Origin of the sequence: Vreelandella stevensii S18214, from assembly GCF_000275725.1 — a bacterium.
GTDB classification, from domain to species: domain Bacteria; phylum Pseudomonadota; class Gammaproteobacteria; order Pseudomonadales; family Halomonadaceae; genus Vreelandella; species Vreelandella stevensii.
In genome coordinates this window covers 55,709-111,844 of record NZ_AJTS01000023.1, presented here as the reverse complement: position 1 = coordinate 111,844, position 56,136 = coordinate 55,709, and the positions used below count along the sequence as shown (strand labels likewise).

The 56,136-nt window shown below is 61.6% G+C and carries 50 protein-coding genes (2 of these 50 only partly in view); 31 read left to right on the top strand and 19 right to left on the bottom strand.

The genetic code is table 11. From position 1 onward, the window contains the following. Positions 1-813 carry the 3' portion of a methylated-DNA--[protein]-cysteine S-methyltransferase gene (locus HSS18214_RS0104655; protein ID WP_016914138.1) on the top strand. Its footprint begins 36 nt before the window's first position, so 813 of the gene's 849 nt are visible here — the last part of the coding sequence; its start codon lies beyond the left edge, outside the window; the stop codon is at positions 811-813. A gap of 24 nt (positions 814-837) precedes the next feature. Here HSS18214_RS0104655 and HSS18214_RS0104650 read toward each other — a convergent pair whose 3' ends face one another. Continuing rightward, on the bottom strand, positions 838-1,758 hold the full coding sequence (locus HSS18214_RS0104650) for a glutaminase (RefSeq protein WP_016914137.1): 921 nt from the start codon (positions 1,756-1,758) through the stop codon (positions 838-840). A gap of 203 nt (positions 1,759-1,961) precedes the next feature. Between HSS18214_RS0104650 and HSS18214_RS0104645 the strand changes: the two genes are divergently transcribed. Both HSS18214_RS0104645 and HSS18214_RS0104640 read left to right on the top strand, forming a co-directional pair. After that, complete coding sequence (locus tag HSS18214_RS0104645; RefSeq protein WP_016914136.1) at positions 1,962-3,302, top strand: cytochrome P450; 1,341 nt, start codon at positions 1,962-1,964, stop codon at positions 3,300-3,302. A gap of 86 nt (positions 3,303-3,388) precedes the next feature. Beyond that, on the top strand, positions 3,389-4,852 hold the full coding sequence (locus HSS18214_RS0104640) for a cobyric acid synthase (protein ID WP_016914135.1): 1,464 nt from the start codon (positions 3,389-3,391) through the stop codon (positions 4,850-4,852). Here the strand turns inward: HSS18214_RS0104640 and HSS18214_RS0104635 are convergent. Next, on the bottom strand, positions 4,845-5,750 hold the full coding sequence (locus HSS18214_RS0104635) for a LysR family transcriptional regulator (protein WP_026001725.1): 906 nt from the start codon (positions 5,748-5,750) through the stop codon (positions 4,845-4,847). The genes HSS18214_RS0104640 and HSS18214_RS0104635 overlap by 8 nt on opposite strands. Positions 5,751-5,921: 171 nt before the next feature. Here HSS18214_RS0104635 and HSS18214_RS0104630 point away from each other — a divergent pair, with 171 nt between their 5' ends. From HSS18214_RS0104630 to HSS18214_RS0104610, 5 genes are all read left to right on the top strand, one after another. Next, a complete protein-coding gene (locus HSS18214_RS0104630; protein ID WP_083844155.1) occupies positions 5,922-7,034 on the top strand; it encodes a 4-oxalomesaconate tautomerase in 1,113 nt (370 codons plus the stop codon). A gap of 52 nt (positions 7,035-7,086) precedes the next feature. Next, positions 7,087-8,217, top strand: coding sequence for a Bug family tripartite tricarboxylate transporter substrate binding protein (locus HSS18214_RS0104625; protein ID WP_016914132.1), 1,131 nt, complete (start codon positions 7,087-7,089; stop codon positions 8,215-8,217). Positions 8,218-8,300: 83 nt separating this feature from the next. After that, positions 8,301-10,241, top strand: coding sequence for a tripartite tricarboxylate transporter permease (locus tag HSS18214_RS0104620; protein WP_016914131.1), 1,941 nt, complete (start codon positions 8,301-8,303; stop codon positions 10,239-10,241). 148 nt (positions 10,242-10,389) lie between these two features. Then, positions 10,390-10,950 carry a hypothetical protein gene (locus tag HSS18214_RS0104615; protein WP_016914130.1) on the top strand — a complete coding sequence of 187 codons (561 nt, stop codon included), beginning with the start codon at positions 10,390-10,392 and terminating at the stop codon, positions 10,948-10,950. Positions 10,951-11,072: 122 nt separating this feature from the next. Continuing rightward, positions 11,073-11,600: a cytochrome b gene (locus HSS18214_RS0104610; protein ID WP_016914129.1), complete on the top strand. Its 528-nt coding sequence runs from the start codon at positions 11,073-11,075 to the stop codon at positions 11,598-11,600. A gap of 107 nt (positions 11,601-11,707) precedes the next feature. Here the strand turns inward: HSS18214_RS0104610 and HSS18214_RS0104605 are convergent, their stop codons facing one another. From HSS18214_RS0104605 to HSS18214_RS0104595, 3 genes are all read right to left on the bottom strand, one after another. After that, complete coding sequence (locus HSS18214_RS0104605) at positions 11,708-12,886, bottom strand: vWA domain-containing protein (RefSeq protein ID WP_016914128.1); 1,179 nt, start codon at positions 12,884-12,886, stop codon at positions 11,708-11,710. Positions 12,887-12,889: 3 nt separating this feature from the next. Next, the gene (locus HSS18214_RS0104600) at positions 12,890-13,744 is read right to left on the bottom strand and encodes an AAA family ATPase (protein WP_016914127.1); all 855 of its coding nucleotides are present in this window, start codon (positions 13,742-13,744) and stop codon (positions 12,890-12,892) included. Between the two features lie 82 nt (positions 13,745-13,826). After that, positions 13,827-15,800, bottom strand: a complete 1,974-nt coding sequence (locus HSS18214_RS0104595) for a sigma-54-dependent Fis family transcriptional regulator (protein WP_016914126.1) — start codon at positions 15,798-15,800, stop codon at positions 13,827-13,829. A 288-nt stretch (positions 15,801-16,088) separates the two neighbouring features. Between HSS18214_RS0104595 and HSS18214_RS0104590 the strand changes: the two genes are divergently transcribed. Both HSS18214_RS0104590 and HSS18214_RS0104585 read left to right on the top strand, forming a co-directional pair. Beyond that, positions 16,089-17,903 carry an NAD(P)/FAD-dependent oxidoreductase gene (locus HSS18214_RS0104590; protein WP_016914125.1) on the top strand — a complete coding sequence of 605 codons (1,815 nt, stop codon included), beginning with the start codon at positions 16,089-16,091 and terminating at the stop codon, positions 17,901-17,903. 15 nt (positions 17,904-17,918) lie between these two features. Then, positions 17,919-18,983, top strand: a complete 1,065-nt coding sequence (locus HSS18214_RS0104585; protein ID WP_016914124.1) for a 2,3-butanediol dehydrogenase — start codon at positions 17,919-17,921, stop codon at positions 18,981-18,983. A gap of 62 nt (positions 18,984-19,045) precedes the next feature. On the opposite strand, the gene HSS18214_RS0104580 is transcribed toward HSS18214_RS0104585, so the two are convergent. After that, positions 19,046-19,810, bottom strand: a complete 765-nt coding sequence (locus tag HSS18214_RS0104580; protein ID WP_016914123.1) for an SDR family oxidoreductase — start codon at positions 19,808-19,810, stop codon at positions 19,046-19,048. A 398-nt stretch (positions 19,811-20,208) separates the two neighbouring features. On the opposite strand from HSS18214_RS0104580, the gene HSS18214_RS0104575 reads away from it, so the two are divergent. Continuing rightward, positions 20,209-20,397 (top strand): diguanylate cyclase domain-containing protein, encoded by a 189-nt coding sequence (locus HSS18214_RS0104575; RefSeq protein ID WP_016914122.1) that lies wholly within the window; start codon positions 20,209-20,211, stop codon positions 20,395-20,397. 545 nt (positions 20,398-20,942) lie between these two features. Here HSS18214_RS0104575 and pepQ read toward each other — a convergent pair. The 7 genes from pepQ to HSS18214_RS0104535 form a co-directional block, all read right to left on the bottom strand. Next, the gene (gene pepQ / locus HSS18214_RS0104565; protein ID WP_016914120.1) at positions 20,943-22,247 is read right to left on the bottom strand and encodes a Xaa-Pro dipeptidase; all 1,305 of its coding nucleotides are present in this window, start codon (positions 22,245-22,247) and stop codon (positions 20,943-20,945) included. Positions 22,248-22,257: 10 nt separating this feature from the next. Next, positions 22,258-23,169: a LysR family transcriptional regulator gene (locus HSS18214_RS0104560; RefSeq protein WP_016914119.1), complete on the bottom strand. Its 912-nt coding sequence runs from the start codon at positions 23,167-23,169 to the stop codon at positions 22,258-22,260. 49 nt (positions 23,170-23,218) lie between these two features. Then, positions 23,219-24,274, bottom strand: coding sequence for an ABC transporter ATP-binding protein (locus HSS18214_RS0104555; RefSeq protein ID WP_016914118.1), 1,056 nt, complete (start codon positions 24,272-24,274; stop codon positions 23,219-23,221). Next, positions 24,271-25,287: an ABC transporter ATP-binding protein gene (locus HSS18214_RS0104550; protein WP_016914117.1), complete on the bottom strand. Its 1,017-nt coding sequence runs from the start codon at positions 25,285-25,287 to the stop codon at positions 24,271-24,273. The genes HSS18214_RS0104555 and HSS18214_RS0104550 overlap by 4 nt, the downstream gene beginning before the upstream one ends. A 7-nt stretch (positions 25,288-25,294) precedes the next feature. Continuing rightward, on the bottom strand, positions 25,295-26,239 hold the full coding sequence (locus HSS18214_RS0104545; protein ID WP_026001722.1) for an ABC transporter permease: 945 nt from the start codon (positions 26,237-26,239) through the stop codon (positions 25,295-25,297). Then, entirely contained in the window at positions 26,236-27,285 is a 1,050-nt protein-coding gene (locus HSS18214_RS0104540) for an ABC transporter permease (RefSeq protein WP_016914115.1), read from the bottom strand. The genes HSS18214_RS0104545 and HSS18214_RS0104540 overlap by 4 nt, the downstream gene beginning before the upstream one ends. A 146-nt stretch (positions 27,286-27,431) precedes the next feature. Then, positions 27,432-29,003, bottom strand: coding sequence for an ABC transporter substrate-binding protein (locus tag HSS18214_RS0104535; RefSeq protein WP_016914114.1), 1,572 nt, complete (start codon positions 29,001-29,003; stop codon positions 27,432-27,434). A 288-nt stretch (positions 29,004-29,291) separates the two neighbouring features. Between HSS18214_RS0104535 and HSS18214_RS0104530 the strand changes: the two genes are divergently transcribed. Continuing rightward, entirely contained in the window at positions 29,292-29,777 is a 486-nt protein-coding gene (locus HSS18214_RS0104530) for a hypothetical protein (RefSeq protein WP_016914113.1), read from the top strand. 36 nt (positions 29,778-29,813) lie between these two features. On the opposite strand, the gene HSS18214_RS0104525 is transcribed toward HSS18214_RS0104530, so the two are convergent. Continuing rightward, entirely contained in the window at positions 29,814-30,203 is a 390-nt protein-coding gene (locus HSS18214_RS0104525; protein ID WP_016914112.1) for a glutaredoxin family protein, read from the bottom strand. Between the two features lie 219 nt (positions 30,204-30,422). Between HSS18214_RS0104525 and mpl the strand changes: the two genes are divergently transcribed. The 3 genes from mpl (at position 30,423) to HSS18214_RS0104510 (ending at position 33,132) form a co-directional block, all read left to right on the top strand. Next, positions 30,423-31,823, top strand: coding sequence for a UDP-N-acetylmuramate:L-alanyl-gamma-D-glutamyl-meso-diaminopimelate ligase (gene mpl, locus HSS18214_RS0104520; RefSeq protein WP_016914111.1), 1,401 nt, complete (start codon positions 30,423-30,425; stop codon positions 31,821-31,823). Further along, positions 31,816-32,430 (top strand): flavin prenyltransferase UbiX, encoded by a 615-nt coding sequence (locus HSS18214_RS0104515; RefSeq protein ID WP_016914110.1) that lies wholly within the window; start codon positions 31,816-31,818, stop codon positions 32,428-32,430. The genes mpl and HSS18214_RS0104515 overlap by 8 nt, the downstream gene beginning before the upstream one ends. A gap of 81 nt (positions 32,431-32,511) precedes the next feature. Continuing rightward, positions 32,512-33,132, top strand: coding sequence for a LysE family translocator (locus tag HSS18214_RS0104510; protein WP_016914109.1), 621 nt, complete (start codon positions 32,512-32,514; stop codon positions 33,130-33,132). Positions 33,133-33,167: 35 nt separating this feature from the next. Here the strand turns inward: HSS18214_RS0104510 and HSS18214_RS0104505 are convergent, their stop codons facing one another. Genes HSS18214_RS0104505 through HSS18214_RS0104495 form a run of 3 tightly spaced genes read right to left on the bottom strand, consistent with a single transcriptional unit; the run spans position 33,168 to position 36,271 of the window. After that, a complete protein-coding gene (locus HSS18214_RS0104505) occupies positions 33,168-34,565 on the bottom strand; it encodes a bifunctional DedA family/phosphatase PAP2 family protein (RefSeq protein ID WP_016914108.1) in 1,398 nt (465 codons plus the stop codon). A gap of 18 nt (positions 34,566-34,583) precedes the next feature. Further along, on the bottom strand, positions 34,584-35,510 hold the full coding sequence (locus tag HSS18214_RS0104500) for a diguanylate cyclase domain-containing protein (RefSeq protein WP_016914107.1): 927 nt from the start codon (positions 35,508-35,510) through the stop codon (positions 34,584-34,586). After that, positions 35,507-36,271 (bottom strand): hypothetical protein, encoded by a 765-nt coding sequence (locus tag HSS18214_RS0104495; RefSeq protein WP_016914106.1) that lies wholly within the window; start codon positions 36,269-36,271, stop codon positions 35,507-35,509. The genes HSS18214_RS0104500 and HSS18214_RS0104495 overlap by 4 nt, the downstream gene beginning before the upstream one ends. 238 nt (positions 36,272-36,509) lie before the next feature. On the opposite strand from HSS18214_RS0104495, the gene HSS18214_RS0104490 reads away from it, so the two are divergent. The 11 genes from HSS18214_RS0104490 to lipB all read left to right on the top strand — a co-directional run bounded on the left by HSS18214_RS0104490 (position 36,510) and on the right by lipB (position 46,987). Further along, a complete protein-coding gene (locus HSS18214_RS0104490) occupies positions 36,510-37,817 on the top strand; it encodes a glutamate-5-semialdehyde dehydrogenase (protein ID WP_016914105.1) in 1,308 nt (435 codons plus the stop codon). Beyond that, positions 37,814-38,464, top strand: a complete 651-nt coding sequence (nadD, locus tag HSS18214_RS0104485; protein ID WP_016914104.1) for a nicotinate-nucleotide adenylyltransferase — start codon at positions 37,814-37,816, stop codon at positions 38,462-38,464. The genes HSS18214_RS0104490 and nadD overlap by 4 nt, the downstream gene beginning before the upstream one ends. Positions 38,465-38,571: 107 nt before the next feature. After that, positions 38,572-38,958: a ribosome silencing factor gene (gene rsfS / locus HSS18214_RS0104480; RefSeq protein ID WP_016914103.1), complete on the top strand. Its 387-nt coding sequence runs from the start codon at positions 38,572-38,574 to the stop codon at positions 38,956-38,958. Beyond that, positions 38,955-39,422, top strand: a complete 468-nt coding sequence (gene rlmH, locus HSS18214_RS0104475; RefSeq protein WP_016914102.1) for a 23S rRNA (pseudouridine(1915)-N(3))-methyltransferase RlmH — start codon at positions 38,955-38,957, stop codon at positions 39,420-39,422. The genes rsfS and rlmH overlap by 4 nt, the downstream gene beginning before the upstream one ends. A 65-nt stretch (positions 39,423-39,487) precedes the next feature. Further along, complete coding sequence (gene mrdA, locus HSS18214_RS0104470; protein WP_016914101.1) at positions 39,488-41,395, top strand: penicillin-binding protein 2; 1,908 nt, start codon at positions 39,488-39,490, stop codon at positions 41,393-41,395. Then, positions 41,395-42,558 (top strand): rod shape-determining protein RodA, encoded by a 1,164-nt coding sequence (gene rodA / locus HSS18214_RS0104465; protein WP_016914100.1) that lies wholly within the window; start codon positions 41,395-41,397, stop codon positions 42,556-42,558. Before mrdA ends, rodA begins: the two co-directional genes overlap by 1 nt. Before the next feature lie 93 nt (positions 42,559-42,651). Then, positions 42,652-43,629 carry a lytic murein transglycosylase B gene (gene mltB / locus HSS18214_RS0104460; protein WP_016914099.1) on the top strand — a complete coding sequence of 326 codons (978 nt, stop codon included), beginning with the start codon at positions 42,652-42,654 and terminating at the stop codon, positions 43,627-43,629. Then, on the top strand, positions 43,622-44,617 hold the full coding sequence (locus HSS18214_RS0104455; RefSeq protein WP_016914098.1) for a septal ring lytic transglycosylase RlpA family protein: 996 nt from the start codon (positions 43,622-43,624) through the stop codon (positions 44,615-44,617). The genes mltB and HSS18214_RS0104455 overlap by 8 nt, the downstream gene beginning before the upstream one ends. Positions 44,618-44,683: 66 nt before the next feature. Next, positions 44,684-45,889: a D-alanyl-D-alanine carboxypeptidase family protein gene (locus tag HSS18214_RS0104450; protein ID WP_016914097.1), complete on the top strand. Its 1,206-nt coding sequence runs from the start codon at positions 44,684-44,686 to the stop codon at positions 45,887-45,889. Between the two features lie 131 nt (positions 45,890-46,020). Next, positions 46,021-46,335, top strand: coding sequence for an HP0495 family protein (locus HSS18214_RS0104445; RefSeq protein WP_016914096.1), 315 nt, complete (start codon positions 46,021-46,023; stop codon positions 46,333-46,335). 1 nt (position 46,336) lies between these two features. Further along, positions 46,337-46,987: a lipoyl(octanoyl) transferase LipB gene (gene lipB, locus HSS18214_RS0104440; protein WP_016914095.1), complete on the top strand. Its 651-nt coding sequence runs from the start codon at positions 46,337-46,339 to the stop codon at positions 46,985-46,987. 72 nt (positions 46,988-47,059) lie between these two features. On the opposite strand, the gene lipA is transcribed toward lipB, so the two are convergent. Then, positions 47,060-48,112, bottom strand: a complete 1,053-nt coding sequence (lipA, locus tag HSS18214_RS0104435; RefSeq protein WP_016914094.1) for a lipoyl synthase — start codon at positions 48,110-48,112, stop codon at positions 47,060-47,062. 85 nt (positions 48,113-48,197) lie between these two features. After that, positions 48,198-49,196 carry a LysR family transcriptional regulator gene (locus HSS18214_RS0104430; protein WP_039179984.1) on the bottom strand — a complete coding sequence of 333 codons (999 nt, stop codon included), beginning with the start codon at positions 49,194-49,196 and terminating at the stop codon, positions 48,198-48,200. Between the two features lie 249 nt (positions 49,197-49,445). On the opposite strand from HSS18214_RS0104430, the gene HSS18214_RS17830 reads away from it, so the two are divergent. From HSS18214_RS17830 to HSS18214_RS0104405, 5 genes are all read left to right on the top strand, one after another. After that, positions 49,446-51,836 carry a DUF3141 domain-containing protein gene (locus tag HSS18214_RS17830; protein WP_016914092.1) on the top strand — a complete coding sequence of 797 codons (2,391 nt, stop codon included), beginning with the start codon at positions 49,446-49,448 and terminating at the stop codon, positions 51,834-51,836. Between the two features lie 324 nt (positions 51,837-52,160). Further along, positions 52,161-54,788 carry a type I DNA topoisomerase gene (gene topA / locus HSS18214_RS0104420; RefSeq protein ID WP_016914091.1) on the top strand — a complete coding sequence of 876 codons (2,628 nt, stop codon included), beginning with the start codon at positions 52,161-52,163 and terminating at the stop codon, positions 54,786-54,788. Then, positions 54,785-55,246 carry a DUF6586 family protein gene (locus tag HSS18214_RS0104415; protein WP_016914090.1) on the top strand — a complete coding sequence of 154 codons (462 nt, stop codon included), beginning with the start codon at positions 54,785-54,787 and terminating at the stop codon, positions 55,244-55,246. The genes topA and HSS18214_RS0104415 overlap by 4 nt, the downstream gene beginning before the upstream one ends. A 60-nt stretch (positions 55,247-55,306) precedes the next feature. Continuing rightward, the gene (locus HSS18214_RS0104410; protein WP_016914089.1) at positions 55,307-55,771 is read left to right on the top strand and encodes a hypothetical protein; all 465 of its coding nucleotides are present in this window, start codon (positions 55,307-55,309) and stop codon (positions 55,769-55,771) included. Positions 55,772-55,944: 173 nt separating this feature from the next. Further along, positions 55,945-56,136, top strand: the start of a protein-coding gene (locus tag HSS18214_RS0104405; protein ID WP_016914088.1) for a L,D-transpeptidase family protein. Its footprint extends 441 nt past the window's final position; only the first 192 of its 633 coding nucleotides appear in the window; the start codon lies at positions 55,945-55,947; its stop codon lies off the right edge, out of view.

Here is a 56,136-nt window from a genome sequence, read left to right as displayed (position 1 = left end):
TTCATGGTGGCCCACGCCGCCCAGCAGCCGAGCCTGGAGGCGGTGGCCGAGCAGGTACACTTGAGTGCGTTCCATTTTCAGCGGCTGTTCAGCCGCTATGTCGGGGTGAGTCCGAAGCGCTTTTTACAAGCGTTGACGCTGGCGCGGGGCAAGCAGTTGATTGCTTCTTCCCAGAGCCTTGCCGACACCGCCGAAGCGCTGGGGCTGAGCGGCGGCTCGCGGCTTTATGATCATTTCGTGACGCTGGAGGCGGTCACACCGGGGGAGTTCAAGCGCCAGGGGGAGGGCGTGGAGATTGCTTATGGGGTTCACCCCACGCCGTTTGGCCAGGTGCTGGTCGCCACCACCCCGAGAGGCATTTGCCGCATGGGCTTTTTGGCAGCGACACCCGAAGCGGAGATTCTGGCGCAGCTGGCCGCCGAGTGGCCGCGCTGTACCTTGCGCCACCAGCCGGACGCCACGCGTTACGCCGTCGAGGCGCTGTTCGAACCGCCGCGCCGCGCAGCGCCTGGGGCGCTTTCGCTGCATGTGCGGGGTACCAACTTTCAGCTCAACGTGTGGCGGGCGCTGCTGATGATCCCGGACGGGCAGCTTGCCAGCTACTCCCACATCGCCCAGTGGCTGGGGGCTCCGAAATCGTCTCGGGCGGTGGGTAACGCGGTGGGCGCCAACCCCGTGGCGCTATGGATTCCCTGCCACCGGGTGATTCAGCAAAGCGGCGCCCTGGGTGGCTACCGCTGGGGGCTGGAGGTGAAACGCCAGGTCCAGGCCTGGGAAGCGGCCCAGCATCTGGAATCCTCGGACAGCGCTTGAAGCGAGTGACCGGCTAGGGCCCATCTAATGTCCAAATATGGACCAGCCCGTGCGCTGCACGAACATCTCCAGGGCGCGCACCCCCAGAAGGCTGTTGCCGTAGCTATCCAGCCCCGGTGACCAGACGGCCAGCGAGCCGCGCCCCGGCGCAATGGCCAGAATGCCGCCGCCCACGCCGCTCTTGCCCGGCAAGCCCACACGGAACGCAAATTCCCCCGAGGCATCGTAGTGGCCACACATCATCATCAATGAGTTGATTCGGCGTGCCCGCTGGGGCGACACCACCCGCAGGTTGCTGGGGCGGTTGACGCCGTCGGAAGCCAGAAACAGCCCGGCGTGGGCCAGTTGCTCGCAGCTCATGGCGATGGCGCACTGGTGAAAGTAGGTGCCAAGCACTTTGTCCACGTCGTGGCGCAGCCGCCCAAAGGCTTTCATGAAGTGCGCCAGCGAGGCGTTGCGGTCCTTGTGCTGCATTTCCGAGGCGGCGACCTGATGGTCGAAGCAGATGCTGTTGTCGTCGGCGATATAGCGCACGAAGCTCAATATTTCGGCCAGGGTTTCCTTGGGGGCGTGGCCCATCATGATGGCGTCTACCACCGCAATGGCCCCGGCATTGATGAACGGGTTGCGCGGTTTACCGCTCTCGTGTTCCAGCTGCACGATGGAGTTGAAGGGGTCGCCGGAGGGTTCGCGGCCGACGTTGGACCACAGCGCATCGCCGAGCTTGCCCAGCGCAATGGTCAGGGTGAAGACCTTGGAAATACTCTGAATCGAGAACGGCGTGGTGGCGCAGCCCGCCGAGAAGCGCTCGCCCTCGACGGTGGCCAGGCTGATGGCAAACTGGTTGGGATCGACCTGGGCCAGTTGGGGAATGTAGTCGGCCACCTTGCCGCGCTCGGTGGCGTGGGATAGCTCGTCGGCAATCTCGTTCAGTAACGTTTGCATCTCGGGTCATCGCTCGCTTCAAGAGCCGCTACCCTAGCGGAAAAAAGCCCGGCTGTCTGCTGGCGGCAGCCCGCTGAGGCGCTGCGGAATAACCTTGATAAACCCTTGAGTTGATAAACATGCTGTTTGCCGTGGGAGCCCTTGCAGCGGGGCCGGTGGCATCTACACTGCAACCTGAACCCTGCCCGGTCAAAGGAGCTTTCATGGATAGGATATCCAACGCGGGGCCTCTGCCCACGGCGTCACTGCGCGATACGCTGGCCATTCTGTGCCAGGTACTGGCACCCAACATTGCCAAAGGGGTGATCATTCGTCGCCCCCATGTGGTCGGCGTTGCCGAGCGGTTGTCGCTGGACGCCCGTGCCGTACAGCGCATGCAGTCGCTGAGCGAGAAGTATGGCCGCGGGCCGCTGATGCTCAAGGTGCCGATGAAGTCCATGGCGGTGGTGCTGGACCCCGCCGATGCCAACGATGTGCTGGAGCATACGCCCAACCCCTTTTCACCCAATGAGCAGGCCAAGCACAGTGCCCTCAGCCACTTCGAGCCGGGGTTCTCGCTGATTTCCGAAGGAGAGGCCCGCGAGCAGCGCAGGGCGCTGAACGAGCGGGTTCTGCAAAGCGATTGCCCTCACCATGATGCTTCCGAGGCGTTCGTGCAGGTAGTGCAAGAAGAGGTCACGGCGCTGCTGGAGCGGGTCGCCACCCGCTATGACGAGCTGGATTGGCCGACCTTTCTGCTGACCTGGGACCGCATCGTTCGTCGCGTGGTGCTGGGCGACGCCGCCGCCGATGACCGCGTACTGACCGAGGAGCTGACTGCTCTGCGCAAAGCGGCCAACTGGGGCTTTTTGCGCCCCAAGCGCCAGCGCCTGCGCAAGCGCTTCGAGCAGCGCCTGGCGTATTACCTGCGTGAAGCGGCACCCGGCAGCCTGATGTCTGCGCTGGCTCAGCAGTGCCCTGGCCGGGAGCAGGCACCGTTGCAGCAGGTGCCCCAATGGCTGTTTGCCTTCGAGCCAGCGGGCATGGCGACCTTCCGCGCCCTGGCGCTGCTCAGCGCGCACTCGGATTTCGCGGCGCAGGCGCTGGCCAAAGCGCAACAGGGCCACCCGCTGGATGATTTCAAGGCCACCCTGTTGGAAGCGCTACGCCTGTGGCCCACCACGTCGCTGCTGCTGCGCCAGACCACCCAGCCAACCCAGTGGCAGGCGGGCACCATGCCCGCCAATACTTCGGTACTGATTCACGCACCCTACTTTCATCGCGACGAGCGCTACCTGCACGCCGCCCATCGCTTCACCCCCGAGCTCTGGCTGACGCCGGAAGGCCATAGCCACACCCAAACGCCCTGGCCGCTGGTGCCGTTCAGCGGTGGGCCGGGTATCTGCCCCGGCAGGCATGTGGTGCTGCTGGTCACCAGCCACTGCCTGGCTGCCCTGTTGGGGCAGGCCCGCATCGAGCTTCATCCTCCGGAAAAGCTCTCCGCAGAGGCCCCCATGCCGGGCCTGCTGAGCCCGTTCCATTTGCGTTTTCGGGTGCATCGCTAAGGCCCGTGGCGCGTCGGGATTCTTGCACGGGGTGGCAGGGCGCTATTTAATGCAAGCCGTCCTTTGGCCCACTGCAATGAGTTCCCATGACCACACTGATGATTCAAGGCACCACCTCGGATGCAGGCAAAAGTACCGTGGTGGCGGGGCTGTGCCGTGTTTTGCAGCGCCGGGGGTTCTCGGTGGCTCCGTTCAAGCCCCAGAACATGGCGCTCAACAGCGCCGTGACCATCGATGGCGGAGAGATTGGCCGCTCCACTGCGCTTCAGGCCCAGGCGGCGGGGGTGATGCCGCACAGCGACATGAACCCGGTACTGCTAAAGCCGGAAACCGACCGAGGTGCCCAGGTGATCCTGCGGGGCAAGGTACATGGCCATATGGATGCGCTGGATTATCACGCCTTCAAGCGTACCGCCCAGGAGAGCGTGATGGCCGCCTGGCAGGCGTTGTCCCAGCGCCATGAGGTGATCATTGCCGAAGGGGCGGGAAGCCCGGCAGAAATCAATCTGCGCAAGGGGGATATCGCCAACATGGGCTTTGCCGAAGCCGTGGATTGCCCGGTACTGCTGGTGGGCGATATCGACCGTGGTGGGGTGTTTGCCCAGCTGGTGGGCACCCTGGCGCTGCTGAGCGACAGCGAGCAGGCGCGGACCAGGGGGTTCATCATCAACCGTTTTCGGGGCGATATCGGGTTACTGGAGCCGGGGCTCGAGTGGCTGACGGCGCGCACTCGCAAACCGGTACTGGGTACATTGCCCTATCTGCCCGGACTGCTGTTGGATGCCGAAGACAGCATTGGCACGGTGCAGGCAGAAAAACAGCGCGACACCCTGAACGTCATCGTGCCTGCCTTGCCACGCATCAGTAATCACACCGACTTCGATGCCTTGCGCCTGCACCCGCAGGTGTCGTTGAGCTTTATCGGGCCGGACCAGCCGATACCGGCAGCCGACGTGATCATCCTGCCGGGTAGTAAAAGCACCGCCAGCGACCTGGCCTGGCTTAAGCGCCAAGGGTGGGAGCCTGCCATCGCCAGGCACTTGCGTTACGGGGGCAAGGTGCTGGGCATTTGCGGCGGTTTTCAGATGCTGGGGGAGTGGGTGGACGACCCCGAAGGGCTGGAGGGAGCCGCCGGACGGGTGGCGGGCCTGGGCTGGCTGGCGCTTTCGACGCGCATGGCCCCGGCCAAGCAGCTGCGCAACGTGCACGGAGTGCTGGCCGGTAGCCAGGTGCCGGTGAGCGGCTACGAAATCCATCACGGCGTGAGTGAGGGCAAGGCACTGGAGCGCCCGCTCTTCGACCTGGGCGGCCATTTTGATGGGGCCATCAGCGAAGATGGGCAAGTGTTGGGGACCTACCTGCATGGGTTGTTCGACCACCCCGATGCCTGTCAGGCCTTGCTGGAACGCTTGGGGCTGGCCAGCGCCAGTCGCATCGATTACACCGCCCACCGTGAACAGGCGCTGGACCGCCTGGCCGATACGCTGGAGGCGCACCTGGATATCGAAGCAATACTGGCCTTGCTGACGCCCGTAGGCGGCGCTAGGTAGAGCCGTTACCCCAGTGCTCCAGCAGCAGGTCGATGAACAGCTGCGCCGTGCTGGATAGGCTGTGGGAATTGCTGCGCACCAGGCCGATCGAGCGCTGAATGCGCGGCTCCGGTAGCGCCCGAGAGCAGAGCGTATCGTGGTCGGGGCCGGGCATGGTCATGCGCGGCAGGATGGCCACGCCGAGCCCCGATTCCACCAGCCCCAGCGAGGTGGAAAGGTGCTGCACTTCGTAGAAGCTGTTGAGGTGCACGCCTTCCGCCGACAGGGCATTGTCCAGCAGAGTGCGGTTGCCGCTGTCCCGGCTGACGGTGATCAGGCGGACATCTTCCAGGTCGCTCCACTCGATTTGCTGCTTGCTGGCCAGCGGGTGATCAGAGCGCAGCGCCAGCACGAAAGGGTCACGCAGCAGCGGGGTGAAGCGTACTTCCGAGCTTTGCGCGCTGATCATGTTGATCCCGAAGTCGGCCTCTCCATTGATGACCTTTTCCAGGCCTTCGTTGGCGCTGACGTCCAGAATGCGGATCCGAATGCCTGGCCAGGCCTCGCTGAACACGCGAATCACACTAGGCAAAAAGTAGAAGGCCGCCGTGGGCAGGCAGGCAATGGTCACCGTGCCTTTCTGGTGGGTCACCAGCTCGCGGATACCCAGAATCGACGACTCGTACTCTTCCAGCATGCGCCGTGCTCGGGGCAGGAAATCGGCCCCGATGGGGGTTAGTCGTGTACGCCGTGTGGTGCGTTCAAGTAGTTCAACTTCAAGGAGTTCTTCCAGTTTCTGGATGCGCCGAGTGAGGGCGGGCTGGGATAGGTGAAGACGCTGGGCAGCCTCATGAAACGTGCCTAGTTCCGCCACCAGAATGAACGCCTGAAGGTCGAGAAATTCGAGTCTATGGAGCATCGGATTGTTGCGCAAAAAAGCTGGTTTGATAAGCAAAACACATTAATGCAAAAAATGGATTTATAGCAATGGATATTTGCATTTGAGGCATTAAAAATTGCCTGACATTCTCCGCCTATCAGTCAACACGACCAGTCGACACGACGGGTCAAGATCATCACGGTGGAGCCCATGAACAGTATTCCATGTGTCGTTATGCGGGGAGGCACCTCACGAGGCCCTTTCCTGCGAATGAAGGATCTGCCCGCAGATCAAGGGCAGCAGGCCGACATTCTGCTGAGCTTGATGGGGTCTGGCCATGCGCTGCAAATCGATGGCATCGGTGGGGGAGACCCGCTGACCAGCAAGGTCGCCATCGTCGAACGCTCTTCCCACCCGGAAGCCGACGTCGATTACCTGTTCGCACAGGTGGACGTGCTCAACAAACGAGTCGACTTCAACCCCAACTGCGGCAACATGCTCTCGGCCGTTGGCCCCTACGCGCTGGAGACCGGCCTGGTAGAGCCGCAAGATGGCGTCACGGTCGTCAAGGTGTACAACCTGAACACGCGTCGGTTGATCGAATGCCATGTGCCTACCCCGGCCAGGCAGGTGCAGTACGAGGGCGATGTGTGTATCAGCGGAGTGCCCGGCAGTGCGGCGGGCATCCAGTTGAGCTTTCTGGATATCATGGGCAGCAAGACGGGCCAGCTCCTGCCCACTGGCCACGCCAGCGAGATGATCGAGGGCGTCGAGGTGAGCTGCATCGACGCGGCGACGCCGATCATGCTGCTGCGCGCGGAGTCGCTGGGCGTGACGGGTCATGAAGCGCCCGCCGAGCTGGATGCCAATCAACCCCTGCTTGACCGTCTGGAAGCGCTGCGCCGTGAAGCAGGCAAGCGCATGGGGCTGGGGGACGTGCGTGAAAGCGTGCTGCCCAAGGTGGTGCTGGTGTCGGCGCCAGCGGCGGGGGCAAGCACCTTGAATGTGCGTTATTTTGTGCCCCATCGCTGCCATAAGGCCATTGCCGTGACCGGGGCGATGGCCGTGGTGGCCGCCATCAACGTGCCCGGCTCGGTGGCCAACCTGCTGGCCCGCGACGTCGGCCGAGTAACGCCTGATGAACTGCTTTGCCATCTGGTACTGGAGCACCCCTCTGGCACCATTGCGCTGACCGCCGAGTACCGCGATGACGACCCCTTCGACATTGCCCGTGTCTCGCTCATGCGGACCGCACGCAAGATCATGAGCGGGCAGATTTTTTATGCGGCCCCCGCGGCTCCGTCGCTGGAAGCCGCTACGTAAACCACCGCGATAAATGCATTGACCGACAATAATCAATAACAGGAGTAGCGCCATGAACGTTCTTACTCACTCACCACGCGCTAGCGTGATCTCTGCCTCTCGCCATGCCTATCGCAAAGCGCTGCTGGTGCTGGCGTGCTCGGCACTGGGAGCCGTCAGCCTGAATGCCCAGGCCGACGAGGTGGCCGTGCCCGATACCATCCGCTGGACGATTCCCTTTGGCGTGGGGGGCGGGACGGATGTATGGGCCCGCTTTTTGACCACCTGGATGACCGATCACATTCAAGGGGCTCCGACGCTGGTCATCGACAACGTGCCGGGCGGAGGCTCCATCAATGGCAGCAACCTGTATGCCATGCGTGCGCCTTCCGATGGCAGCCAGTGGCTGGGCACATCGGCGTCTACCCAGTATCCCGCCATGCTTCAGGACCGTCGCGTACGCTATGACTACAACGACTGGACGCCGATACTGGCTTCGCCCACCGGCGGCGTGGTGTACGCCCAGCCCAGCCTGGGCAGCAGCCCGGAAGAAGTGCTCGATGCCTTGAGCGAGCAGCGGGTGAAGTTTGCGGTGCAGAGCCACACGGGCCTGGAGTTACCGGTCTTGATCGCGCTGGATATGCTGGGAGCGGACGTACAAGCCGTGTCGGGCATGCGCAGTCGAGGAGAGGGGCGATTGGCCTTCGAGCGCGGCGAGGCGGATATCGATTTCCAAACCACATCGGCCTATTTCAGCAGCGTAGCGCCGCTGGTGGAGAGTGGCCGTGCCGTGCCGCTGTTCTCACTGGGCGTGCTGGACGATCAGGGCGACATCGTGCGTGACCCTGCTTTCCCTGAACTGCCGACGTTCAATGAGGTGTATGAAGCCGCTCATGGAGAGCAGCCCGGTGGACTGGCCGGTGACGCCTTCCACAAGTTCTTCGCATCGGGCTTCACGCTGCAAAAGATGATCGTGGTGCCCAAGGATACCCCCGAAGCGCTGGTGGCTGAGTATCGTGAAGCGGTGCGCCGCTTCATCGATACCGACGAGTTCAAACAGGCTGCCGACGCACAGCTTGGCCCCTATACCCAAGTGGTGGGTGAGGTCGTGGAGCAGCATTTGCAGGATGCCATGGCGTTGGAAGATGCCACGCGCGAGTGGCTGGTGGAATGGCTGTTGGAGCAGCACGGGGCGCGCATCTGAGCCCCTTTCAATACACCCTTGAAAGCGCTGCCTGAGCAGCGCTTTCAGGCTCCTTTACTTTCCACTTTCAAAGAGCCAACGCTATGTTAGACGTTCTGTTTTCCAGCCTGGGGCAGTTATTTACTGTCCCGCATATGCTGTACATGGTCATCGGGGTGCTGATTGGGCTCGTGGTCGGCATCATCCCGGGGTTGGGTGGTATTGCCGGCATGTCGCTGCTGCTGCCTTTTCTCTATGGCATGGAACCCTCCGTTGCGTTGGGGATGCTGATGGGGCTGGTGGCCGTGATTCCTACCGGGGATACCTTCGCGTCGGTGCTGCTGGGTATTCCGGGCTCCAGCGCTTCCCAGGCCACCGTGGTGGATGGCTTTGCGCTAGCCAAGAAAGGTCAGGCGGCGAGAGCGCTGTCCAGCGCGTTTTTGTCTTCCATGATTGGCGGTTTGATCGGTGCCATGGTGCTGACGGCCTTCATTCTGGTGGCAAGGCCCGTGGTGCTGTCGTTTTCATCGTCCGAACTCTTCATGTTGACCCTGCTGGGGCTCTCCATGGTGGCCGTACTGTCCGGGCGTGACGTGTTCAAGGGGCTGGCGGCCTGCGGGGTGGGGTTGCTGGTAGGCACCATCGGCATGGCCCCGGCCACGGGCGAATTCCGCCTGCCGCTAGACATCGACTATCTGTATGACGGCCTGCCGCTGGTCGTGGTGGGTCTGGGGATCTTTGCACTGCCTGAAATCATCGACCTGCTGGTCAAGCGCGGGGCCATTGCCGAGCAGCCTTGCCAGCTTGGCAAAGGGTGGAAAGAGGGCGTCATGGATGTGGCCAAACGGCCGGGGCTGGTGGCCCGCTGTGCGGGTATCGGCAGCCTTATGGGCACCATTCCGGGGTTGGCAGGTTCGGTGGTGGACTGGCTGACCTATGGCCATGCGGTACAGAGCGCCAAGGACAAGTCGCAGTTTGGCAAGGGCGACATTCGCGGTGTCATTGCGCCAGAATCGGCCAACAACGCGACCGCGTGCGGGGCCATGGTACCCACGCTGCTGTTCGGGATCCCGGGTTCGGGTACGGCGGCGGTGTTTTTGGGCGGGCTGCTGCTGCTCGGTCTGCAGCCGGGCGTCAGCATGTTGGAGACCAATCTGGACCTGACCTATACCATCATCTGGTCCTTGGCCTTGGCCAACATTCTGGGGGCCGCGTTCTGTCTGGGTCTGGCACGTCCCGTGGCGAGTTTGACCCGCGTGCCCTTCGTGATTCTGGCGCCGCTGATCACCATTCTGATTCTGTTTGCAGCGTATCAGGCCACCCGCTCTCTAGGCGACCTGTTTGCCCTGGGCATGATTGGTGCACTCGGCGTGCTGTTCAAACAGGCCAACTGGTCACGCCCTGCGTTTCTGATCGGGTTCGTGCTGGCGCCGGGAGCTGAGGCCTATTTTTATCAGGCCGCGCAGTTCCAGGGCGTCGATGCCTTCATGCGCCCGGGAGTGATCATCATAGGTGCGCTGATTGCCGCCTCGTTACTGCTGTCCCCGCTACGCCGCTACTTGCAGAAACGCCGTGAAGCCAGCGTAGAGGAGGCCGGTGCCCGTCAAGAAGAAGCCCCGTTGGCGCTGGGGGCCATTGATATCGTGCTGTTGGCTGGCCTGTTGGCCACGGCCGGCTACATCTGGTTTGCATTTGCCGACCTTTCCCTGCTGGGGGGGATCATGCCTCGGCTGGCCATCGCGGTCATCGTGGCCGCGTGCCTGCTGGAAATCGTCAGAACGGTTATCAAGCCCATGCGCTGGCAGCACCAGCCGTTACGCCAGCAGGTGGTGTGGATTCTCGGCTTCTTTGGCCTGATCGGTGGCGTGATGCTATTCGGCTTTCTGGTCATGGCCAGCCTGTTCTGCCTTGGGTTCCTGCTGTCGGTGGCAAGAATGAAGCCCGTGGCGGCGGTGGGGCTGGCAGCCGGGGTCACGCTGTTCCTGGTCGGCATGGCCAACCTGCTGACCTTGAACTATCCCACCGGGATGTTGGCCATCCTCTAGCCTGCTCGGCCTTCGTTGCACCAAAAGCCACGCGGTGGCTTTTGGTGTTTCTCTTTTACGCGGCCTGCCTTTGAGCTCTGCCTTTTTGGCGCCTTTCTGTAGAATGTGGCCAGAACGATAGAGTCAACGAACGCAACGAGAGGGCGTCATGAAGGTAGTCCATGTAAGTGAACGTGCCCAGCGGGATGCGTGTTTGGCCAAATTATGTGCTGAAGTCTATGGCCAGGCGGCAGGGTTGACGCCGCTGGTGGTCTTCACCGGAACCCGGAACGTGCTGTTTGCCCAGGAAGGCGCGCGCTTGCTGGCGGGGGTGGATGGCAACGGCAAGCCACTGGCCTTGGCGCTGCTGGTGCTGGACGAGAAAGGCCAGGGCATGACCGTCACCCATGCCTGCGAGCTGGTGGAAGGGGCCAAGGCCCGCCTGCTGAGCGAACTGAGCCTGAAGGCGCCGCTACGTGTCGAGGTGAGCAGTGAGCAGGAAGAGGCGTTCTACCAGCAGTGCGGGTTCAAGCGCTGGTGGACCACGGCGCAGGGCCAGCGCGTTGGGCTCGTGGCGCGCCATCCTGCCAGCCATGTGGAGGAGCTGGCGCCCACCCTGGAGCTGGACGAGGCGTTGATTCTGCGTCGTTTCAAGCACGACGCGGCCGCTTTCGGCCAGGCCAAGGAAGCCTTCCTGGCGGGCTTGAATCAGTTCCCGACGTCTTTGTAGCCTTCAGGTGGAACGGCGTGTTCCATGTTTGAGAACCTGTTTGCACGTTGTTGTCACGAAGCGTCGTCAAGTTCAGGGTAAAATGGCTTCCTCAATAGTGATGGTTATGAGGAATTTGCATCATGGCGCTTGCGATCATGGATTCGACGTCTCGTTACGGCCTGGTGAGTCGTGCGTTGCACTGGGGCATGGCCCTGCTGTTCGTTTGGCAATTCAGTGGCGCTGGGGCACGGGTGCTGCTGGAAGATACGGCCATTGAAAGCTTCTTGTGGGGCACTCATCGAAACGTTGGCGTGCTGCTGATGACGCTGGTGGTGCTGCGGGCGCTCTGGGCGTTGGCCAATGCCTCGCGCCGCCCGCCTGCCGTGAGCGTCATGGCCAAGCTGGGCCATCTGGCACTCTATGGCCTGATGATCGCGGTACCCACCATTGCGCTGATTCGTCAGTACGGCTCGGGGCGGCCGCTGGAGGTATTCGGCGTGCCGCTGATGTCGGGAGGCGGTGAGCGCGTGGAGTGGATGATCAACCTGGGCGGCTTGCTGCACGGTGAGCTTGGCTGCGCGCTGCTGGTACTGGTGCTGGGCCATATCGGCATGGCGGTGCTGCACCGCCGCTTGACGGGCCACAGCCTGATGACCCGCATGGCATAGCTTGCGCGCCCGTTCAGCATAGCGTCCATAAAAACGGCGTGCCTCCTGGGCACGCCGTTTTTTGTGCGCTGCAGTTGTGGTGAACAGTCGTGGTGAATAGACGTCCGCTACTTGGCCAGGTCACGCATGGCGTTTTCCAGCCCCTCCAGGGTCATGGGGTACATGCGGTCGTCGATCAGCTCGCGGATCAGGGTGGTCGAGTAGGTGTACTCCCAGGCGCGGGGTGGCATGGGGTTCAGCCACGCCAACCGGGGGAATTTATCGGCCAGCCGTTTGAGCCACACTCCGCCCGCTTCGTCGTTGAAGTGCTCCACGCTACCGCCACGGTGGGTGACCTCGTAAGGCGACATGGCGGCGTCGCCGACGATGACCACCTGGTAGTCCGCGCCGTAGGTGTGCAGTACGTCCATGGTAGGGATACGCTCGTTGCCACGGCGCAGGTTGTTTTTCCAGACGCCTTCGTAGAGGCAGTTATGGAAGTAGTAGTGCTCCAGGTGCTTGAACTCGGAGCGCGCCGCAGAAAAGAGCTCTTCGCATACCCGGATGTGGTCGTCCATGGAGCCGCCCACGTCCAGAAACAGCAGCACCTTGACCGCATTGTGGCGCTCCGGGCGCATCTGGATATTGAGCAGCCCGGCATCGCGGGCGGTCTCGCGAATGGTACCGTCCACATCGAACTCGTCCCTGGCGCCCTGGCGGGCGAACTTGCGCAGCCGTCGCAGGGCCATTTTGATGTTGCGGGTGCCCAGCTCCAGAGAGTCGTCGTAATCGCGAAAGCGTCGCTCGTCCCACACTTTGGTGGCGCGGCGGTGGCGGGAGCCGTCTTGCCCAATTCGAATGCCTTCCGGGTTGTAGCCGTAGGCCCCAAAGGGGCTGGTGCCGCCGGTGCCAATCCACTTGTTGCCACCCGCGTGGCGCTCTTTCTGCTCTTCCAGGCGCTTCTTGAAGGTCTCGATGAGCTCTTCCAACCCGCCCAGCGACTCGATCCTGGCTTTCTCTTCATCGGTGAGCTGTTTCTCGAATTCGCGGCGCAGCCACTCGTCGGGAATCAGCGCTTCGATGGCGGCGTCCATGTCCTCGATGCCCTTGAACCAGGCGGCAAAAGCGCGATCGAAGCGGTCGAAGTGGCGCTCATCCTTCACCATGACCGTGCGCGCGACCTGATAGAACGCCTCCATATCGGCAAACACCACGCTGCGCTCCACCACCGCGTGAAGGTCTAAAAGCTCCCGCAGTGAAACGGGTACGCCTGCGCGTTTCAGGGTCTCGAACAAGCCGATGAACATGGCTTAGCGCCCGCTGTTCTTCTGGCGACGCATCATGAACGCCAGGCGTTCCAGCAGGTGGGTGTCCTGCTCGTTCTTGACCAGCGCGCCGGCCATGGGCGGTAGCGCCTTGGCGGGGTCGCGATGATACAGCGCTTCCTGGGCCAGCTCGTCGGCCATCAACAGCTTGAGCCAATCGACCAGCTCGGAAGTGGAAGGTTTCTTCTTCAGCCCTGGAGCGCTGCGCAGGTCGAAAAAGACCTCCAGCGCCTCGCTGGCGAGCTTGGGGGCAATGTCGGGAAAGTGAACGTCGACGATGGCCTGCATGGTCTCGCGGTCGGGGAACTCGATGTAGTGGAAGAAGCAGCGGCGCAGGAAGGCGTCCGGCAGCTCTTTTTCGTTATTGGACGTGATGACGATGATCGGGCGCTGCTCGGCACGGATGGTCTCGCCGGTTTCATAAACGTGAAACTCCATACGATCCAGCTCCTGGAGCAGGTCGTTGGGGAATTCGATGTCCGCCTTGTCGATTTCGTCGATCAACAGCACGACACGCTCACCGGCGGTGAAGGCTTCCCAGAGCTTGCCGGGCTTGATGTAGTTGCCGACGTTCTCGACGCCTTCCACGCCCAGCTGCGAGTCGCGCAGGCGGCTCACCGCATCGTATTCGTAGAGCCCCTGGGCTGCTTTGGTGCTGGACTTGATATGCCAGGTGATCAGCCGAGTGCCCAGCGAAGCCGCCAGCTCTTCGGCCAGCAGCGTCTTGCCGGTGCCCGGCTCACCCTTGATGAGCAGCGGGCGCTGGAGTACCACGGCGGCATTCACTGCCTGCTTGAGTGCATCGGTTGCGATATACGAAGAGGTAGAGTCAAACGCCATGCTGGGCCTCGGCTTGTCGAAAGCGTGATCAGATTCAAACAAGTGTACGTGAGGCTGACCCTTCCGGCCAAGCGCCCATGGCTCAGGTCTTGTTGGGCGGTACCAGCCCAAGACGATGCATCTGGCGGTACACGGTAGGGCGTGACACGTCCAGATGGCGAGCCACGGCGCTGACATTCCACTGGTGCTGGTGGAGCAGTTCGGCCAGCGGGTGGTGCTGTGGGCTGGCCTGCTGGGTCTGGTCGAGACGAGGGCGGGTGATGCGTGCGCCCAGACACTGCTCCGGCAGGTCATGCACGGTAATCTCGTCGCTTTCGGCAGTGGCCAGGGCAAACGCCAGTGCATTTTTTAGTTGGCGGATATTACCAGGCCAGGTGTAGGCCAGCAGGGCGCTGATCGCATCGGCTCTCAGGCGGGGCGTGTGCGCGCCTTGGCGCTCGTTGACGACCTCATCGAACACCTGACGAATCACGAAGAGCCGGTCGGCTCGCTCACGCAGGGCAGGCAGACTGAGCTGGGCGCCGTTCAGGCGGTAATAAAGGTCTTCGCGGAACTCACCCTGGGCAATCATGGCGTCGATATGGCGGTGGGTGGCGGAAATGACCCGAATATCGACTTTTTCGGGTTTGTTCGCCCCCAGCGGCATCACTTCGCGCTCGGCCAGTACGCGCAGCAGGCGGGTTTGCAGCGCCAGCGGCATGTCGCCGATCTCATCCAGAAACAGCGTGCCGCCATGGGCCTGGGGGATCAGCCCGCGCATGCCTTTGGCCCGGCCACCGGTAAAGGCGCCGGGTTCGTAGCCAAACAGCTCGCTTTCGATCAGAGCTTCGGGAATGGCCGCACAGTTCACCGCCACGAAGGGGCCGTTGGCCCGGTGGCCGCTGTCGTGCAGGGCTCTCGCCACGACTTCCTTGCCGGTGCCTGTTTCGCCGGTGATCAACACGTTGACGCTGACCTCATTGCGCAACCTATCGGCAAGCTTCTGGACTTTGCGCATGGCGGGGTCGTCGCCACCCAGCCGTGCCAACGGCGCGGCCAAGGGAGTCTGGGAACGCTCTGCTGCCTCTCGGCGGGGCCGTTTTGGCTCCAGCAGGCTGAGAAAATAGATGGTATTGCTGGCCCGGGCACGAAACGCTCGCAGTTGGTCGTCGCTGGCGCCATTGATGCTCAGTACGTCGGCCATGTCGCACTCGAACAGTTCACCCAGCATGGGGGCGTGATGGCTTGACCAGGGCGGCCAGCGGCGCTGGTGCGCACTGATCAGCTCGCGGCCCACGGCGTTGGCGGCAATCACTTGGCCGTTCTCTTCCATGGCGATGAGACCGCGCCCGTTGACATGCACGAACTCTCGCGAGGTATCCAGGCGCACCATCAGACAGTCGCGGTAGCGCTGCAAGAAGTAGGCATCTTCGATCATGCGGGCGTAAAGCGTGACCAGCGAGAGGCTGAAGTTCTGGCTTTCGTGCTGGGCCGGGGAGTGGAGCGCTGAAATGTCCAGCACGGCCATGACGTTGCCCTGCGGGTCGGCGATGGGGGCAGCGGTGCAGGTGAGTGAAATATGCGTGGCGTCGAAGTGCTCCTGGCGGTGGCAAATGATCGCCTGGCGGTCGTGCAGGCAGGTGCCCACCGCACAGGTGCCCGCGAAGCGCTCGTCCCAGTCGGCACCCAAATAGAGGCCCGCCTTGCGTAGCTGCTGGTCTTGGCTTGGGTTGCCGCGAAACTCGACGGTAATGCCCCGGTGGTCGGTGAGCAGCAGCACGTAGCCGAGCTGGGCGATTTGTCCGTAGAGCTGGTCGACCCCGGCTCGGGCAACGTGCAGCAGTTCATCGACGGATTCGCGATGCTCGAGCAGTGTTTGCTGGGGCACCACTCGGGCAGGGCGGGGCTGCGTGGGGTCGAGCCGATACTCGTTCAAGCAGCGCAGCCAGGAGCGGCGGATAGTGGCCTGCGCCGGTAGCTGGGGCACATCCAGCCCTTCGCCGAGCTGAAAGATGTGTTCGATGTGCTGGCGCTGCATCGGGGCCAGGCGAGTCGGTGGCAGTGATGGCGTTGGCATGGCGTATCCACACAAAATTCTTGTTGTGTCTCCAGCCTATGCGCTTTGTGGTGGGTGTCAACGAGGGCGTATTACGCCGTTAGTCGCGCGTTACACCTGTAACGTGGCGCGTACACAAGGCGTGACAGCTGTACGCGGTTGGCACGGTTTGATAGCGCTTCGAACATGCTTGATTGATGATGTTTTTCAGTCATTTATTTCCGGTTTTGAGCGTTTGGCACGGCGGGTGCTTAGGGTTGGGTGTCTTATCGACAGCTCAACAATAACAACGACCCTGGAGTACCCGCGATGACTCACACCGAGGCAAGTACACCCTCTAACGCCACCATTTCCGTGCAGGCATGGTTGCAAGCCCTGGATGACGCGCTGCAGGCGCAGGATATTCAGCGCGTATTAACGCTGTTCAACGACGAGTGCTATTGGCGCGACTTTTTATCCTTTACCTGGAATCTCAAAACCTGCGAAGGCAAACAGGAGATTCAGGCGATGCTCGAGGCCACCCTGGCGAATACCCGGCCTGGCCAGTGGCAGATAGACGGCGACGCCAGTGAGAACGGCGATACCGTGGAGGGGTGGTTCACGTTTAAAACGGCCATTGCCAGCGGCAAAGGCTACCTGCGGTTGAAGAACGGCAAGTGTTGGACGCTGCTCACCACCCTGCAGGCGCTGGATGATTTTCCCGAACCGCGTAACCACCACCGCCCCAAAGGGGCCGAGCATGGCGCCAACAAACAGCGCGAAACCTGGCTGGAAGCCCGCGAGCGTGAAGAGGCTGAGCTGGGTTACACGCGCCAGCCCTACTGCGTGATCATCGGAGGAGGACAAGGCGGCATTGGCCTGGGGGCGCGGCTAAAGCAGATGGGCGTGCCTACCCTCATCATCGAGCGTAACGAACGCGCGGGGGACTCCTGGCGCAAGCGCTATAAATCCCTCTGCCTGCATGACCCGGTGTGGTACGACCACCTGCCCTATATTCCGTTTCCCGACAACTGGCCGGTGTTTGCCCCGAAAGACAAAGTGGGCGACTGGCTGGAAATGTACACAAAAGTGATGGAGCTCAACTATTGGAGTTCCACCACCTGCGATAATGCACGCTTCGATGAAGCTGCAGGCGAGTGGGTGGTGAACGTCAAGCGCAACGGTGAGCAGATCACGCTACGTCCGAAACAGCTGGTGATGGCCACCGGCATGTCGGGCATGCCTAACATCCCCAAATTTCCGGGCGCGGAGTATTTCGAAGGCGAGCAACAGCACTCCAGCCAGCATCCGGGGCCAGACGCCTACGCCGGTAAAAAGTGCGTGATCGTGGGGTCGAACAACTCGGCCCACGACATTGCGGCGGCTCTCTGGGAGCACGATGCCGATGTCACTATGCTTCAGCGCTCTTCGACGCATATCGTCAAGTCGGACTCGTTGATGGAAGAGGTGCTGGGGCCGCTCTATTCGGAAAATGCGGTGGCGGGTGGCCTGACCCATGACAAGGCTGACCTGCTGTTTGCGTCGATTCCCTACAAGGTGCTGCCCGATTTCCAGCGGCCAGCCTTCGCCGCCATCAAGCAGCGTGATGCGGCGTTTTATCAGAAGCTGGAAGACGCAGGCTTTCTGCTCGATTTCGGTGACGACGACTCAGGCCTGTTCCTGAAGTACCTGCGTCGTGGCTCGGGCTACTACATCGATGTGGGGGCCTGTGATCTGGTTGCCAATGGCGATATCAAACTACGCAGCGGCGTCGGCATCGAGCGCATCAATCCTCGCTCCATTACCTTGACCGATGGCAGCGAACTGCCGGCGGACCTCATCGTATACGCCACGGGCTATGGCTCGATGAATGGCTGGGCTGCACGGCTCATCTCCCAGGAGGTGGCAGACAAGGTGGGCAAGTGCTGGGGGCTGGGCTCCGACACCACCAAGGACCCCGGGCCCTGGGAAGGCGAGCTGCGCAACATGTGGAAGCCCACTCAGCAAGAGGCGTTGTGGTTCCACGGTGGCAACCTGCATCAGTCCCGGCACTACTCGCACTACCTGGCGCTGCAGTTGAAAGCGCGTATGGAAGGCCTGGAAACCCCCGTGTACGGGCTTCAGCCGGTACATCATGTGTCTTGATAGGAAGGGCTAGTCATGAGTCAAACCAATATGCAAGCAGCGGTGTGGTATGCGGCCAGGGATCTTCGCGTGGAGCAGGTGCCTGTGCCAGCCATTAACGACCCTCACTCGGTGAAGGTGAAAGTAGCCGCCTGTGGGATCTGCGGCAGCGATTTGCATGAGTACGCCGCCGGGCCGATTTTCATCCCGGTGGGCAAGCCGCACCCCATCAGCGGCGAACAGGCGCCGATCATCATGGGCCATGAGTTTGCGGGGGAAGTGGTGGAGGTCGGTGAAAAAGTCACCCGCGTGAAGGTGGGGGATCGCGTCGCCATCGAGCCGATCCTATCGCCCAACAAGGATGGCGCTTACCAGATGGAGCGCTACAACCTGACGCCGCTGCTCGGCTTCCACGGCCTTTCCGGTGGCGGTGGTGGCTTTTCCGAGTTCACCGTCATGGGCGAGCACATGGTGCACAAACTGCCGGATGACCTGAGCTTCGAGCAGGGGGCCCTGGTAGAACCCGCCGCCGTGGCGCTGCATGCGGTGCGCCAGAGCTGCCTGAAGGCCGGGGATAGTGCTGCGGTGTTCGGTGCAGGGCCGATTGGCTTGATGACCATCGAGGCCCTCAAGGCCGCCGGGGCTGCGCAGATCTACGCAATAGAAGTCGCGCCATCCCGCAAAGCCAAAGCCGAAGCGTTGGGAGCCATTGTGGTCGACCCACAGCAAGAAGACGCCGTGGAGAAGCTGCACGCATTGAGCGAGGGTGGGGTCGATGTGGCGTTCGAAGTCACCGGCATTCCCGCCGTGCTCAACCAGGCGCTGCACAGTACCCACGAAGGCGGCGAAGTAGTGGTGGTGAGCATATGGGAGGGTGACGCCAGCTTCCAGCCCAATGACCTGGTCATCAAGGAGCGCACCATGAAAGGCATCATTGCCTATCGGCATGTCTATCCGGCGGTGATGGCGTTGATGCAGCGGGGCTATTTCCGGGCCGAAGACATGGTCACCCAGCGTATTCCTCTGGCCAACATCGTCGAAGAGGGCTTCGAGGCGCTGTTGAGCGACAAGGCGCAGGTGAAAATCATCGTCACGCCCTAGGGACGCCTTTCGTCAACCGCAAAGGCCATCGTCGGATGGCCTTTTTTGGCATGAGCGGGTCGCTACTCGGCGTAGATCATTTTGCGGGTCATGCCGCCGTCGGCCACGATGTTCTGACCGGTGATGAACCCGGCCTCGTCGGACAGCAGAAAGCGCGTCAGGGCAGCGATGTCTTGGGGCGTGCCCACGCGCCCAGCCGGGTGCTGGTCACGATCGATGGCGCGGTGCTCCACCGGCTGCTGGCGGCTGGGCTTTTGCCAGTCGCCCACTTCGATCCAGCCTGGGCTGATGGCGTTGACGCGAATGTCCGGGCCAAGGCTCACGGCAAGCGCATGGGTGAGGGCCACGATGCCACCTTTGCTGGCCGCATACGCTTCGGTGTCGGGCTCGGATTGCAGGGCCCGGGACGAGGCCATCAGCACGATACTGCCTCCATGGGGCCGCAAATGCGCCGCCCCATGCTTGGCGCAGAAGAACGCGCCGGTGAGGTTGGTATTCAAATAGGCTTGCCAGGTTTCCAGTGTCAGCTGTTCGATCGTGCCATGAAACGGATCGGCGATGCCCGCGTTATGGACGATACCATCCAGCCTGCCAAAGTGTTGCACGGTACGTTCAAGCGTGCGGGCAATGTGTTCCTCTTGGCTGACGTCAGCTTCCAGAACCAGTAGCTGGTCGTACTGTTTCAACCGCTGCGCCGCAGCGCGCAGCGCCTCTGCATCGATATCGACGATGGCCACCTGGTGGCCGTTGGAGAGGAGTTCATTCGCAATGCCCAGACCAATCCCCTGGGCACCGCCGGTCACATACACTGTTTTACGCTGCATCATGATGATTTTACTGCCTGAAGGCCTAGTGAGTGGGGGAAACGTGCGCTAGCGGGGTCAAATGTAAAATATCTATACAGCTAACGACAGCTCTCGCCTCTAATGCATAGAGTTAACCATATTGAAGGACGTTTAACACTCCGCTCGCGGCGGGCTGTAGGTGTGAACGCCAATTGAGAGGTTGATTATGGTAGAGAGTGAGCGGGCGCCACTTCAGGCACTGTATGGTTTGGCGCTACTGGATACACCTCCCGAAGAGCGCTTTGATCGCTTTACACGCATTGCCGTTCAGTTATTTGGGGTCGATATCGCGCTCGTCTCACTGGTGGACGAGGAGCGGCAGTGGTTCAAGTCCCACCAAGGGCTCGCGCTGACACAAACCTGTCGAGAAGAGTCCTTGTGTGCCCACGCCATTCAAACTGATGGCATTTTTGAAGTGGCAGGGCGGGCAGGAGTTTGCGTGTACGCTCTCGGCCGGCATGGTATGCAGTCTGGACGTGGCAGAGAGTGACAGGGAGCGGTTACTGGTGCTGGCCGACGAAGCGCTCTATCGCGCCAAACGCGGTGGGCGCAATCAGGTGTGCAGCTGATACCGTTTGGGGCCAAGCGTCGTTATGAAGCATAAAACTGAGTTCCTGCGCACCATTGGTGCGATCCGCGCCTCCTGGCGCAGAGAATCATACAATAAACAGGTGGGAATTTTTATAAGGTGTTGTTTTTAATGTTTTTATAAAATACTGGCACGTTGCTCGCTATATATTGGTCAAGCGGCAAATGAATAGAGTCTTCACCGTTAGCCTGACCCGCGGATTATCGAAGCTCTCCCTTCTTTGTCATGCCGATGCGACCTGTCGCACGGTACAACGAGTGAGCTGGCGTGCTCCACCTGGGTCCCCTTCGGGGGACTTTTTTTATCAGTTAACGCGAAAAACCTCGCACTTCGTCAGCTACGCCGACGTCAACTCCGACATCAACCTGAATGGCACTGGCCGTGTAGGTGAAGTGGACATCGAGCCTGTCACCGCAGGCGGTGGTATTACCTACCGTTTCTAAGCCTATCGTTTCCAAGTCTGGCGGTTAATCGCCAAGGTACGTCCGGTTCCTTCATTGGAACCGGGCGTTTTCTTACCTGGCACTAATGTAGTTGTGTCAGGTTGTCGCAACCGCTTTCCGTGATCACGATGTTGTCTTCGATGCGGATACCACCGCAGGCGGCCAAAGCGTCCACCGTGGCCCAGTTGATGGCAATTCCCTGCTGGCGCAGCGGTGCCAGCAGCATGGGAATGAAGTAGAGCCCGGGTTCGATGGTGACTACCATGCCGGGGCGCAGCGTGCGCGTCAGGCGTAGCGCCGGATGTTGCGGTGGCGGCGGCGCTGGCGTGCCATCGGAGTGCATCAGCCCCGCCACGTCATGCACCTGGATGCCCAGCGAGTGGCCCAAGCCATGGGGGCAGAACGCTCGGGTCACGCCCAGCTCGATAGCGCTCTCCGCGCTGCCTTCGTACAGCCCGTGCTGCACCAGAATTTCGGCCAGATAGCGATGCATCTGCTCGTGGAGCGACACAAACTCCACGCCGGGCGCGGCGTGCTGGATCAATTGATCTTTCAGGTGGTGCAGGGCAGTGACCAGCTCGCCAAAGGCGGCCGGGGCATCGGGGCCTGCGTGGGTGCGGGTGATGTCTGCCGCGTAGCCGCGAAAGCGCCGCCCGGCATCCACCAACAAGCTGTGGCGCTGGCTGGGGGCGCTCAGGTCATAATGCTGATAATGCAGTACGCCAGCGTGCTGATTGAGCCCGATGATGTTCTGGTAGGGCACGTCCGACTCGCGCTGTCGGCTGGCTTGCAAATATGCCAACTGGATATCCAGCTCGCTGGCGGCGCCCACAAACGCCGCCTTGGCGGCCTGATGCCCGGCAACGGCCAGACGATTGGCTTCCCTCAGGCAGGCAATCTCATAGGCGGTCTTGTACATGCGCAGCTCATCCAACGCACGGACGAGGGCGGCGGGGTGCAGCTGTGCGGAGTTGGCGAGCACAGAAACGCTCTCCAGGGTCTCGATATCACCAATCACGGCTGCGTTGCCCGCTAGCGGCGGGGTGATCTTGTCGCTGCACAAATGCACGTCGAATTCGGCTACCCACGGCTCTTCCGGCAGTTGGGTGGGCAAGTGCCAGAAATCGGCTGGCGCGTAGATATAGAGCTGAGGCCGCTGACCGGGCTGCACCACGATCCAGCTGTGCTGAACATCGGCCAACCCTACCCAGTGGGTGAAATGCCCGTAGGCCTGAAAGGTGGTAGTGTGATCATCGGCAAAATGGTAGCGGGCGTGGCCGCTGTAAATGGCCAGACAATCCAGCTGATGGTGCTCAAGCAACTGGCTATAAGCCTGGCGAAGATGCGCGATATGCTCACGCTGTCGTGCGTTCAGTGATGCAGACATGGGGTTTCCTTTAGGGTCGTAGGGGAGGGAGCTCGCTCCATAAGCTGTCCAGCTCTGCGTGGTGGTGTTGGTGGTGACGGTACAGCCTCAACTCCATGGGCACGTCCCAGCGGCTGTCGCCTGCGCGCACCAGTTGGCCGCTAGCCAGTTCGCTGGCCACGTTGCGTTCGGGTAGCCAGCTCATGCCGTAGCCCAACAGTACCAGTTCCTTGATGCCTGCGGCGTAGAGGTTCTCGCTCTGCGCGGTCAGGTAGGTCGTATGGGGAAGGCGGGCAAGGTGTGCCTTGACCGCCGAACCCAACAGCCCGCGTTTGGGGTAGGCAAGCCAGGGCACCGGCTGCTGGCGCGTGCCAGGTAGCTGCGTGCAGGGCGACTCATCGCTGGTCAGGCCCGTCACGGGTATCAGCCGCTCCTGGCCAATGACGCGATAGGTACTGCTGCTGGTGTCGATGTCCAGATCGCAGCGGCCCACGGGCCAGTAGCAGATGGCCAGATCACATTCGGCCCTGGCCAGTGCCTGAAAATAGTCGCTGGCCACCCAGCCCGTGGCGCGCAAGTAGGGCTGCACACGCTCTTGCCAACCCTGTTGGGCCAGCCATTCGGGCAAAAAGTGGGCCAGCAGACTTTGTGGGGCAGCCACCATGATGCGGCGCTGTTGGCCAGCGCTGATCGCCCGAACGCGCTCTCTGGTGAGGCGCACGCGCTCGGTGACCTGTTCGCAGAGCGTCAGGAACTCTTCTCCCGCTGGGGTCAACGACAGTGGCAGGGTCTGTCGGTTGATCAACGTCACGCCCATTTCCTCTTCCAGCAGCTTGATGCGCCGTGAAAAAGTAGGCTGTGTCACGTGCTGCTCGTCGGCAGCGCGGGAGAAGTGTCGCGTTCTGGCCAAGGCAATGAAGTCTTCTAGCCAGCGAATTTCCATGCCTTACCTCGCAAGACGGCCTCGCGTGAGGCCTGAATGAAGCGGGCCATTACAAGCGCCCCTCCTCGACAGCGTGGCACGCCACGCGAGTGCCGTCATCCTGTGTTTGCAATGCCGGAATCTCCTGCTTGCAGCGGGCGTTGGCATGGGGGCAGCGGCCATGAAAGACACAGCCGCTAGGCAGATTGACCGGCGTCGGCACTTCACCGGAGAGGCGAATGTGTTGGGGGCGGTCATCTTCCAGCCGAGGAATGGCCGACAGCAGCGCCTGCGTATAGGGATGGCGCGGCTTGGCAAACAGCGTGGCCGTGGTGGCGACTTCACACACCGTGCCCAGGTACATCACCGCCACGCGGGTGCCGAAGTGCTCGACCACCGCCAAGTCGTGGGTGATGAACAGGTAGGTGAGGTGGCGGTCACGCTGGGCGTCCATCAGTAGGTTCAGCACCTGGGCCTGGATCGATACGTCCAGAGCCGAGATGGGCTCATCGGCCACGATGAATTCCGGGTCCACGGCCAGCGCCCTGGCGATGGCGATGCGTTGGCGCTGCCCACCGGAAAACTCATGGCCAAAGCGCTTGCCCCAGTCCGGGTCGATGCCCACCGAGCGCATCACTTCTTCCACCTTGTCGAGAATCTGCTGACGGTTCCAGTCTGGGTGGTGCAGGCGCAGCGGCTCTTCCAGCGTCTGCTGGATCGTCATGCGCGGGTTCAGCGACGCGTAGGGGTTCTGGAAAATCATCTGCATGCGCTTGCGATAAGGCAGCAGTTGACGGGTGGAGAGATGGTCGATGCGCTCGCCGCCGTAACGAATTTCGCCTTCGGAGGGGGTAATCAGCCCCATCACCGTGCGTGCTACGGTGGATTTACCGCAGCCGGATTCGCCGACCACGCAGAGCGCTTCGCCACGCTTGATCTCCAGGTTGACCCCGTTGATGGCGTGCACGTACTCCTGATGACGAACCAGCTTGCCGCCCTTGAAGCGCAGCTGCTCGAGAAAGTCGCCCGATAGCGAAAAGCGCTTTTTCAGATCGCGTATTTCCAGCAGCGTATCGCTGGCCGTAGCGGGAGCGGTCGTTGGGCGTGTGTCGGCCTGGGCATTCATAGGCTCTCCTCCTTCAGGCGGCGATCTTCGAGCATTTCAGCCACCATATGGCAGGCAACGCGGCAGTTGCCTGACTCCACGAACGTGGGCACCTGCTGAGTACACGCCGGGCGCGGCTGACCGTCGCTGCGCAGGATAAAGTCGCAGCGGGGATGAAACGCGCAGCCGGTGGGCAAGTTGGAAAGCGACGGCATGCTGCCCCGAATCTGATTCAGTTTTTCGCCGGGGGTAGCCATCTGGGGCAGGGCGTTGATCAGCCCCTGGGTGTAGGGGTGCTGGGGGTCATTGATGATTTCACGGGTCGGCCCCTGCTCGATCACGCGGCCTGCGTACATGACCAGCATGCGCTGGGTGACCTGGCTGACGACGCCCAAGTCGTGGGTGATCAGGATCAGGCCCACGTTGTGCTGCTCGCAAAGCTCCAGCAGCAGCGCCATGATTTCCGCCTGGATGGTGACATCCAGCGCGGTGGTCGGCTCATCGGCAATGATGATGTCGGGGTCCAACAGGAGCGCAATGGCGATGATGATACGCTGGCGCATGCCGCCGGAAAGCTCGTGGGGGTATTGGTCCAGGCGCTTTTCCGGCGACGGGATCTGCACCTGTTTGAGCTTGTCCAGAGCAATGGCCCGGGCCTCGCGGGTGGAGATGCGGCGGTGCGCTTTCAGGCACTCGACCATCTGCTCACCGATCGAGAGCACCGGGTTGAGGGTCATCATCGGGTCCTGGAAGATCATCGAGATACGATTGCCGCGCACCTTGCGCAGGCCCCGCTCGGACATGGTGTTGAGGGTTTTACCCTCGAAGGTGATGCTGCCACCGGCAATGAATCCGGGCCGTGCGATCAGGTTGAGCAGTGAAAAGGCTGCCACCGATTTGCCCGCGCCGGATTCACCGACGATGCCTAGCCGTTCGCCTCGCTCCAGGGTGAAGTTGACATCCCGTAAGGCGCGGACTTCACCCTGACGCAGGGCAAAGCGAACATCCAGTTGTGAGACTTCAAGAAGTGCCATGGTGTCTTCAGCCTTTATACAGTCGTGGGTTCATGACATCGCGCAGCCAGTCGCCCAGCAGATTGATCGACAGCACCAGCACCACCAATACCGCGCCGGGCATCATGGTGATCCACCAGGAGCCGGATTGAATGTAGTCGAAGCCCGCCTTGATCAACGAACCCAGCGACGGGTGGGTTTCCGGCATGCCCAGCCCCAGAAACGACAGCGCCGCTTCGGAGATGATCGCGTTGGCGATCTGAACGGTGGAGATGACGAAGATCGGCGACAGCGTATTGGGAAGCACATGACGGAACATGATGCGTCGGCTGCGCAGCCCCATGACCCGGGCGGCGTCCACGTACTCCTTGTTCTTCTCTGCCAGTACCGATGCGCGCACGGTACGCGCATACTGCGGCCATTCGGCGAGTCCGATGATCAGAATCAGCATGAGCACGGCGTACTGGCTGTAGAAGGCGCTGCCCATGGTGGCTTTCACCACGGCACCGACCACGATGGCCACCATCAGCGTCGAGAACGACAGCTGAATGTCTGCCAGGCGCATCAGGAAGGCATCGACTCGCCCGCCCAGATAACCGGCCATCAGGCCAAAGGTCACGCCCAGCAGGGCTTGCAGTGCCACCGCGCCAAAGCCGATCAGCAGCGATACCCGCGTGCCGTACAGAATGATCGACCACAGGTCGCGCCCCTGGGCATCGGTGCCCAGGGTGTAGCGATCATCGGCTCCGTCGATCCAGAACGGCGGCAGTTCCGACGACATGATGTCGATCTGGCGCAGGTCGTAGGGGTCGGTAGGGGCCAGCAGTGGCGCCGCGAAGGCCGCCACCACCAGGCAGATGAACACGGCCAGGCAGAGCTGAGCGGTACGGTCGCGCTTGAAGCTGTACCACAGGAAAGAGTCGCGCAAGCGCTCCCAGCGGCTGGGGGCTGAGGGAGGAGTGGACGTTGTCATGCGGGCTTACCAGTCAGTTTAACGGTGGGATTCACGAAGCCGTAGATCAAATCCACGATGGTGTTGGTCACCACGAAAATGACCCCGACGATCATCAGATAAGTGACGATCAGCGGAATGTCGGCGTGGTTGATGGCATCCAGGAACATCAGTCCCATGCCCGGCCACTGGAACACGGTTTCGGTCAGAATGGTATAAGCCACCATGGTACCGATCTGAACGCCCCCCACGGTAATCACCGGGAGCATGGTGTTTTTCAGCGCATGCACGAAGTAGACCCGGCGCATGGAAATACCCTTGGCGCGGGCATACTTCACGTACTCCGATTGCAGTACTTCCATCATTTCGGCGCGAATCAGGCGGATGAACAGCGGCAGCATGATGGAGGCCAGCGAGACTGCAGGCAGCACCAGATGCTTGATGCCGTCCCAGGTGACCAGGTTGGTATCCCAGTGGCCGACCACGTGGACCAAATCATAGCCACGGCCAAAGGAGGGCATGTTGCCCTGGGTAGAGAGCGCGCTGTTCAGCCAGGCGCCCCAGGCGGTGCCCTCCGGGAACAGCGAAACGGTCATGCCGATGGAGAAAATCTGGATCAGTACGATGGCGGTCAGGAACACCGGTATCGAAATGCCGATGATCGAGGCCCCCATGAAAAAGCGCGAGATGGGCGAGCGCGGTTTGATGGCGCTGTATACCCCAATGGGAACAGAGAACAATACGATGATCAGCGTGGCCGCGAACACCAGCTCGAGGGTAGCAGGCAAGTGGCGAGCAATCACCTCCAGCGCCGGTTCACGGTAGAAATAGGAGTAGCCGAAATCGCCCTGAAGGGCGTTTCTGGCGAAGCGTGCGTATTGCACCAGGAAGGGGTCGTTGAGCCCCAGCCGTTCGCGAATGGCTTCACGTTCACTTTCGGGGACCGACTGTCCGACCATCTGCTGTACAGGGTCACCCAGGTTATCCTGGATGGCGAAGGCCAGTACACTGATGACAAACATCACCAATATTGCGTGCATCAGCCGCTTGATTAAAAAAGCAATCATGGCGTACGCCACCTGTGTGGAAAGTTTCACTAAACATCAGGGCAAGGCATGACGCTGCCCGGCGGGTCGCGTCATGCACGACGCTTCGCCCTCCAGAATCCTGGAGAGCGAAGCGTCCTTGCGTGGGTTATGTCGTTAAGGGGTGATTAACGCGTAATCACCAGATCGCCCAGGTAGGGGAAGTCGGTGGCGTTGACCACCGGCTCGATGTCGATGCCGTCAGCGGCGGCATAGGCCAGGTTCTGCCAATGCAGCATGATGAAACCAACGTCTTCGTACAGCATGGCTTCGGCTTCACGCAGCATTTCACCGCGTTTTTCCAGATCGGTCTCACTGTCGGCCTGGGTTACCAGCGCATCGATTTCTTCGTTGCAGTAGCTGCCGTAGTTGTACTGACCGGCACCGCTCTCGGTGTCGATGCAGAACGACAGGTACTGGAAGAAGTTGGCGGTGTCTTCGGTGTCCGAGTGCCAGCCGATCATGGCAATGTCGGATTGACGCGTGTCGTACTCCGGCCAGTACTGGGCCAGCGGCATGGTGCGCAGGTTAACGTTGATGTTGATACGCGCCAGCATGTTGGCTGCGGCCTGGGCAATCTGCGCATCGTTCACGTAGCGGTTGTTCGGGGCGATCATGTCGACGCTGAAGCCCTCTTCGTAGCCCGCTTCCGCCATCAACTCCTGAGCACGCTCCAGATCGTAACGAGGTACCAGGTCCGGGTTATAGCCGGAGTAGCCTTCCGGTGAGAACTGGCCCGCGGGCGTTGCAAAGCCACGCATCAGACGCTCGGCAATGCCTTCCTGGTTGATGGCCAGGTCGACGGCCTGACGCACGCGTGCATCCTGGAAAGCCTCGACACGCTCTTCGTTCAGCTGGAAGCCGATGATACGCGTGCCGGGGATTTCAACCAGATTGGCGCCTTGTGCATCGCGCACACGGTCCAGGTCGTTGGGCGGTACGGCATCGATGAAGTCGACGCCACCGGACAGCAGGGCCGCTACGCGGGAGGCGTTTTCGGCAATCGGCGTCAGCACGATGCTGGTCACGTTACCTTCGCTTTCGGTGTCCCAGTAGTCTTCAAAGCGTTCGAAGTCGACGCGAACGCCCTGGCGACGATCGGTGACCACGAAGGGGCCGGTGCCGGAAACGTTACGCGATGCAAACGAGTTGCCGGCCTTGACGATTTCCGCCTTGTCGTTGCCGTCGTCGGTCTCACCCGTGTAGAACTCGCTGTCCATGGGGAAGATGTAGGTGGCCAGGTTCAACAGCAGCGGGTAAGGCTCGGTGGTGGTGATTTCGATGGTGTAGTCATCGACCGCTTCGGCGCTGGCGATCGGCTCGAAAATGGCGCGATAATCCGGGCTCTCTTTCAGGCGCTCGATGGTCCAGACCACGTCCTTGGCAGTGAACGGGTTGCCGGAATGGAAGGTAACGCCTTCACGCAGGGTCATGCGTACATGGGTGTCGTCGATTTGTTCCCACTCGGTGGCCAGACGCGGCTCGAACTGGAAGTCCTTGGTCCAGCGCACCAGGGGGTCGAATGACAAATGTGAGAAGCGCAGGACACCGCCGGAAAGCTGTTCATGCAGGTCGAGGGTTTCAGGGTCGGCCGAGTAACCGATGCGCAGGGTTTCTGCACTGGCGGTCAGGGGCAGTAGTGCGGTACCTGCCATGGCAGCACCCACGACAGTGGCCAGTAGTGTCTTTTTCAGCGTCATGATCGTTCCCATGTGTATTGTTTATTGTTCGTTTTGTCGACGGATGGCCCATCCACAAAACAGACACGGTCAGCTCGTAAGCTATCCTGACAACATAGAGACAGGTGGTTGTGACACACAATCGAAATAATGACAGGCCTCATTCATCTACTGAATGATCGGGGCTGGCGCGGCCGCCACGGCATCTGCTGTAAGACTAAAGTCGTGATCATGCGGCCGTTCAAAAGTGCCCGGCAGGTAAGCCACAAAGGAAAGATAATGAAAATACAAGGTGTTAAACCGTTACTAATGACTGTTTTGCTGGCCATGACAGGCTGGGCGGCTGCCAGCGAGCTAGCTGCAGGGATCACAGGGACGCTGGATGGAGAGGACCAGCAGTGGTTCGTCCTCGATCTCAGCAGCGAGCCCAGTGCCACGTTCATCGAAGAGGGAGACCATTGGGTGGTGGAGATGACCGGCTACCGGGATCCGGAGAAATGGGCGGCCCGAGACGCGCTGGTCATTCAATTGATTCTGACCGACGAGCAGCTGACCAATGCTCGAGTGCTGCATCTGATCGGCGATGCCGTTCATCCGCCGTACTATACGGCCAGCGATGACGAGCTGACCGTGGTGCTTTCCCGGGTGGAGCGCGAAGGCAGCCGGTTACACCTTCAGGGCACCCTTGAGGGGCCGCTGGCGCTACAGCATAGCCCGGAAGCTGACCCTCTTGCGGAAGAGGGTGTTAGCCTGGCCGTCACGTTCGACGTGACGGCCCGCAAGGTCGAGTTTTGACGTGGCAGGTGCTAAAGCACCAAATCAGGCACCCAGTCAGGCCCCAAAGCGCTGATGCAGCCAGCGATTGATCTCATCGGACTCATACAGCCACTCTTCACGACCGTCTTCATGGGCGATGCGCAGGCAAGGCACTTTGACCTTGCCGCCGCCTTCCAGCAGGGCCTGCTTGTGGTCCGGGTCCAACTGGGCATCGCGCAGTTCGATCTTCAAGCCAAGGCGCGCCATCTCCTTGCGTACCTTGATGCAGAAAGGGCAGCTACGAAACTGATACAGCGCCAATGCTTCACAGGCGGCGTCGACCTCAGCCTGCTCCTCGGCGCTGCGCTCCACCGAGCGCGGCGTGGAGAGTTTTTCCGACACTAACATCACCGGGGCCAGCAGTACGCGAAGGCCACGGAAAAAGTAACGAACGATAATGCGCATGATAAAAGCTCCTCTCGCCAGCGCAGCGGGGTGGTTTAGGTCAATAGGTGCCGCATCCTGCATCAAAAGCCACCCATTGTCACTTTCCTGCCCTGATACCGGGTGTCGCGAAGGGAACCAGATGAGCTGGCGTCCCGGGCATGATAATCTTTCCCCCAATGTATGCATTTAGGCTGATATTTCAGTCCGTTGTCAGGGTCATGGAAGGAGCGCTCGCCCATGCGTTTACATGTGATTGGTATCTGCGGCACCTTTATGGGCAGTCTTGCGCTGCTGGCCCGAGAGTTGGGGCACGAGGTGAGTGGGTCGGATGCGAACGTGTATCCGCCCATGAGCACTCAGCTCGCCGAGGCGGGCATCACGCTGATGGAGGGGTATCGCGCCGACAACCTGCAGGGCCCGTTGGACCTTGTGGTGGTGGGCAACGCTCTCTCACGCGGTAACCCGGAAGTCGAGGCGCTGCTCGATAGCGGCCTGCGCTACACCTCGGGTGCCCAGTGGCTGGCGGAGTACGTGCTGCCGGGCCGCCGGGTCATTGCCGTGGCGGGCACCCACGGCAAGACCACCACGGCCAGCCTGTTGGCCTGGCTGCTGGAGAGCGCAGGCCTGGAGCCCGGCTTTCTGATTGGCGGTGTGCCGCGCAACTTTGGCGTGTCGGCCAGGCTAGGAGGCGCAGCAGCACCGTTCGTGGTCGAGGCGGACGAGTACGATACGGCCTTTTTCGACAAGCGCTCCAAGTTCGTGCACTACCGCCCGACGATCGCCGTGATGAACAACCTCGAATTCGACCACGCCGATATCTTTCCCGACCTGGCCGCCATCGAACGCCAGTTCCACCACCTGGTGCGTACCGTGCCAGGCAAGGGGCATCTGCTGGTGGCTGACCAGCAGCTCGCGCTGGATCGTGTGCTGGCCATGGGCAGCTGGAGCCCGGTCACCCGCTTTGGCAGCGAGTCCGACAGCCAGTGGCAGCTGCGTCTGGAGCATGCCGACGCCAGCCGCTTTCAGGTGCTGTATAGCCGTGAGCAGGACGAGGAGGACGGCGTGGTGGAGTGGTCGCTCACGGGGGAGCACAACGCCCGCAATGCTTTGGCCGCCTTGGCGGCCGCACGACTGTGCGGGGTGAACCTGCCGCGTGCCTGCGCGGCGCTGGCACGCTTCCAGACGCCCCGTCGTCGTCAGGAGGTGCGTGGCGAGGTCAACGGCATTCAGGTGATCGACGACTTTGCCCACCATCCCACGGCCATTGCCGCCACGCTGCAGGGCTTGCGTGCCGCCACACCGCGGGGGCGGCTGCTGGCCGTGATCGAGCCGCGCTCCAACACCATGCGGCTGGGCGCGCTGCGTGAACGTCTGAACGAAAGCGTTGCCGATGCAGATCACAGCTTCTGGTTCCAGCCTGCTGGCGTGGAGTGGTCGATGGACTCTCTGGTAGAGGCGCAAGGGTCGCGGGCGTCGCTGTATCGGGATATCGACGCACTGGTGCAGGCAGTGGTCACCCAGGCGTCACCTCTGGACCGTATCGTGGTGATGTCCAACGGTGGTTTCGATGGTGTTCATGAGCGCCTGTTGGCGGCGCTGGCAGCGGCAAACCCTGCAACGGGAGTATCCGATGAGTGAGTTCAAACCCCCTGTGACGGTGGCGCTGACGGGCGCTTCGGGGGCCCAGTATGGCCTGCGCTTGATCGACGTGCTGGTCGAGGCGGGCCATGAAGTGTGGGTGATAATTTCCAAGGCGGCCCATATGGTCATTGCCACGGAAACGGAGGTATCGCTGCCTGCTCAGCCTCAGCGACTGGAGGAGGCCCTGGTGGCGCAAAGCGGTGCCAGGCCCGGACAAATTCGCTGCTTTGGGCGTGAAGACTGGATGGCCCCCGTGGCCTCGGGCTCCGGCGCGCCTTCCGCCATGGTGATCTGCCCGTGTTCCACCGGCACCCTCTCTGCGGTGGCCACCGGGGCCAGCAACAACCTGATCGAGCGTGCCGCCGATGTAGCGATCAAGGAGCGGCGCACGCTGGTCATGGTGCCCCGGGAGAGTCCTTTTTCTCCCATTCACCTGGAGCACATGCTCACCCTGAGTCGCCTGGGCGTGGTGATCCTGCCTGCCGCGCCGGGGTTCTATCATCGCCCCCAGTCCATGGAGGATCTGATCGATTTCATCGTCGCGCGGATTCTCAACCAGCTGGGTATCGAGCACCGCCTGATGCCACGCTGGGGCGAAGGGTAATCCCGGCGGGGCCACACTTTTGTGCCTACGATTCGCCATATCACTGACTTTCGTCACCGTTCATCACAAGGAAGCGTCACCATGTCATGGGCTACTCTATCGGTCTTCGTGCCAACCTTTCTGTTCGTATCGCTGACTCCCGGCATGTGCATGACGCTGGCCATGGTGCTGGGGATGACCCAGGGGGTGAAGCGTACGCTCTGGATGATGATTGGTGAGTTGATTGGCGTGGGCCTGGTGGCCGCGGCGGCAGGGGCAGGGGTGGCCGCGTTGATGTTGCGCCAGCCTGAGCTGTTCACTGCGTTCAAGTGGATCGGTGGGGCTTATCTGGCGTATCTGGGGGTGATGATGTGGCGCTCGCGGGGCCGCATGGCCATTCCCGATACGCTGGATGCAGGCCCGCCAGCAGGCCGCTGGCAGTTGGCCATGCAGGGGCTGGTGACCGCCGTGGCCAACCCCAAGGGCTGGGCATTCTTCATGGTGCTGCTGCCGCCGTTTCTGGACAGCAGCCGCCCGCTGGCCCCCCAGCTCAGCCTGTTGATCGCGTTGATCCTGATCATCGAGTTCGGCAGCATGCTGGTGTATGCCACGGGAGGCAAGACGCTGCGTCGCGTGCTGGGCAAAAGCGGTAACGTACGACTGTTGAACCGCATTGCCGGGACGCTGATGTTTGGCGTGGGCGCGTGGCTGGCGCTGGGCTGATCACGCCAGCCCGAGCCAGCCACGCGATGGCGCCGTCAAACCGGCCCGAACAGTAGCATTCTCGCGCTCACCAGCAGCAGCGATGCTCCTGTGAGCGTCACCCAGGGGATGGCGGGTAGCGGCGCACGATAGCGCCGCTGCCAGTTGAGCTGAATCAGGGCGCAGACCACCAGCCCCATGAGCGCGCCTCCCACCAGATCACTCAGCCAGTGTACGCCCAGTGCCAAACGCGAGAGCGCCATCGGCAGCGTCACGGCAATGGCCATCCAGTAGACCCAGGCGCGCCGCTGGCGGGGCAGCCGCGCAGCCATCACGGCGGCCGCCAGCCCGATCATCACCACCCAGGTAGAGGTGTGCGCGCTGGGGTAGGCGTATGAGCCGGTCAGGTGGTCTGGGGTGGTGGGGCGTGCCCGGGCGAACAGCGCCTTGCCGAACGTGTTGATCAGGGCAATGCCGCCAAGGGCCAGAGCCCCATGCAGCAGTGCATCGAAGCGTTTGACCACCAGCAGCCAGCACGCCCACGGGCTGACCAGTGCCACGATGCCCGCCTTGTCACCGATCATGGCCAATAGCAGGCTGGCGTGGGCAAGCCAGGGGGAGTCGAGCCAGTCGAATAGCCGCTGGGCTTCCAGATCGACCGTCAGCGGCGTCACATGGTGCATCACGTACAGCGTCCAGGCGGAGGCCCCGGTAAGCGCGGTAATGAGCAGCAGCAGTGAGCCCAGCGGCACTTCCCCCGAACGGCTCATGGCCAACCAGGGGCGGCGCATGATCGGAATGCGCCGCACGATGCGTGCCAGCGCAAAATAGACGCGCCCCTGGCGGTCTACCTGGGCGCGCCCCCATGAAAACACCACGGCCAATACCACCACCGTGGCGGCAATCAGAATGACGGCCATTTCCACGTTCGTGGGCAGGTTCAGCCGCTGCTGCCAGGTATGGCCGACCAGATAGCCAGGCAGTACATAGGCGGGAGCCCAGAGCGCTGCCGAGGTAATGTTTGCCCAGGCGAAGGTGCGTGCCGGCATTTGCATCATGCCGGCCACCAGCGGGATCACCGGGCGGACAGGCCCGACGAAGCGGCCAATGAAGACCGAGTAGACCCCATAGCGTTCGAAAAAGCGTGCCCCACGTCCCACCCACTCGGGGTGAAGCGACAGCGGCCAGCGGGACAACACCGCCTCACGATGCCGATAGCCCAGATAGTAGCTGACGCTGTCGCCGATGATCGCGCCAATGAACGCCGCGCCAATCAGCCAGGGCAGGTCGAGCCCTTGGTGGCCCGCCAGGGTGGCCGCCGCAGTCATCAATACGACCCCGGGGACCAGCAGGCCAATGAGTGCCAGCGACTCGACCAGGGCGATACCCAACACCAGAAGTAGCAGCAAAGGAGGGGAAAGAGTAAGAGAGAGCAGGGTATCGACAATCGCCAAGAGTGACTCCGTCTGCGGTTATAAATGGGTAATGGATTCTGCGCGTGCTTCCAGACGCTGCAGGTAGCGCTCGAAGCTCTCCTTGCGCATGGGCAGGCAAGTGGCTAGCCGTGCTTCCAACTGGCCTGTTTCCACCAATACGCGCCGTGACAGGGCACGCTGAAGGCGCTCTTTCACGAGTAGCGCGCCGCTTTCACTGGTATCGGGCAAGACCAGCCAGAAGGTCGCACTGCCCGCACGGCCCAGAATGTCGTGATCACGGCAGCGGCTATTGACCTCGCTGCACAGCGCACCCAGCAGCGCGGTCTTGGCGCGCTGGCCAAACTGCTCCTCTGCCATGTCCAGCTGCGGCAAGTGTAACACCAGCACGGCCAACCGCTTGTTGAGCATGTCGGCGCGCTGAAACTCATTTTTCAGACGCTCTTTGAGCGTGTCGATATGGTACGCATCGCAATCGTTATCGTGGGGGTCGGTAGCCCTGAGCAGTGCCTTGCGCCGCGCGTGCTCCCAGGGGGGCAGTGCGAGCAGCAGAGTCAGGGCAGCAAAGCCCAGGGCAAACTCCTCGTTCAGCGTGGGCAGTTGCCAGATGATCACGGCCATGGCGACCAGATTGGTGGCCAGCGCTCCCCACAGTGGCAGAAGAATGAACGCGGCGGCAAGGGGCAGGCCTAACCAATACAGCGGCAGGTTGGCGTGGGTCAGTACGCCGTGCATCGCCACCAGAAACAGACTGCCCAGCAGCAAAAGGCGCGGCAGGCACGATTTGACCCCCTGGCCCAGGTGCATCATCAGGCTGGCCAGTATCAGGGTGGTCATGAACAGTGGAACCAACAGTTCACGGTAGCTGCCCATGGCGTACAGCCAAGCGGTGTAAGCACAGATAACGATCAGGCTGGCACTGTAAGCTAGGCTCATCAGCCGTTTGGGGGGCACGGACGTCGTCATGTGATGACGCTCGGCCGCTGTTTACCCATCAGGGCCAGAGCCTCCAGGGTCAGCGCTTCCAGCTCAAGCTCTATCAGGGGAAGCGGTTGGCAAACGGTGTGCTCCGGCAGGGCCGCACATAGCAATTGGCGACGATGGGCGGCCTCGCGGGGCGTTCTGGCCAACATGAGCGTGGCCAGCGTAGTGGCATTCAGGAGGTAAACGTTTTCGAAGCTATAAAGCAGGCTGCACAGTTTGTGGGCCGTAGGCCAGAGCTGGTGGAGTCGAAGGTGAATGATCAATACCTCGGCGTGAATGGCTTCCCGCTCGGAGCGTGTTTGCTCCTTGACCAAATCGCGCAGCAACTGCTCCCCTGCCCAGAGGTTGAGACCGGGCACCAGCCGCAGGCGCTGGCGTATAGTGCCGCTCAAGTGCACCAGTAGGTAAGTACGCGCCATGGCCAGCAGGCACAGAATACAAAGCGTTGCGATCAGCAGGCACCACGCTGGTAGGGTCAGCAAGGGTTTGATGATCAGGCAGGTCAGCAGGGCTGCGCACACATTGTACATGGCCACCCAGCGTGGTTGAGGAAGCATGAAGACCGCACCCCAGGCCCATATCAGCAATAGGTGACGTTCAGGGGCAACCGCAATCAGGGCCAACAGGAGGGTTCCCGCCAGCAGTTGCCAGGGCAGGCCTCGTGAGCGGCGATGGCTGAAATCCAGCAGCAGTGCAGTCACCAGTAGCCAGCCGACCGCAAGCCACAGCACAAGGGTGGCCATGAGGGGCGCATTGGGTGTCCAGAGAGCCAGCGCGACGGCGGCGGCCAGTAGTGTCACCCTGAGCGGACTGATTTTGTATTTGCTTGGCATGGTGGCTTACTATCTGGCTGATAAACGGGGGCACCCAGCCTGAGCATAACGCATTGCTTGGCTCGAACCTGTCAATCCCCCAGTATAATGCCCTCAAGGCGTAATATAAGCCTACCTACTTTCAGTATCGCTTACATAGGGAGATCGCATGCGCAGCGCTGACGCATTTCAACAAGACGCCCAACACCACCTGGCGGCCGGCGATGTAGCCCGTTACATGACGGCTCTGGGGCAGGGGGCTCGCGCGGCGGCCAGCGTATTGCGCCGAGCCGATAGCCAAGCCAAGAACCAGGCGCTGTACGCCATGGCGCAGCGCCTTGAGGCGTCGCGTGGCGAGATCATGAAGGCCAATCAGGAGGATATGCAGCGGGGCCGGGAGAGCGGTTTGGACAGCGCGCTGCTGGACCGCCTGGCGCTCAACGATGCACGCATCGATGCCATGATCGAGGGGCTGCATCAAGTGGCGGCGTTGCCAGACCCGGTGGGCGCCATCGATGGGATGAGCTATCGGCCCAGCGGTATCCAGGTCGGCAAGATGCGGGTTCCGCTGGGGGTGATCGGCATCATCTACGAATCACGTCCCAACGTCACCCTGGAAGCCGCTAGCCTGTGCCTCAAATCCGGCAATGCCTGTGTCTTGCGCGGTGGTTCGGAAGCTCGCGCTTCCAATGCCGCTCTGAGCCAATGCATTCAGGCAGGCCTGGCGGATGCCGGTTTGCCCGAGGGCAGTGTTCAGGTGGTTGCCACCACGGATCGCGCGGCGGTGGGTGAGATGATCAGCATGCCTGAGTATATCGATGTGATCATCCCGCGTGGCGGCAAGTCGTTGATCGAGCGCATTTCGCGAGAAGCGCGTGTGCCGGTGATTAAACACCTGGATGGCGTTTGCCACGTGTACATTGATACCACCGCCGACCCCGCCAAGGCGCTGTCCATTGCCGTCAATGCCAAGACCCATCGCTACGGCACCTGCAACACCATGGAAACCCTGCTGGTGGATGCCCCGATTGCCGACCTTCTGCTGCCGGAGTTGGCGCGTGCCTACGCCGAGCACCAGGTAGAGCTGCGCGGCTGCGAGCGAACGCGGGCGCTGTTGCCCCAAGCGCTGGAAGCAACCGAGGAGGACTGGCACGCGGAGTACCTCGCTCCGGTCCTGGCCATCAAGGTGGTCGATGGCGTGGACGAAGCGATCGAACACATCGAACGATACGGCTCCCACCACACCGATGCCATCGTCACCCAGGACTACACCCTAGCGCGTCGCTTCATGGCGGAAGTGGACTCCAGCTCGGTGATCGTCAACGCCTCGACGCGCTTTGCCGACGGGTTCGAGTACGGCCTGGGGGCGGAGATCGGTATTTCCACCGACAAGCTGCACGCCCGTGGCCCTGTCGGCCTGGAAGGCCTGACCACGCAGAAATATATCGTGTTCGGGGATGGCCAGGTTCGCCAATGAGTCAGCGTGTCGGCATGTTTGGCGGCACCTTCGACCCGGTGCACAACGGCCATTTACGCAGTGCCCTGGAAGTACGCGACGCGCTGGGACTGGAAGTGCTGCACATGGTGCCTGCGCCGCAGCCGCCGCTGCGCGGCGTACCGCAAGTGTCGCCGCAGCAACGGCTGGCTCTGCTGGAAGCAGGCATTGCCGATACACCCGGCCTGCTGGCCGATGGCCGCGAGCTGCGCCGGGCGGGCCCCTCTTATAGTGTGGATACGCTGGCCGAGCTGCGCGCTGTCTACGGCTCCTCGGCCCGCCTGGTGATGGTCATTGGCATGGATGCCTTTTTGCGACTTCACCAGTGGGATCGCGCCGAGCGCTTGTGGGCGCTGGGGCATGTCGTGGTGATCGCTCGACCCGGTTATAACAACGATTGGCCAGCACCGCTGAAGGAACTGGTGGGCAATCGTGAAGTCTACAGCGTCGAAGCGATGATGCAGCAGGCTCAAGGGCACTTGCTGGTTCTGGCGTTGCCCTCGCTGATGGCCATCTCCGCGACCTATATTCGCCAACGGCTTCAGGCGGGCGAGAGTGTGCGCTATCTGCTACCACAGGCGGTGGAAACGACCATTTTGCAACAGGGCTGGTATCAAACCAGCGAATAGCGCTGGCAGTCGTGAAAGAAGCCGTTACAATGGCCGCCTCAAACGCCCGCTGCCAATGGCGGGCACCTATCATCGTCAGGTCAGTAATGGGGTTGTCGTCAGGAGTCATGCACATCGATACATTGAAAAACCTAGCCATCGACGCGCTAGAAGAACTTAAAGCTCGTGATATTACGCAGTTGGACGTGTCGAAATTGACCGAGGTCACCGACCTCATGTTGATTGCCAGCGGTACGTCTACCCGTCATGTGGCAGCGCTGGCGCAGAACCTCGTCGAGAAAGCCAAGGCTGCCGGTCTGCACCCTCGCGGTGTCGAAGGCGGTGAGAACGCGGATTGGGTGTTGGTCGATCTGGGTGACATCGTCGTTCATGTCATGCTTCCCGAAGCGCGCGCGCTGTATGACCTCGAGCGTCTGTGGGCAGACCTGCCCAACGATGCGGGCGCCATCGGTGATGCACTGCGTCAGGTCGAAGAGCGAGCCTCCATGTCATGAAGGTTCGGCTGTTGGCGGTGGGAACCAAAATGCCTGCCTGGGTGGAACAAGGCGTGGAAACCTACCGCAAACGGCTACCGCGTGATTTTGCCCTGGAAATCGAAGAGATCGCGCTGGGCCAGCGCGGCAAGAACGCCGACATCGCCAAGGCGCGGGCGCAAGAAGCTCAGCGAATCCGCGACAAGCTGCGCGGCGATGAAATCGTCGTGGCTCTCGAAGTCAAGGGCAAGCCCTGGACCACGGAGCAGCTGGCTCAGGAAGCCGATGCCTGGCGAATGTCTGGCCAGGACGTGGTGCTGCTGGTCGGCGGGCCCGATGGGCTGGAGCCTTCTCTTTCGGCCATGGCCGACAAGGCCTGGTCGCTGTCACCGCTGACACTGCCGCACCCGCTGGTGCGGATCATGCTCGCCGAACAGCTCTATCGGGCATGGACCCTGCTGGTGGGGCACCCTTATCACCGCTAGACGTTATCTGTTATCGACCCTTGTGGCCGTTGCGTTCATCGTTTGATTGAGAGTTGTCTGTTGCCATGCCCAAGCGCCGTGACACGCTAAAGAACCCTGAGCAAGAGCTGCGTATCTTCCGTGTTCGGTCGCTGCTGGCAGTGTTCGTGGTCATTGTCTTGACCGGTTTGCTGGTCGGGCGGCTGGGGTATCTGCAAATCGTTCAGCACGACCTCTACAGCACCCGCTCCGAGAAAAACCGCGTGCGGGTCGAGCCGCTGCCGCCCAATCGTGGGTTGATCTACGACCGTAACGGCGCCCTGCTGGCAGAAAATCGGCCGACCTACAACCTGACGCTGGTGCGTGAGCGTGTCGATAGCCTGGACGATACCCTGGCGCTGCTGGTGGAGCTTCTGGAACTTCCTGAAGAAGAGATCGAGGCCTTCAACGCTCGTTCTCGCCAGCGCCAGCGGCCGTTTCAGCCGGCGCTACTGATGAGCGACCTGAGCGAAGAGCAGATTGCTCGCCTGGCCATCAATCGCCATCGTTTGCCCGGAGTCGAGGTAGAAGCGCAACTGCTGCGTTACTACCCGGATGCCGAAATGATGGCCCATGCGCTGGGCTATGTGGGGCGGATCAATGCCGAAGAGCTACAGACGCTGGACACCGGCCGCTATGCGGGCACTCATTTTATCGGCAAGACGGGGGTGGAGCGTTTTTACGAGTCGGAATTGCACGGCCAGGCGGGCCTTCGCAAGGTAGAAACCAACGCCCGTGGCCGCGTGCTGCGCGAGCTTGGTCGCACTGACCCGGTGCCGGGGGCCAACCTCACCCTGACCCTGGATCGTTCTTTGCAGATGCTCGCTTACGAGCTGCTGGAAGGTCGCCGGGGCTCCATCGTGGCCATCGTGCCGCGTACCGGCGAGATTCTGGCCATGGTGTCGACGCCCGGCTTCGATAGTAACCAGTTCGTTACCGGGATCGATGTGGCTTCCTATCGTGCCCTGCAGGAAGACATCGACCTGCCGCTGTTTAACCGGGCCATTCGCGGCCACTACCCGCCGGGCTCCACCATCAAGCCGTTTCTGGCGCTGGCGGGGCTAGTGGAAGGGGTGATCACCCCGGACAGCACCATCAATGACCCGGGCTTCTATCAATTGCCCAATGATTCTCGCCGCTATCGTAACTGGCTGCGTTGGGGGCACGGGCGTGTCGATATGGAGCGCTCCATTGCCGTGTCGAACAACACTTATTATTACTCCCTGGCTCACGACCTCGGCATTGATCGGCTGCATGATCAGATGTCCAATTTTGGCTTTGGGCAACGGGTCGCTCACGATGTCCAGGGAGAAAGCGCTGGCCTGATGCCTTCGAGGGACTGGAAGCGCGCACGATTCAACCAGCCCTGGTACCCGGGGGAAACGCTCTCGGTCGGTATCGGTCAGGGATACTGGCAAATCACCCCGTTGCAGCTGGCCAGCGCTACGGCGGCCCTGGCCAACCGTGGCCACTGGGTCAAGCCGCGCCTGGCAATGCGTATCGGTGAAGACCCTGTTCCGGTTGAACTGCCGGACACGCTACCCGATATCGATCTGGCCAACGAGAACTGGTGGGATCGGGTGTTCAGCGGTATGGAGAAAGTGCTCACCGGCAGCGAAGGAACGGCAAGGCGTACCGGGGTAGGCTTGGAGTATCGTATGGGCGGCAAGTCCGGCACGGCTCAGGTGTTTTCGCTGGGTCAGGATCAGCGCTACAACGCCGAAGAGCTGGAAGAGCGGCTGCGTGACCACTCGCTGTTCATGGCCTTTGCCCCGCTGGAAGAGCCCGAAATTGCCGTGTCGGTGATTGTCGAGAACGCCGGGGGCGGCAGCACCCACGCCGCTCGCATGGCGCGCGCCATGACCGATGCCTGGCTACTGAAAGAAGCGGCCCCAGAGGCCGAGGAAGTCAAAGAAGTGCTGGAAGGCGATAACGGCCGCGTGGAGGGTAACTAATGATGCCGCTGCAACTGCTGTCGCGCTCCTGGCGTGGCTACCCGGTTCGCCCGCCCGATAGTGGCATTGCAAGGCGCAAGAGCATTTGGGAGCGTATCCATATCGACCCCTGGCTGCTTGGCCTGCTGCTGGCGCTGATGGCAGGTGGTCTGCTGGTGCTCTACAGCGCGTCTGGGCAGCGTATCGAGGTCGTGATTGCACAGGCCGTTCGTTTTGGCCTGGCGTTGGTGGGCATGTTCGTGCTGGCACAGTTTTCCCCCACCACCTTTCTGCGCTGGGCGCCGCTGGCTTATGGCGTAGGGCTTGCCATGCTGGTGGCTGTGGAGATTGCTGGCGATATCGGCATGGGGGCCAAGCGCTGGCTGGAAATACCCGGCGTGATTCGCTTTCAGCCTTCCGAAATGATGAAGCTGGCCGTGCCGTTGATGGTGGCGGCTTACCTCAACCGTTGTCAGCTTCCCCCGAGGCTGCGGGACATTGCCGTTTGTGGCTTGATCATTGGCGCTCCGGTGGTGTTGACAGCCATTCAGCCAGATCTAGGAACGGCACTCCTGATGGCCAGCGCGGCGCTGATCGTGGTGCTGCTGGCGGGGCTCTCCTGGCGCTTGATTAGCCTGGTAGTGGCCCTGGCGGCGGCTGGCCTGCCGCTACTGTGGATGAACATGCACAATTACCAGCGCCAGCGGGTGCTGACCTTTCTGGACCCGGAGAGCGATCCGCTCGGCTCCGGCTGGAACATCATCCAGTCCACCACCGCCATCGGTAGCGGTGGCCTGTGGGGCAAGGGCTGGCTGGAGGGCACCCAGTCGCAGCTCGAGTTCCTGCCCGAGCGCCATACCGATTTCATCATCGCGGTGCTGGGAGAGGAGTTTGGCCTGGTCGGGATGCTGCTATTGCTGTTGCTCTACGTGGCCATCGTCGGGCGAGGGCTGTGGCTGGCGGCGGCGTCCCAGGATACGTTCGGGCGTTTGGTGGCGGGCAGCATTATCCTGACGTTCTTTATCTACGTGTTTGTCAATGTCGGCATGGTCAGCGGTATTTTACCCGTGGTAGGGGTGCCGCTGCCGCTGGTGAGCTACGGCGGCACCTCCAGCGTGACCTTGCTGGCCGGGTTCGGTATTCTCATGTCGATACACGCCCATCGGCGGCTATTGCCGCGTTGAATGATCAAAGTGCAGTCGACGCTTTTTCACAGGAGTGGTAAGCAAATGAACAGGGCGCGAAGAAGAGCGGGCGGGTATTTACTGGCGGCGCTGATGGCATGTTCAGCCTCGGCCACCTGGGCGGCCGAGGAGGTCGATTTCGACCCCCGCGTCAACGAGCAGACGCGCCAACTGGCCAATGAACTGGTCGAACAGGGCATTCCTGAACAGTGGCTGATGCAAGCGTTGGGACAGGCCACGTTCCGTCAGAACGTGCTGGATGCCATGGCGGGAGCGGCTGAGCGGCGCCTGCGCTGGTTCGAATATCGCGATATTTTTCTGAACCAGCAGCGCATCGAAGAAGGTGCCGAGTTCATGCGCGAGCATGCCGAGACGCTGGCGCGTGCCGAAGAAGTCTTTGGTGTTGCTCCTGAGGTGATCACCGCCATCATCGGCGTGGAAACCTATTACGGGCGTCATAAAGGCACGCACAAGGTGCTCGATTCGCTGGCAACGCTGGCCTTTCATCACCCCCAGCGGGGGCGCTTCTTCCGTGGCGAGCTGGCCGCTTTCCTGGCCATTGCCTACGAGCAGGGTGTCGAGCCGGAAACGCTCTACGGCTCTTACGCCGGGGCCATGGGCTATCCGCAGTTCATTCCTACCAGTTACCAGGCCTACGCGGTCGATTTCGATGACGACGGCATTCGCGATTTGTGGAACAACCCGGTCGATGCCATCGGCAGCGTAGCCAACTACTTTGCCGAGCATGGCTGGCAGCGTGATGGCGCCATCTACCACGATGCCGACGGCCCACAGGAAGCCCCCGAAGGCATCGCCTTCAACCAGACCTCGCGCCCCACTTTGACCGCCGCCGACATGGTGGAGCAGGGCATCACTAGCGAGGCGCCGCTGGCCCCTGATGCCCCCGTGGTGCCGCTATTGCTGGATTTTTCTGAAGATGAGCAAGGCTACCGTCTAGGTGAATTCAACTTCTATGTGATTACTCGCTACAATCACAGCCACCTTTACGGCATGGCTGTGGCCGAATTGGCGGACGCGATCCAGCATCAGTTTGAGATTGAGCATGACTAACCTGTTGACCAATGTCCGTTATGTAAGCGGTTCTCTCGTGTTGGCGATGCTGGTGAGCGGCTGTGCCAGCCAAGCGCCGCTGCGTGATAGCGGCAGCGCCGCGCCGCAGCCCAGTGCCGCGCCGCAGCCCAGCGCTTCGCCCTTGGCCAGCGCCGCTCCCAGCGGCGAACGCTATGCCATGTCCGGCGATGCCTATCCAGTAGCACCGCCGGATGTCAGCCAGGTGCCCGATGCCGAGCCGCGCATCGAGGAGCCCTCACGTGCAGGCAATCGCTCCACCTACGAGGTGTGGGGCGAAACCTACCGTGTACTGCCGGACTCGCGGGGTTATGCTCGCCAGGGCACGGCCTCCTGGTACGGTGAAAAATTCCACGGCTACGCCACCTCCAACGGTGAGATCTACGACATGTACAAGATGACGGCGGCGCATCGCTCGCTGCCGTTGCCGACCTTTGCCCGTGTCACCAGCTTGGCCAATGGCCGTTCGGTGATCGTACGCGTCAATGACCGTGGCCCTTTTCACAGTGATCGCGAAATCGATCTTTCCTATGCCGCAGCGGCTCGACTAGGCATTCTGGACGATGGCACGGGGCCTGTTCGCGTCGAAGCCATCGATCCGGCGCAATGGCTGGCCGAGCGTGGTCGAGGCGGGGAGGCGGCCCGCTCGACGGCGGCGAGCTCACCTGCACCCGCCTCGTCTGCGCCGAGTGTGGTGAGTGCTCCCGCTGCGCCTTCGTCTTCTGCTTCGCCGGTATCCAGTCAGCCGAGCGGTGACGGCATCTTCCTGCAAATTGCCGCGTTAGGTACGGCAGAGGGTGCCCAGCAGTTGCAGCAACGCCTTTCTGGGGAGTTATCGCATGGTGTACATGTGAAGAGCGAGGCTGAAGTGCATCGGGTTCAGGTGGGCCCAGTGACTCCTGCCCAGGAAAACCAGGCGCGGGAAGATCTGCGCCGTGCGGGCTTTCCTCAAGTGTTTATAGTGCGATAATGCGTGCCAATTTAGTCATCCAGCAGCGCCACCGTGCTGCCATTCAATGTAAGTGAGACGTGTGTGATGAGTGTATTGATTTCGATTCGCCGGACCGCCAAGCTGTGCCTGTTTGCCGCGATGACCGTGGTGGCAATACCTGCCACGGCTCAGGTGATTCCCCAGCCGCAACCCCAGACCATCATTCCAGCGCCTCCACAGCTGGCGGCCAGCTCGTGGATTTTGATGGATGCCAATAGCGGCCGTATTCTCGCGGAGCATAATTCCGATGTCCGCCTACCACCGGCGAGCTTGACCAAGCTGATGACCGCCTATCTGGTCGAGCGTGAGCTGGACCGAGGCACCATCAACCTGACCGATATGGTCAATATCAGCGAGAACGCTTGGCGCACCGGTGGCTCCAAGATGTTCATCGAGGTGGGCGACCGCGTATCGGTGGATAATCTGTTGCACGGTATCATCATCGTGTCCGGTAACGATGCCAGTGTGGCCATGGCCGAGCATCTGGCCGGCGGCGAAGCACCGTTCGCCGACCTGATGAACCAGCATGCCACGCGCCTGGGCATGCACAACACCAATTTCCAGAACGCCACCGGGTTGCCGGGTGACCAGCACTACTCCACGGCGCGAGACATGGCCATCCTCTCTCAGTACATCATCAACGACTACCCTGACCACTACGCCATCTACTCACAGCGCAACTTCTCCTTTGGCGGCATCGACCAGCCCAATCGCAACCGTCTGCTGTGGCGTGACCCGTCGGTGGATGGTCTGAAAACCGGCTGGACCACCGAGGCGGGTTACGGCCTGGTATCGTCTGCGCTGCGTGATGATATGCGCCTGATCTCCGTGGTCATGGGCACCAGCTCCGAAGAAGCTCGCGCCCAGGAAACCCAGAAGCTGCTCAGCTACGGCTTCCGCTTCTATGAAACCATGAAGCTCTATGAGCGCGGTGCCGTATTGGCCACGCCGCGGGTGTGGGGTGGTGACACCAATGAGCTACGCGTGGGTGTCGATGGTGAAGTCTTCATGACGCTGCCGCGCAACCGCAACGAAGAGCTGCGCGCGCGTCTGAATCTGGATAGCGACCTGAGTGCGCCCGTCGCCGTTGGCGACGAAGTCGGTACTCTGGAAGTCTACCTGGGTGACGAAATGGTCGGCGAGCGCCAGCTGGTGGCGCTGGAAAACGTGGAAGAGGGTGGCCTGTTCAAGCGCTTCTTCGATCAGGTGCAGCGCTTCTTCAGCAATCTGATCGGCAACTTCAGAAGCTGACGAGCCTTGAGCACGCTGGGCAGGCCAACATGGCCTGTCTGTGGTGTTTTAGCCTCCCTGTCACAATCAGAAGCTCTGGCGTCATCGTCAGGGTTTCATTCGTTTTAGCATTCGTCATAGATAGGCAACTCATGAAAAAAGATACCAAGTCTCCGCTGCGTGACCTGCGCCAGCCCTCCACGGTCAGTGAGCCGCCCAGGGTCACCTTTCCCTGCGACTACTCGCTCAAGGTGGTAGGCGATGCGGCGGATGATTTTCCCGCTTGTGTATGCCAGGTCATCGTCAAGCACGCGCCAGATTTCGACGAAACCACCCTGCAGGTGGTGGATAGTCGCAATGGCCGCTTCCAATCGGTGCGGGTGACCATCGTGGCTACCGGTGAACAACAGCTGGCCAGCCTGTTCGATGAGCTGAAAGCCACGGGCCGCGTGCACATGGTGGTGTGACATGAGCCCCGCACCCATCGAGCTGCACCGCCTGGGGCGTCGGCCCTACCAGCCTGTCTGGGAAGCCATGCGCGAGCTCACCGACTGCCGTGACGAGCATACGCCCGACCAGTTCTGGCTGGTCGAGCACGACTCGGTCTTCACTCAGGGGCAGGCGGGCAAACCCGAACATTTGCTGATGCCGGGCGATATCCCGGTGGTCAATACCGACCGTGGCGGTCAAGTGACCTACCATGGGCCTGGGCAAGTGGTGCTTTACCCGTTGCTGGACGTGCGGCGTGGCAAGATCGGTGTGCGTGAGCTGGTCAGCGCCCTGGAAAATGCGGTGATCGACGTGCTGGCCCGCCATGGTGTCGATGCCTGGGCCAAGCCGGATGCGCCGGGCGTGTATACCCGCACGGTGATGGGGGAGGCCAAGATTGCATCGCTGGGGCTGCGCATTCGTCGAGGGGCCAGTTACCACGGTGTTGCATTGAACGTGGACGGCGACCTGTCGCCGTTTGGCCGTATCAACCCCTGTGGCTATGCAGGCATGCAGGTGACGCGTCTGGGCGATCTGGTGACGCTGGGCGATGGCGCAGATATCGGGGGGGCACTGGCCCTGGCGCTGGCGGAGCAGCTAGGCCGATCATTGGTGGATTCGGCGTCGTGATCGAGTAAGTGCTGCAAAAGACGGGTTCACCGGCATGCCGAAAGGGCATGCCGGTGACATTCGTGCGGGGTATCAGCCGACGTTGAAGGCCGGAATACGGTTACTGTCGGTTTCCTGGCCAGGCACTGCGGCAGGGGCGGCCAGGCCCAGGTTGTTCTTTTCGAACACGCGGTCGGCGCGGTAGCTCGAACGCACCAGCGGGCCGGAGGGAACCTCCATGAAGCCTTTCTCTAGGCCCAGCACGCGATAGCGCTCGAACTCTTCCGGCGTGACATAGCGCTCTACTGCCAGATGGTTCTTGGTGGGGCGCAGGTACTGCCCCAGCGTGACGATATCCACACCGATGGCGCGCAGGTCGTCGAACGTCTGCAGAATCTCTTCTTCCGTTTCACCCAGCCCCAGCATCAGGCTGGTCTTGGTGATCACGTCCGGGCGGTGGCGCTTGGCATGGGCCAATACGTCCAGCGTCTTGCGGTAACCGGCACGCGGGTCGCGTACCTTGGAGGTCAGCCGCTCCACGGTTTCCACGTTCTGGGCAAACACTTCCAGGCCGGAGTCGACCACGCGCTCGATGGCGGCCTGATCGCCGTCGAAATCCGGCGTCAAAGCCTCCACCACGACCTCGGGGGTGCGTGCCTTGATGGCGCGAATGCACGAGGCGTAGTGCGTGGCACCGCCATCTTCCAGGTCATCCCGGTCGACCGAGGTCAGCACGATATAGCGCAGGCCCATCAGCTCGACGGACTTGGCGGTATTCTCGGGCTCTTCCTTGTCCAGCCAACCCTTGGGATTGCCGGTGTCCACCGCGCAGAAGCGGCAGGCGCGGGTACAGACGGAGCCCATCAGCATGATGGTCGCGGTGCCGTTGCTCCAGCACTCGCCCATGTTGGGGCAGTGGGATTCGGCGCACACCGTGCTCAGCCGGTGAGTCGATACGTTTTTCTTGACGGCTTCGAAACGCTCGCCGCCTGGAATCTGGGCGCGCAGCCATTTGGGCTTGCGTTCAAGGGCGGGCGCATCGGCCTGCGCCTTGCGCTGCTTCATGCCGTCCTTGATCACCGTCATGCCGTGTTCGTTGCGGAATTTTTCGCCGCTGGGCACGCGCTGGGAAGGGGTGTTGCTCATAGGAGAGAGCCTCGAGTCACGCTAACTGATACGTAGGTAGTAGATAATGTAACATACCTGGCAATCAACAAGACACCGTCGCGCATCACGGGGTCTGTTCGACGCTCAGGCCTGGCAAGCAGGAAACGCCGTGGCTGGGGAGGGGGCTGGGGGGCGCCTGGAAATGCGCACGCAGCTCGCTGAGGTGTTCGCGGGTGAAACGCAAGAACAGCTCCGCCACCGGCGTGGGGAAGTGGTCGCGGCGATAGACGGTGCACCAGGCGCGGCGGATCGGAAAGTGGGGCAGCGCCAGCGTGGCCAGCAGCCCCTGTTCCAGCTCCAGCTGAATGGCCATGCGCGGCAGTACCGCCACGCCCAGATGCGCCATCACGCCTTGTTTGATCGCTTCGTTGGTACCCAGCTCGATACGGTGGGGCAGCCCGACTTCCTGATCGACCGCCAGCTGCTCGAAGGCGCTGCGCACGCCTGACCCCGGCTCACGCATCAATACATAGTGGCGGGCAAAGTCCGAGAGGGTAGGGTTGGCCAGTTGGAGCAGCGGATGCTCCGGCCATACCACGGCCACCAGCTCATTTTCCAATACCGGCATGACCACCAGCCCATCGTCCTCCGGCACCATGGCCATGATGACCACGTCATCCTGCTGGTCGGCGAGGCGCTCCAGTGCCTGGCTGCGGTTGCATACTTTCAGGCGTAGCTGCACATCGGGGTAGCGGGCGCGAAAGCGTGACAGCAGATAGGGCACCACGTATTGGGCAGAAGAAACCGCTGCAATGCTCAACTTGCCGCTGATCTTGCCGTTAATATCTGAAAGGTGCATCTGCAGGCGCGAGAGCTGTCCGAAGATTTCCCGAGTGGAGAGCGCCAGCGTATCCGCCGCAGGCAGTACATGCAGGGTTTTACCGGCATAGCGAAACAGCGGCTGCCCCAGCGCCTGTTCCAGCTGGCGAATCTGGGCGCTCACGGCGGGTTGAGTCAGGCCTAGCTGTTCGGCGGCACGCGAATACGAGCGCTGGCGATGTACGGCCTGAAACACCTGCAGTTGGCGAAACGTCAAGCGGTTGAGCAGCGACGGGGATGACATAACCACCTCGAGGTAAACGTGCTCGGTCAGCGTCAGCGACTCCCAAGCGCGTGGGTCCATGTCGAAATGCTACCACCCTTTGCCCGCTAACGCCTTGAATCGCTGTCGCTCGATGGTTCATACATAGGTTGTTACACAGGTTCATGTATGGGTAATGATCGACGTCTGGCAAGGAGTGGCCTAAACTATATTGCATTGCAGCATCAGGCTTCGGGCTTGGTGCCCCGCATCAACCCCACGGGAGACTCTATGAACTTTCTCGCTAATCCCCTGCTTTCCCCCACTCTGGGCAACAGCGCGCTGACGAGCATGATGGACCCGTTCGGGTTTGGGCGTGCTGCCTTGAGCTACTGGCGCGACAGCGTCGAGCGCAACGTGCTGTACTGGGATGTGATGCGCGAACGGGGCAACCAGTATCTGGCCCACATGGAGCAGACCAAGCCCAACGTGCTGGGGTTCGATACCGAAGGGCTGATGGACGGACGGACGCTGCCCAACCCGACCAATTACGAACTGCTGCGTGTATTGCCCAAGGGCGATACGGTCACCGACCCCAGCAAGCGCCCGTTCGTGGTGGTCGACCCTCGGGCCGGGCATGGCCCAGGCATCGGCGGCTTCAAGCCCGACAGCGAACTGGGCGTGGCGCTCAAGGCAGGCCATCCCTGCTACTTCATTGGCTTTCTGCCCTTTCCCGAGCCCGGCCAAACGGTCGAGGATGTGGTCGAAGCCGAAATCGCTTTCCTGCGTCATGTCATCGAGCTGCATCCAGAAACCACTGAAAAGCCGATGGTCGTCGGCAACTGTCAGGCGGGCTGGCAGATCATGATGGCGGCGGCACTGGAGCCCGACGTGTTCGGACCCATCCTGATTGCCGGTGCGCCGCTCTCTTACTGGGCGGGCGAGCACGGCAAGGCGCCGATGCGCTATACCGGCGGCATGGTGGGCGGTAGCTGGATCACGGCGCTGACCAGTGACATGGGCAATGGCCTGTTCGATGGCGCCTGGCTGGTGCAGAACTTCGAGCGCCTGAATCCGGCCAACACCTACTGGAAAAAGCAGTACCACCTGTATGCCAATATCGACACCGAAACCTCGCGTTATCTTGAGTTCGAACGCTGGTGGGGGGGGCACGTGGTGCTGGGTGGAGAAGAAATCCAGTACATCGTCGATAATCTGTTCGTGGGCAACCGGCTCTCCACGGCGCAGCTGGTGACCCGCGACGGACGACGCATCGATCTGCGCAACGTGCGCTCGCCGGTGGTGGTGTTCTGCTCCCGTGGCGACGACATCACGCCGCCGCCGCAGGCGCTGGGATGGATTCGTGACCTGTACGAAGGCGAAGAGGACATCATCGCCAACGACCAGACCATCATCTACTGCCTGCATGACACCACGGGCCATCTGGGGATCTTCGTTTCCGGCAGCGTTTCCCGCAAGGAACACTCCGAATTCACGGCCAATATGGATTACATCGACGTGATGCCGCCAGGGCTTTACGAAACGACGATTTCTCATGCCAGTGAACGAGCCGATGCCGAGCTGATCGAGCGTGACTACCTGCTCGAATTCAATCAGCGCAACTTCGAGGAGTTGGATCGGGAAGTCATGCACAAGCCCGAAGATGACCGCCGTTTCGCCACCGTTGCACGCATCTCGGAGATCAATCTGGGGCTGTATCGGATTTATATGCAGCCCTGGTTGCAGGCGGTGATGACGCCAGAAGCCGCGCGCTGGATCCGGCGCATGCACCCCATTCGGCTGGGCTACAAGCTGCTGTCGGACCGCAACCCGCTGAGCGTGCCGTTGCCGGTGATGGCTGATTACGTGCGCAAGCACCGTGAGCCGGTAGGGCAGGACAACGTGTTCAAGGCCTTCGAAACCATGGCCTCGGACCAGATCGTCGCCAGCCTCAATGCCTGGCGCGATTTCAGGGACAGCAGCACCGAGCGGCTGTTCATGGATATCTATGGCCAGCCACTGCTGCAGGCGGCCGTTGGTTTGTATGGCGATGCCCATGTGCATCGCCGCCGTCCGGGTGCCGAGCCGGAGCATCGTCGCTTCATCCAGCATCAGCAGGATGAGCTGCGCAAGCAAATCACCCAAGGTGGCCCGCATGCAGCCGTGATGCGAGCGGTGATCTACGTGCTGGGCGGTGCGCCCGCCACCGACGAGCGCAACTTCAAGCGGTTGCGCGCCTCCCGCGCGGAGCTCGAGCCCAGCAGCTCGCTGAGCGAGTTCAAGCGTATGGTGCGCGAGCAGTTTTTCATTCTCAAGCTGGATCGTGAACAGGCCCTGAGCACGCTGCCCGTGCTGCTGGAAGGTGAGGACAATGTGGCCATCGATGGGCATATCAAGCATCTGGAGCATGTGTTCTCGGCCAGCGGTGAGCTGACCGAGCACGCCGCCGAGCGTTTCGAGCAGGTCAAGGCGCTGTTTGGCCAAGCGCGCCCTGCGCTGCCTGCGACTGCCGCCAGCGCTGAGCCCGAATCTGAGACCAAGGCCGAGGCCGCCACTGGCACCGAGGTTGCAACCACCACGGATGCCGAGCCCACGGCGGCATCACCCGCTTCTGCAGCGGCGGCTAAAAAGCCAGCGGCCAGGCCAGCCAATGGGCGGCGCGGAACGTCTCGCAAGCGCTAGCCGCCTCGCGCTACCGCCGATCACGCCCCCGCTTTTTAGCGGGGGCGATTGGTTAGTGGGTGTGGCTTTGGGTTGCCGAGTGTCAAGCGGCAGTCTAGTGTCTAGCTACTCGATATAAAAAAACGCTAGGCGTCATACCGACACCTTCCCGAGCGGGATGTGCCTCGCCATGGGGTGCAGCCTGATGCAGGTTGCTACTAGCGCTTGGGCAAGGGCTGGGGTAGGGTAGGCGCATTTTTCTCATGGTCGCCAAGGCATAATGTGGGGCGACAACGTACTTAGCGCCGTGGCGATCACGCCTCGGCATCAGGAAAGTGGAGCACTATGGGCAAGTCACTGGTCATCGTCGAATCGCCTGCGAAAGCGAAGACGATTAATAAGTATCTCGGCAACGATTTCATCGTGAAGTCGAGCGTGGGTCACATCCGTGACCTGCCGACCAGCGGCTCGGGCAAGGTGGCCTCCGACCCAAAGGAGCGCGCTCGCCAGGCCGCGGCTACGCGCAAGATGTCAGCGGAAGAGAAAGCCGAGTACAAGCAGCGCAAGGCCCACACCCAGCTGATTCGCCGTATGGGCATCGACCCGGACAATGGCTGGGCAGCCAACTATGACATTTTGCCCGGCAAGGAGAAGGTCGTTGCCGAGCTGAAGAAGCTGGCCGAAAAAGCCGATGCCGTCTACCTCGCCACGGATTTGGACCGCGAGGGGGAGGCCATTGCCTGGCACCTGCGGGAAACCATTGGTGGTGACGACAGCCGCTATAAACGCGTGGTGTTCAACGAAATCACCAAGAATGCCATTCAGGATGCCTTCAAGACCCCCGGCGTACTGAACATTCCTCGCGTGGAAGCCCAGCAGGCGCGCCGTTTCCTCGACCGGGTCGTGGGCTTCATGCTCTCGCCGCTGCTGTGGGCCAAGATTGCCCGTGGCCTGTCTGCCGGCCGTGTACAGTCGGTGGCCGTGCGTTTGATCGTCGAACGTGAGCGGGAAATTCGCGCCTTCATTCCCGAAGAGTTCTGGGACGTGCATGCGGATCTGGTCTCGCCGGAGGGCGAGCTGGTGCGTTTTGCTTTGGCGCGGCAGGATGGTCAGGCCTTCCGCCCCACCTCGGAAAAAGAGACCCTGGAGCGAATTGCCAAGCTGCGCAAAGCCAAACTGTCGATCACGTCTCGCGAAGACAAACCGACACGCTCCAAGCCTACCGCTCCCTTCATTACCTCGACGCTGCAGCAGGCTGCCAGCGGGCGGCTAGGGTTCTCGGTCAAGAAGACCATGACCATGGCCCAGCGGCTCTACGAAGCTGGCTACATCACTTATATGCGTACCGACTCGACCAATTTGTCCAAGGATGCGGTCGAGAGCGTGCGTTCGTTTATTGGTGATGAGTATGGGGAGCGCTACCTGCCCGAAGCGCCCAACCGCTACAGCAGCAAAGAGAGCGCACAGGAAGCCCACGAGGCGATTCGCCCCTCCAGCGTGGAGCGCAAGTCCACGGATCTGGTGGGCATGGAGCGTGACGCCGAGCGCCTGTATGAGCTGATCTGGCGGCAGTTCGTGGCGTGCCAGATGACCCCGGCGGAATATCTTTCCAGCACCCTCAATGTCGAAGTCGATGGCTACGAACTGCGTGCCAAAGGGCGCGTGCTCAAGTTCGATGGTTACACCCGGGTGATGAAGCCGACCGGCAAGAACGAGGATCAGACCCTCCCCGACCTGCCCACCGGCACGCCCATGAGACTTGAAGTGCTCGACCCTCAGCAGCACTTCACCAAGCCGCCTGCGCGTTACACCGAAGCCAGCCTGGTCAAGGAGCTGGAGAAGCAGGGCATCGGGCGACCTTCTACCTATGCCTCGATCATCTCCACGATTCAGGATCGGGGTTATGTGAAGCTGGAAAACCGCCGCTTCTATGCCGAAAAGCTGGGCGATATCGTCACCGAGCGCCTCAAGGAGTCGTTCCCGGACCTGATGGATTACTCCTTCACGGCGCGGATGGAAGACAGCCTGGACGAAGTCGCCGAGGGTGAGCGCAACTGGCGGGCGCTGCTGGATGCCTTCTACGAAGAGTTTCGTCATGAGCTGGCCAAGGCCGAGAGCGACGAGGGAATGCGCCCCAACCAGCCGGTACCGACCAACATCGACTGCCCCAGCTGTGGCCGTCAGATGCAGATTCGAACCGCTTCCACTGGTGTGTTCCTGGGGTGCAGTGGCTACAACCTGCCGCCCAAGGAGCGTTGCAAGACCACCATCGATCTCATTCCCGGTGAAGAAGCCGTGGCTGAAGATGCCGGTGAAGAGGCAGAAACCGATGCGCTACGCGCCAAGCGCCGCTGCCCGAAGTGTGGCACGGCCATGGACAACTACCTGATCGACGAAACCCGCAAGCTGCATATCTGCGGCAACAGCCCGGATTGCGATGGCTACGAAGTCGAGAGCGGTAAATTCAAGATCAAGGGCTATGACGGCCCATTGATCGAATGCGACAAGTGTGGTTCGGACATGCAGCTCAAGTCCGGGCGCTTCGGCAAGTATTTCGGATGTACCAACAGCGAGTGCAAGAACACCCGCAAGCTGCTGCGCAGTGGCGAAGTGGCACCGCCCAAGATGGACCCGATTCCCATGCCGGAGCTGGCCTGTCAGAAGGTGGAAGACCATTACGTGCTGCGTGATGGCGCTAGTGGCCTGTTCCTGGCAGCCAGCAAGTTCCCCAAGAACCGTGAAACTCGCCCGCCGCTGGTGCAAGAGCTGAAGGCCCATGCCGATGAGCTGCCCGAGAAGTACCACTTCCTGCTCAAGGCGCCCAGCGAAGACCCGGATGGCCGTCCGGCGCAGATTCGCTATTCGCGCAAGAATAAAGAGCAGTACGTGATGACCGACGAAGAGGGCAAGGCCACGGGCTGGAAAGCCACCTACGAAGGCGGTAAATGGCACGTGGAGGACAAGCGCAAGTGAGTGCCCGTTCGCGTACTAACCAGCTCCTTTATCAAGCCGAACTGATGATTGGGCTTCCGGTGGGCGACGATGAGCATGCCCCCGCCCGTCAGATGGCGCTGGAGGAGGGCGCGCTGGCGCTGTTCGAGCTGGCGCTGGCGTCGCTGCTGAAAGAGGTCACCGAGCACGCTCGTCTGCCAGGCCATGACTGGCAGCGCCTGCTGGCCAGCGACGGCCCAGCGCTGGCCGAGCTGCAGCGCTTGCGCGACGAGCTGCAGCGCCCGGATAGCTGGCTGGCATGGCTGGTTGGTCAGCTCGAAAAACTGCATGGCGACGAGGGCGCAGCCCGTCGTCAGGTGCATAACCCGGCCATGATTGCGGTGGGCGCCCAGGCGTCGCTGGGTGAGCAGTTGCTGGAGCATTTGCAAGCGGCGAAGCGTGAAATCGCCATGCTCAGGGAGACCAGCGTCGAGTGGTAGGCTTGAAAAATTGCCGATCATGACCATGCTATGGAGTACGTTACTCAACAGGAGGCAAGGATGCGATACAACCAGGTGAAGGATCTCATGGAGTGGGCCGCCGGTTACCACGCGCGCATGGCGCGCCAGTACAGTGCCGCGGCCGATGCCGCCGAGCACGAGCGTCTTGCCATGGCGCTCAACTACCTCGCCAGCAGCGAGTTGACCATGAAGTCTGGGCTCGAAGCGCTGTTTCATGATGGGTCGGATCAGCGTGAAGTGCTGGAGCTATGGTTCGACGAATCGGGTGACTTCCCTCAGCCTCCGCTGCTGGAGGCGCTGGCCGAGCAGGACGTGGCCGGATCGCTGGACGAGCTGACCGCCACGGCGGTGGAGTCACATCATCAGCTTCAGCGTCTCTATGAACATCGTGCATCGCGGGCCAAGGTGGCGCCAGAAGAGACGTTCTTCACGACCCTGGCCCAAGGGCATGCCGCCGAAGCGCGCAAGCTGGTGGCCAGCCTGCAGGAGCTGGAAGGCGTCTGACAGGGTGTTACGTTGAAGCACAGTTGGCGGTTGAGATAGCAGGCATTTTGGGCGTTTATTGAAGAGTCGATACGCTGACAAAAGCCGCATGAATAGGGTATAACAGTACCCATCCATGCGTTATTGGCCAGCCGTGCCTTGCCTTTCGCGCTGACCCATTTTCGAGAGCAACAATGATGCCTGTAAACCGTCGCCGATTTTTGGCGCTGGCACTGGGCTGGCCTGTAGTGGCCAGTGCAGCGGCTACCAGTGCCCTGCCTGATTACGAGCCTACCGATCTGGTCGCCACCTTGCTGGCCAGAGCAGACGTGCCCCGTCACAGCAACGAGGTGTGGGTGCTGGTAGACGACAAGGAAGCGACGCTT

Excerpts from the sequence above, each read along its gene's own strand:
- HSS18214_RS0104610 (WP_016914129.1), top strand. The coding sequence starts at position 11,073 with ATGGCGCTTGCGATCATGGATTCGACGTCTCGTTACGGCCTGGTGAGT.
- rsfS (WP_016914103.1), top strand. The coding sequence starts at position 38,572 with ATGCACATCGATACATTGAAAAACCTAGCCATCGACGCGCTAGAAGAA.
- lipA (WP_016914094.1), bottom strand. The coding sequence starts at position 48,112 with ATGAGCAACACCCCTTCCCAGCGCGTGCCCAGCGGCGAAAAATTCCGC.
- rlmH (WP_016914102.1), top strand. The coding sequence starts at position 38,955 with ATGAAGGTTCGGCTGTTGGCGGTGGGAACCAAAATGCCTGCCTGGGTG.
- HSS18214_RS0104630 (WP_083844155.1), top strand. The coding sequence starts at position 5,922 with ATGAACAGTATTCCATGTGTCGTTATGCGGGGAGGCACCTCACGAGGC.
- HSS18214_RS0104635 (WP_026001725.1), bottom strand. The coding sequence starts at position 5,750 with ATGCTCCATAGACTCGAATTTCTCGACCTTCAGGCGTTCATTCTGGTG.
- topA (WP_016914091.1), top strand. The coding sequence starts at position 52,161 with ATGGGCAAGTCACTGGTCATCGTCGAATCGCCTGCGAAAGCGAAGACG.
- HSS18214_RS0104615 (WP_016914130.1), top strand. The coding sequence starts at position 10,390 with ATGAAGGTAGTCCATGTAAGTGAACGTGCCCAGCGGGATGCGTGTTTG.
- HSS18214_RS0104625 (WP_016914132.1), top strand. The coding sequence starts at position 7,087 with ATGAACGTTCTTACTCACTCACCACGCGCTAGCGTGATCTCTGCCTCT.
- nadD (WP_016914104.1), top strand. The coding sequence starts at position 37,814 with ATGAGTCAGCGTGTCGGCATGTTTGGCGGCACCTTCGACCCGGTGCAC.
- lipB (WP_016914095.1), top strand. The coding sequence starts at position 46,337 with ATGAGCCCCGCACCCATCGAGCTGCACCGCCTGGGGCGTCGGCCCTAC.
- mpl (WP_016914111.1), top strand. The coding sequence starts at position 30,423 with ATGCGTTTACATGTGATTGGTATCTGCGGCACCTTTATGGGCAGTCTT.
- HSS18214_RS0104605 (WP_016914128.1), bottom strand. The coding sequence starts at position 12,886 with ATGTTCATCGGCTTGTTCGAGACCCTGAAACGCGCAGGCGTACCCGTT.
- HSS18214_RS0104585 (WP_016914124.1), top strand. The coding sequence starts at position 17,919 with ATGAGTCAAACCAATATGCAAGCAGCGGTGTGGTATGCGGCCAGGGAT.
- HSS18214_RS0104540 (WP_016914115.1), bottom strand. The coding sequence starts at position 27,285 with ATGATTGCTTTTTTAATCAAGCGGCTGATGCACGCAATATTGGTGATG.
- HSS18214_RS0104445 (WP_016914096.1), top strand. The coding sequence starts at position 46,021 with ATGAAAAAAGATACCAAGTCTCCGCTGCGTGACCTGCGCCAGCCCTCC.
- HSS18214_RS0104620 (WP_016914131.1), top strand. The coding sequence starts at position 8,301 with ATGTTAGACGTTCTGTTTTCCAGCCTGGGGCAGTTATTTACTGTCCCG.
- HSS18214_RS0104490 (WP_016914105.1), top strand. The coding sequence starts at position 36,510 with ATGCGCAGCGCTGACGCATTTCAACAAGACGCCCAACACCACCTGGCG.
- HSS18214_RS0104650 (WP_016914137.1), bottom strand. The coding sequence starts at position 1,758 with ATGCAAACGTTACTGAACGAGATTGCCGACGAGCTATCCCACGCCACC.
- HSS18214_RS0104560 (WP_016914119.1), bottom strand. The coding sequence starts at position 23,169 with ATGGAAATTCGCTGGCTAGAAGACTTCATTGCCTTGGCCAGAACGCGA.
- HSS18214_RS0104640 (WP_016914135.1), top strand. The coding sequence starts at position 3,389 with ATGACCACACTGATGATTCAAGGCACCACCTCGGATGCAGGCAAAAGT.
- HSS18214_RS0104495 (WP_016914106.1), bottom strand. The coding sequence starts at position 36,271 with ATGGCCACCCTTGTGCTGTGGCTTGCGGTCGGCTGGCTACTGGTGACT.
- HSS18214_RS0104430 (WP_039179984.1), bottom strand. The coding sequence starts at position 49,196 with ATGTCATCCCCGTCGCTGCTCAACCGCTTGACGTTTCGCCAACTGCAG.
- HSS18214_RS0104510 (WP_016914109.1), top strand. The coding sequence starts at position 32,512 with ATGTCATGGGCTACTCTATCGGTCTTCGTGCCAACCTTTCTGTTCGTA.
- HSS18214_RS0104590 (WP_016914125.1), top strand. The coding sequence starts at position 16,089 with ATGACTCACACCGAGGCAAGTACACCCTCTAACGCCACCATTTCCGTG.
- HSS18214_RS0104525 (WP_016914112.1), bottom strand. The coding sequence starts at position 30,203 with ATGCGCATTATCGTTCGTTACTTTTTCCGTGGCCTTCGCGTACTGCTG.
- HSS18214_RS0104455 (WP_016914098.1), top strand. The coding sequence starts at position 43,622 with ATGACTAACCTGTTGACCAATGTCCGTTATGTAAGCGGTTCTCTCGTG.
- mrdA (WP_016914101.1), top strand. The coding sequence starts at position 39,488 with ATGCCCAAGCGCCGTGACACGCTAAAGAACCCTGAGCAAGAGCTGCGT.
- HSS18214_RS0104535 (WP_016914114.1), bottom strand. The coding sequence starts at position 29,003 with ATGACGCTGAAAAAGACACTACTGGCCACTGTCGTGGGTGCTGCCATG.
- HSS18214_RS0104645 (WP_016914136.1), top strand. The coding sequence starts at position 1,962 with ATGGATAGGATATCCAACGCGGGGCCTCTGCCCACGGCGTCACTGCGC.
- rodA (WP_016914100.1), top strand. The coding sequence starts at position 41,395 with ATGATGCCGCTGCAACTGCTGTCGCGCTCCTGGCGTGGCTACCCGGTT.
- HSS18214_RS0104595 (WP_016914126.1), bottom strand. The coding sequence starts at position 15,800 with ATGCCAACGCCATCACTGCCACCGACTCGCCTGGCCCCGATGCAGCGC.
- HSS18214_RS0104500 (WP_016914107.1), bottom strand. The coding sequence starts at position 35,510 with ATGACGACGTCCGTGCCCCCCAAACGGCTGATGAGCCTAGCTTACAGT.
- pepQ (WP_016914120.1), bottom strand. The coding sequence starts at position 22,247 with ATGTCTGCATCACTGAACGCACGACAGCGTGAGCATATCGCGCATCTT.
- HSS18214_RS0104515 (WP_016914110.1), top strand. The coding sequence starts at position 31,816 with ATGAGTGAGTTCAAACCCCCTGTGACGGTGGCGCTGACGGGCGCTTCG.
- HSS18214_RS0104450 (WP_016914097.1), top strand. The coding sequence starts at position 44,684 with ATGAGTGTATTGATTTCGATTCGCCGGACCGCCAAGCTGTGCCTGTTT.
- HSS18214_RS0104530 (WP_016914113.1), top strand. The coding sequence starts at position 29,292 with ATGACTGTTTTGCTGGCCATGACAGGCTGGGCGGCTGCCAGCGAGCTA.
- HSS18214_RS0104580 (WP_016914123.1), bottom strand. The coding sequence starts at position 19,810 with ATGATGCAGCGTAAAACAGTGTATGTGACCGGCGGTGCCCAGGGGATT.
- HSS18214_RS17830 (WP_016914092.1), top strand. The coding sequence starts at position 49,446 with ATGAACTTTCTCGCTAATCCCCTGCTTTCCCCCACTCTGGGCAACAGC.
- HSS18214_RS0104555 (WP_016914118.1), bottom strand. The coding sequence starts at position 24,274 with ATGAATGCCCAGGCCGACACACGCCCAACGACCGCTCCCGCTACGGCC.
- HSS18214_RS0104545 (WP_026001722.1), bottom strand. The coding sequence starts at position 26,239 with ATGACAACGTCCACTCCTCCCTCAGCCCCCAGCCGCTGGGAGCGCTTG.
- HSS18214_RS0104600 (WP_016914127.1), bottom strand. The coding sequence starts at position 13,744 with ATGGCGTTTGACTCTACCTCTTCGTATATCGCAACCGATGCACTCAAG.
- HSS18214_RS0104410 (WP_016914089.1), top strand. The coding sequence starts at position 55,307 with ATGCGATACAACCAGGTGAAGGATCTCATGGAGTGGGCCGCCGGTTAC.
- mltB (WP_016914099.1), top strand. The coding sequence starts at position 42,652 with ATGGCATGTTCAGCCTCGGCCACCTGGGCGGCCGAGGAGGTCGATTTC.
- HSS18214_RS0104550 (WP_016914117.1), bottom strand. The coding sequence starts at position 25,287 with ATGGCACTTCTTGAAGTCTCACAACTGGATGTTCGCTTTGCCCTGCGT.